Source organism: Saccharothrix deserti, from assembly GCF_009769385.1.
GTDB classification, from domain to species: Bacteria; Actinomycetota; Actinomycetes; order Mycobacteriales; family Pseudonocardiaceae; genus Actinosynnema; species Actinosynnema deserti.
On the sequence record NZ_VKAB01000002.1, the window covers coordinates 1 to 57,671 of the forward strand.

A 57,671-nucleotide genomic window follows, 5' to 3' on the forward strand; every position below is an offset into this window, starting at 1 on the left:
GCGGCAGTGGTCCGTAACCGCCTCAAACGCATGCAGTATCGACCCGACCTGCTCGACGGGTTCATCGCACAAACCGGACTGATCACGACACCACCGTGACGTCACCCCGAACCGAAAAGGTCAGTAAGCGCGCTCATACCGATGAGCGAGTACCTGCGAGGATCCACGTTGTGGAGGCGGAGATCGTTTCGCGTGCGATGGCCGCGGCAACAGCACTGGCCGGAGAGCTGCATCTGCGGGTCGATGACGCAGTCGTGATTCACAATTCGAACAAGCTCGCCCTCCATCTGCTGCCGTGTGGCGTCTTCGCCCGAGTAGCACTGGTGGGGCAGGAGGTAGCCGCGCTCGAGGTCGAACTCGCTCTGCGACTCACTGCGACCTCGAGCCCCGTCGCAGCGCTGGAGCCTCGGGGTGAGCCGCGGGTCTACGAACGCGACGGCTTCGCCGTGACGTTGTGGACTTACTACGACGTTGTGACTCCTGATCTGGACTTCCCTGGCGCATATGCGGACGCTCGCCAACGCCTGCACACCGGTATGCGAAGCGTCGAGATCTCAACCCCGCACTTCCTGGACCGAGCCGCAGAGGCTGAACGGCTGGTTGAGGATGTCAGCCTGTTCTGGCCCCACCGTGACGGTCTGATCTGGCTCCACCGGGGTTAGCTCGCCGGGAGGTTGTGACGGTTCGAGTTGGCCCCACCTGCCGACACGCCGGGTGTTGTGACGGCTTGAAGTGGCCCCACCTGGCGAAGATCGCTGGGCATGACACGGGTCGGGTTGGAGTCATCGAGGGTGGAACTGTTCGAGGCGATCCGGCGCGACGCCCGGCGCGAGGACGCTGGGGTGCGCGAGCTCGCCCGCCGCTATGGGGTGCACCGGCGCACGGTTCGCCAGGCGCTGGCCTCGGCGGTCCCACCGCCGCGCAAGACGCCGGTGCGTGCTGCGCCGCGGCTGGATCCGGTGAAGCCGTTGATCGACGCCATGCTGCGCGAGGACCTGAGCGCGCCGCGCAAGCAGCGCCACACCGCCCGCCGGGTGCTGGCGCGGCTGGTCGACGAGCACGGCCACGCCGACATGAAGTACCCGACCGTGCGTGACTACGTCGCCCGGCGTCGCGCCGAGATCGCCCTCGAGGCCGGTGCCCCGCTGGTTGAGGCGATGGTGCCGCAGTCCCACGAGCCCGGAGCGGAGGCGGAGGTCGACTTCGCCGAGCTCTACGTCGATCTCGGGCCGGACGCGGTCCGCACGAAGGTCTTCCTGTTCACGCTGCGGTTGTCCTACTCCGGGCGGGCGGTGCACCGGGTGTTCGCCACCCAGGCTCAGGAAGCGTTCCTTGAGGGCCATGTCCACGCTTTCGCGCGGCTCGGTGGGGTGCCGTGGGACCGCATCCGCTACGACAATCTCAAGGCCGCGGTCTCCCGAGTCCTATTCGGCCGCGACCGTGAGGAATCGACCCGGTGGGTGGCGTTCCGCTCCCATTACGGTTCGACGCCTTCTACTGCCGTCCCGGCATCGAAGGCGCCCACGAGAAAGGCGGGGTCGAGGGCGAGGGCGGCCGGTTCCGCCGCACCCACCTCGTCCCCGTCCCACGCGTCGCGTCGCTCGCGGAGCTCAACGAGCACCTCGCCGCGTTCGACGACGCCGACGACGCCCGTCGGATCGCCAACCGCGCCCGAACCGTGGGCGACGACTTCGCCACCGACGCCACCATGCTGCGCCCCCTACCGAACGAGGCGTTCGAGCCCGGCCTGATGCTGAACCCGCGGGTCGACCAGCACGCCCGGGTCACCATCCGCCAGTGCCGCTACTCGGTCCCGGCGCAACTGATCGGGCGACGGGTGCGGGTCCTCCTGCGCGCGGCCGAGGTGATCGTGCTCGACGGCCGCCGTGAGGTCGCCCGCCACCCACGCGCGGTCACCAAGGGCGCGGTCGTCCTCGAACTCGACCACTACCTCGAGGTCCTGGCCCGCAAGCCCGGAGCCCTGCCGGGAGCGACCGCGCTCAAGCAGGCCAGGGCGTCGGGCGCGTTCGCGGTCGAACACGAGGCGTTCTGGGCCGCGGCCCGCGCCGCGCACGGTGACGCCGGTGGCACCCGCGCCCTGGTCGAGGTCCTGTTGCTGCACCGCCACCTCCAGCGCTCACATGTGCTCGCCGCGCTGCGCGCCGCCGCCAGCGTCGGGGCGACCCACCCCGACGTCGTCGCGGTCGAAGCCCGCCGCATTGCCGAGCACCACGGCGACGACAGCGAGACCACCCACGACGGCGCCACTCCCACCGCACCGGCCGGGCGGGTGGTGAGCCTGACCGAGCGCCGGCTGGCCGATCCGACCGCCACCATCGCTGCGCTGCCTGCCGACACCCGGCCGCTTCCGAGTGTCGAGGCCTATGACGAACTGCTCGCGCGCCGCCGCGACCCACACCCGCCGAACGTCCCGGACGATCCGGCAACTACCAAGAACGAGGTGTCATGACCAGCCCGACCCGCCCACCGGCCCGACCACGCCGGCGCCGCCAGGGATTGTCCGACCAGGCCGCCGCGACCGCGATCGACCAGGCATGCCGAGCGCTGCGGCTGCCGACGGTCCGGACCTCGGTCGAGGACATGGTCACCGCGGCTGAGCACGAGCAGATGTCCTACCGCGGCTTCCTCGCCGAGATCCTGCTCGGCGAGTGCGACGACCGCGACCGTCGCCGCTCCGCCCGCCGGGTCAAGGCCGCCGGGTTCCCACGCGAGAAGTGGCTCGAGGACTTCGACTTCGGCGCGAATCCGAACATCAACCCGGCCACGATCAACACCCTCGCCACCGGCGCCTGGATCACCGCGGGTGAGCCGCTCTGCCTGATCGGCGACTCCGGGACCGGCAAGTCGCACCTGCTCATCGGCCTGGGCACCGCCGCCGCCCAGCAAGGGTTCCGGGTCCGCTACGCGCTGGCCACGAAGCTGGTCAACGAACTCGTCGAGGCCGCCGACGAACGCCAACTCGCCAAGACCATCGCCCGCTACGGCCGGGTTGACCTGCTCTGCATCGACGAGCTCGGCTGTGCGCCACGAGGCGCTGAGAACCTTGCGGAAGGAGGAGTCCGCCGCCGGTCATCGCAGTGACCGGTTGAAGCTGGAGGCAGGCCGAGCCCCGGGTCGGGGGCAAGGCCGGGAGCAGCCTCGACAACGTAGGGATGGGCCGACACCACCAGACGGTCCATGCCCGCAAGCGAAGACGGAATGGGTGTAAGGAAACTGAACCAGTGGTTGACGCCCCGTGAGTCATCAGCAGCCTGCCGAACCTGGTGGATGGGCTGCTTCGCGGTGCTGGAGAGCGCCCTAGCCAATGGACTCTCCTCTCGCATCGCCTGCTGTGGATGGGCGATGCGGGGTCCGGGCCAAGACTGCGATGTGCGGCCCGTGACGATGCCGCCGGGGTATAGCTGGGCACCGAAGTCGTCACAAAGGTTCTCAGTGAACGTGGGAAGCGATCTGGCATCGCCCTTCCCGTCCGGCAGCCGGCCGGGCGGCGGGCAGGTGCGACGCCGGCCGATGGTGCCAGGTCGTGGCGGAGTCGCCGTAGTACTCGGAGGGCGGGAAAGCCGTCCACATGGGGAAGGGCGACAGCGTGAGAGCAGCAGCGCTGCGATCGGGAAGGGACGTTGTTGAACAACGACGCGCCGCAGGCGTGGCCGGGGAGTTTCGCGGCCGGGCAGCGGGTACTTGAGCACCAGCGCAAGCTGCACCGATGGGCAAGGACCGAACCGGGTCGCCGGTTCGGCGACGTGTTCAACTTGATCTGCGACCGGGCCACCTTGCTGGTGGCCTGGGAGCGGGTGTCAGGCAACCGGGGCGCCAGGACAGCAGGCGTGGACGCGGTCACCCGCTACCACGTCGAGACACGCCAGGGAGTGATCCCGTTCCTGGAGGAGCTCCGCTCCTCGCTCAAGGACGGGACGTTCACCGCGCTGCCGGTCAAGCAGGCGGTCATCCCGAAGAAGAACGGAAAGGTCCGTTACCTCGGGATTCCCACACTGCGTGACCGGGTCGCGCAGATGGCACTCAAGCTGGTCCTGGAACCGATTTTCGAGGTCGACTTTTACCCGTCCAGTTACGGGTATCGGCCCGGGCGTCGGGCTCAGGACGCCATCGCCGAGATCCACCACTTCACCTGCAAGCCGTCGACCTACGAGTGGGTCATCGAGGGCGACATCAAGGCTTGCTTCGACAACGTCGACCACCACGTCCTGATGGAACTGGTGGCCGAACGGATCAAGGACCGCAAGGTCCTGAAGCTGGTCAGCGCGTTCCTGCGCGCTGGAGTTGTCGAGCTGCACGGTGGGTTCGCGGAGACCCTGACGGGCACTCCGCAAGGAGGCGTCGCATCACCGCTACTGGCCAACATCTATCTGTCCGTGCTGGACCGGCACTTCGCACGGATCTGGGACGAGCAGATGAACCCGGCGTGGCGTCGGCGATACCGACGTCGCATGGGACGGCCGAACTTCCGGCTCGTGCGTTACGCCGATGACTTCGTCGTGCTCGTGCACGGCACCAAGTCCGAGGCCGAAGCGCTGAAGATGGAGATCGGCCAGGTGCTGGCCAGCAAGCTGAAGATGACCCTCTCGGTCGAGAAGACCCACATCAACGACGGTTTCGTCTTCCTCGGCTTCCACATCCAGGCGAAGACCCGAGGCGACGGACGCCGCGTCGTGCTCACCATCCCCGCCAAGCAAGCCTTGGCGTCGGTGATGCACAAGATCAAGAAGTTGACGGCACGAGGCACCACCTCCCTGTCGTTGGCAGAGATCCTGCGGACGGTCAACCCGGTCCTTCGCGGCTGGGCGGCCTACTTCCGCTACGGCGCGTCGAAGAGGACCTTCTCCTACGTGGGTTGGTACGCGTGGTGGAGGGTTCTCCTCTGGATTCGCCGGAAACGGCCTCACCTGACTTGGAAGCAGTTGCGGCGGCTCTACTACGGGGCCGACCGCATCGGCGCAGAGGGTTTGGTCCTCTACAACCCGGCGAAGATGCGGGTCGAGCGCTACCGCTTCCGCGGAGCGCAGATCAGCACGCCCTACAACGTCGACGAGGTCAACCCGGACGGAGCGCGTTTCCGCCGGACCAACCACGACGACATGGGCTTCGTCGGCCAGGTCAGCGAATACCTCGCCTAACCCATCGCCTCACGTGGAGAGCCGGATGCTCGGCCAACGGGCACGTCCGGTTCGGCGGGCGGGGGCGGGGAAACCGACGCTGGAAACAGCGCACGGCGTCCCGTCCCCGACCCAACACATGGAACTTGACCGCCGCGGCGCCGAACTCCTCTTCCAGGTGCTGACCGAGCGCGAGGAGACCAACTCCATCGCCATCGCCTCCAACCAGCCCTTCTCTGGCTGGACCCGCACCTTCACCGACCCGCGGCTCTGCGCCGCGATCATCGACCGACTCACCTTCGCCGGGAACATCCTCGAGACCGGCACCACCTCCTACCGCCTCGCTCACGCCCGGTCGGCGACTGCGCACTGAGCCGACACTGTCGGTGGGAGCTGATTGACTAGCCGAATGTTCGAAACTCCCGACGAGCTCCACAGCCTCCAAGTCCTGCTCGACACGTCTTGGGCTGGCTCCAGCAGCCATCTCAAGTCGATCATCCGGCCAGGTGAAAGCACCTTGGACGCCGAGCAGGTCGTCCGAGTCTGCCAAGGCATGTGCACCCTGGCTATTGCCACGGTCACCCGGCGCGGTGAGCCACGCATCAGCGGCGCCGACGGGCACCTCCTGCACGGCCGTTGGATCGTCGGCACCCACCGTCAGGCCGCTAAAGCCCGTCATCTCGCGGCGCGGCCCGGCATCAGCGCGACCTTCATGCGCGGCGAGCAGCTCGGCATTTTCACGCATGGACACGCCGTTCCGCTGAACCCCGAGGAGACGAGCAGCGACCCGACGTGGCCGACAATCCGCGACTACCTCGTCAACCACTACGACGGCGACGGCGACGATCCGTTCTGGGACGAGAACGTCTGGTATCGCATCGACCCCAGCTGGATGGTCGCCTACAGCGCCGACCCCGTCGGGCTCCTCGACCAACAACCGCCAGCCTGAAAGACCTCGAGCGGGTCCACCTCAGGCCGTCACTCCGGGGCCAGTCGAGGTTGACATCTTCAGCTGGTCACGCACCGAGACGAAACCCCCCACGCTCACTGAGGCCGACCGGCATCTCCTCCTCAGCACGCTGCAGAGCGCTCGTGAACGGATCCGCAGCCGCGGTGCCGCCGAGCAGCTGCTGCACGGCGAACCGCATCCCGGCAACCTCCTCAGTACCCGTGACGGCCTGCTGTTCATCGACTTCGAGACGTGCTGCCGCGGCCCCATCGAGTTTGACGTGGCCCATGTGCCAGAGGAGGTCAGCGCGCGTTGTCCGGACATCGATCAAGTTCTGCTCGCGGAGTGCCGGCGGCTCGTGCTCGCGATGGTCGCCGCCTGGCGTTGGGACCTCCGCGATGAATTCCCGGATGGGCATCAGCACGGCCGAAACATCCTTTCCTTGCTCCGCCAGGGTCCCCCGTGGCCCGCACTCGGCGCTCTCGTCGCCGAGTAGCGGAACGCACTCACATGCCGCGATGCGGGTGCTTGCGGGCGACCGCCGCTGCAGGGCTGTCAGCAGCCCTGGTGTCTGGGCCGCCGACGCCGTGACCGCACGGTGGTCGACGGGCCGGCGAGACGAACAACCGGCCGACGGTCGGCGATCACTTGCCGCTGCCTCCGCATGCGACGAGGGCCCGTCGGAGTGGGACACCGGCTGGTAGGACGGAACCGCGAACAGCCGAAACGACTGGTACTCACACCGGGTAGGTGCCTTCGAGTACCAGCCGCTCGGCTGTCGATGTTGCCCATGTTTTAGGTGCCCCCGGTAAGGCACGAACCTGCGTCGTTCAGCCAGGCGTGCGACGCCAGCGGCCGTGACCAGATAGGGCTTGACCTGCTTGAACAGCTTGGCCGCTCTGTGGGAGGTCCGGTAGGGCTGGACGTAGTCGACCGTCTGGCGAGTGAACTCGGAGAAGAGCGGCGTTCTCGCGACGCTGTTGTTGATCTCGCCGCGTTGGGCGTGACACGCCTGGCGTGGCGGGACGGCCTGGTGGAGGAATGGCATCAGCAAGGTCAGTTCAGGCCGAGCGATCTGATGAGAGCGAACGCGGCCACGAGCCGCTTGGTACGCGAGTCACTTGTCGAACACCTCCCAGAACACTGGTGGCGCTGGACAAAACGTCCTCATCCAGGAGAGAACGCAAGCCGGTGGTTGTCGGCCGTTGTAGGGGAGGTCAGTGCGTGGCAACGGCGCCTTCCTGACGGCAGAACGGTCGCCGACGTTGCCGAGGATCGTGGGCGTCTACTCGTGTACCAGCGCCATGTGGACGGATGTCGTGATCGGTGGCGGTGGCTGACGGTTCGGTGTGGCGTACGGGCGACGCTGGTGATGCTGGCCTGCGCGGGGGCGTGGTTGTGCCCGCGGTGGTGGCTGCACCCGGCGTGGTCGTTGTTGGTTGCCGAGTTCGCCATCCGTGCATCCGAGCCAATGGATTACCGGAGTCGATCAGATCTGCGTCGTCAATTGCTTCTCGGTCCGGATCGGCTGGATTCTGCGATTGCTGTCGCGTGTTGGCCTGGTTTGGCCGACATCGCGCTGGCCGAGGTTGGGTTCAGGCACCTCGGCACTCGGCCGCACTTCCTTGCGATGCTCGATCATCGCGCACCGCTGCCCGGTGCTCTGCTGGGTGGTCCGCGATGACCGGCGCGAACCGTCCACGTGGGAGGGCCGATGCGTCAGGGCCGGCGCGCAGCCGCGACGGCAGTGCTGTGTCGTCGCGTCGTGCGCATGGCCGCGACGATCGGGGCAATGGAGAGCGCTGGCAGTTCAGTACCCAGGTCCGCGAGATCGATGGTCCTGAGGGCGAGTGGCTACGCGGTGAACTGGCCGCTGTCGTCCGGGACCTCTTGGTGTGGGCACGTGAGGACAGGTCTGTTGGAAGTTCTCCCGAGCGAGAAGAAGGGGAGCAGGCCGCATAAGTGTTGACGAGTCGAATCCACCTCGGCCGGCTGTGGAGTCTCGTGTTGGTCGCGGTGGGTTGAGCGATCTGGCGCGTTCGCCGTTCGGGTTGCCGTTGGCGTTGCACGCCAAAGAGGTCCGTGCCGCGTGGGTCGGCAGGACCTCGACGGAGGAGCATCAGGATCCTCGGCAGTCGTTGCTGCGGCAGTTGGAGCGCTGCAAGGTCGTGCTGCCCGAGTCGTGGGTGATCGTGTGTCACTTCTACGACGTGGAGTCCGGTCGGATGGAGTTGGAGCGGCGTGGCCGGGGCACCGACTACGAGCGGTTCGACATCCCGATCGCCCGGGACGGCGGTATAGCCGACCTCCTGGTGGAGGCGGCGCGGCCGGCTCGGCGGTTCGACGTGGTGATCTGCGAGTCGATGTCGCGGATCGCGCGGAAGATGTTCGAGACGTTGTCGGTGGAGCGGGAGTTGGAGCGGGCCGAGGTGCCGGTGTTCGCCTCGAACGAACCGATCCTGCTCACCGGCGGGCGTGCGCAGCAGATCCTGCAACGGCGGATCAACCAGTCGGTGGCCGAGTACGAAGTGCTGAACATGCTGGAGCTGTCGTGGGGTGGGACCTGCACCCATATCCGGGAGGGCTACAACATCGGCAAGCCGCCCTACGGGTACCGGGCGAAGACGATGCGGCACCCAAACGCGGCCAAGGCGGAGAAGGGGGTCACGAAGACCCGACTGGAGCCGGACGGGGCACACGCGGAGACGGTGACGCTGATCGCGAAGTGGCGCTACCACGAGCAGCTCGGGTTCGACACCATCGCCGAACGACTCAACCAGGACCTCGACCGGTACCCGCCACCGATGCCACCCGGTGGGACTCGGGCGCGCGGGGCATGGTCGAAGTCGAGCGTGGCGGAGGTGTTGAAGAACCCGAAGTACACCGGTTACCAGGTCTACAACCGGCGTGCCCGTCGCAGCCGCGGAGCCCGCAACCGGCACAACCCGCCCGAGCTGTGGGTGTGGTCGACCGAACCCGCCCACGAGCCGCTGATTCCGAAGTGGATGTTCGACGAGCTGATCGCCACCCGCACCCAACGCCAGGGATCGCGGGACGGGACCGGCCTGAAGAAGGACCCGCGCGTGCGCCGCACCTACCTGCTGCGCCGCCGGGTGCTGTGCGACTGCGGACGCAGCATGATCGGCATGGTCCGCTCGGCCGGGATCATTTACTACCGCTGCCATCCAGCGGGCAACAACCGCGGGCGCCCCGACAAGCACGAGGGACACCCGCCCACGGTCTACGTACGCGAGGACCTCATCCTCGACCGACTCGACGCCTTCTTCACCGAACGGGTTTTCGGCCCCCGACGACGCGAACTGCTACTCGCCGACATCAACAACGGCGACGACACCCGGAGCCAGGAACTGGCCACCCAGCGGCAACGCCTGCAACGCAAGATCGCCGATGCCACCCGCAAGCAGGACAACCTCCTGCACCAGGCCGAAGACGCCGACCCGCGTGACCCGTTCGCCCAAGGGCTCCGACAGCGTTACAACGACCTGGAAAACGAACGCCAAGCCCTGCTCGCGACGCTCCACGAACTCGACAACAGCCAGCCGGAGACCATCCATCCCACGACCGGCCAGGCCGACCTGCTGGACGCCCTGCCCCACCTGGTAACCAACCTGCGTCGTGCGCCCACCGATCTACTCAACCGGCTGTTCGACCTGACCAAGCTGACGATCCAGATCCACTACGGAACCGATCAGGCCACCATCACCGCCAGCCTGCCCGCCGACAACGGCTCGATCGCCGCTATAGGGGAAGCCGTCGCCGAGAAGCCGGAACCACATGCCCCGGAATGCAACGAACCAGCAGGTCAGGAACTGTGTGCATCCTGTGAGTGCCCCCGGAGGGGCACGAACCGACAGTCGGGTTGTTGTTCCGACGGTTTCCGTAGCAACTCGACTATCACATCGGACCTGATCGAAGCGGACTCTGCTCGCGAGCGGAGAAGCCTCGACGACGGCCTGCTCGACCGCCTGCTGGATCGGACCATCCATGCACTCGCGGGGAAGACGTGGACGCCTCGAACACCTTCGCGGCGTCCACGGGACCATCCCCGCACGGGCGGGGAAGACTAGAAGGTGGTGGGCTTGTTCTCGAAGGTCATGGGCGGAGAAGACAGCCTATCGAGACCCCACCCAAGCTCGGATAGCGGCGACGATCGTGTCAACATCCCGGACCGACATCCTGGGCTTACCGCCGACCCGCTGCCGCGGAGGACTTGGCGCAGGAATGTTGAGCTTCCACAACGCCTGCCCCAGCCGCTTGGGATCCCAGCCGATGCGGCCGGCGAGGTCGGCGGTGGCCACGATGCCGGTCTCGTCCTGGCCGATGACCTCGGCCAGCAGCACCAGCACCTCGGGCAGGTACGCAACGGTGTCGACGTCGACGGGCTCGAAGTCGGCGGTGGCGGTGGCGGCGACCGGTGCGGTGAGCCGGTCCGTGTCTACGGGCACGGCCAGGGCGGTAACGGCATCACCGGTGGGCGGGCCGAGGGTGAGACGGTGTTCCGCATCGGCGTCGGCAGCAGTCCTGGCGGACGTGAGGTCCACCAGGGCGGTGCGGACGATCGCGTCCTCGGCCGGTAGGGCCACCAACTCCTCCGATACGGCCAGCGGATGCCGCTCGCCGGTCAACGCCTGCACCGCCGTGGCGATCTCGGTGAGACTGGCCTTGACGTAGGTGGAGGTCACCCCGTACCTGTTCGACGTGGGCTCGGCGTGTCCGGCGAAGGCCCGCGCGACCGCATACCCGAAGTTGCGCTCCACCCAGGTCAATGTGGTGTGCCGCAACCAGTGGGTGCTGATCATCTGGGTATGCACGCTGTCCACGTGTTTGCCCAGCCGGCTCCAGAGCATCGTGTAGCGCCGCCGGCCCATCGGCATGCCATTGTGGTAGCGCAACACCTGGCTGTCCGGATCACAGGCGCCCCGCGCACGGGCGTGGTGTCGCAGGTGCGCCATCAGCGTCGGCGACACCGGCTGCCACCGCGAAGCGCCCCCTTTCTCCCGCAGCAGGATCAAACACTGCTTCGTGTCCAGGTCCCGCACCCGCAACGCCAGCGCACCACCACGCCGGCACGCGGTCTCGATGTGCAACCGCAACAGCAGCGCGTCCAACGCGGGATCGTTGCCCGTCGACGAGGCCACCTCGACGATCCGCGCGACCAGCGCGGCGTCCAGGCCGTGACGGCGCGAGTGCGGCCGTGGGGGCTTGGCCACCCGCGACATCACGTTCTGCCGACCGGTGATCACTTCCTCGTCCACCGCATACCGGTAGACGCACAACAACGCGTTGTAGGTGTGCTGCACCGCACTCCGACCGCCGTTGGCGGAACGGCGGACCACGACATCGGCCTTAACGTACTCGAACAACGACTGGACGTCGGGCACCGTGATCTCGTCCAACCGGCGTTCACCCCAGACCGCGACGATCTTCTTCCAATAGGCGCGGTACGACTCCCTCGACGGCGCCGGAACGGCCTTGGTCACCACCGGCACGATCTCGGCGAAGGTCGGCACGTGCCGCCCCGTCGACACCGAATCGTCGTCCGGGACGACCTGGCCGGCCGCCGACGCCTCCACGTCGATGAGGTCCTGCGGCCGCAGTTTCATGTGCTTCAGTAGTTGGATCGCCATCGCGACATCGGAGGAACGGGGACCACCGTCAACCACGGCCGCCTTCCCCCAGCGCGAAGTCCGCCACCGATTCCCCGACCACCGCCGCGTCGGACCCGACACCGGCCCCACCGGACGGCACCGAACCGATTCCGGTCACCAGCCCGTCGGGATCCGGCAGCACCTGATCCAGCCACTCCTGGCCGAAGATCAGCAAAGTCGCGGACTCCGGCACCGCCCGCACCAGCACCGACTCCCGCTCACCAAACGAACACCACCGCCGGAATCGGGCCGGAATGTGCAAAAACCGCCGACCGTTCAATGCGAACACACCGCTATCGGCGTGACGCACGACGATCACTCCGCCGCGTACGGCGATGTCCACCGGCGTTCCCGCTTCCCAGTCGAGAACGTCGAACAACATGCCGCACGTCAACCGACCCCGGTGGTCGAACACCGCCGTCGCGTAGCGACGCGGGTGCGGTGAGCGCATCGGCGGGAGTTCGACCGGCTCGGGCGCCGGAGTACGCCGCAGATCCAATTGCCGGGGTTTGAGCGGTCGCCCGTCCGGTGCGTCCACGCCGCCGGCCGAGAGGGGCCGGCCCGGCGGAACCGGGAGATCTCCGGACCCGGAATGGGTCGCGAAACCGGGGACGACGGCGGGGACAACCTGGTTACGCACGGTCACCTCCACCGTCGGGGGTTGACCGTGCCCGAATCCGGGCACGGCAGTTGATCCGGTGGTTGGCTGTGGTCATGCTGGAGTCCGTGGAGGACGTTCGCCGGTCTGATGAACGGTGGGAAGAACCCCACATTGGAGTGTCGGAGGAACTGCTCCGGCACGTGGTCAGGACTACCGGCCTGCCTCCCGCGCTCGCGCGGCGGGTGGTGTCCGACGTCATGGGCTACTTCGTCGAGACGGCGGAGGAGTACGTGCTGCGCCGGCACGCGGAGCTGCGGCGGGACGGGTTGGCCAACGCGAAGATCTGGAGCTTGCTGCGGGCGGAACTGGACGTGCGGCCGGTCGCCGCGCCGCCCCTGTCCGAACGCCAGCTGCGCCGGATCGTCTACGGCTAGAGGAGACAGCGAGCATGTGCGGAATCGTCGGTTACGTCGGCCCAAGGGACGCGGTCCCCGTGCTGCTGGAGGGCCTGCACCGGCTCGAATACCGGGGTTACGACTCGGCGGGCATCGCGGTCGAGGACGCGGGCGGCGGCGGGGTCCGGGTCGCCAAGACCGCCGGACGCGTCGCCGACCTGCGGCGGGCCGTGCCCGACGACATGGCGGGCGCGACCGGTATCGCGCACACCCGGTGGGCCACCCACGGCGAGCCCAGCGACCGCAACGCGCACCCGCACGTGGACGCCGCCGGGCGCATCGCGATCGTGCACAACGGCGTCTTCGAGAACTCCGACCGGCTCCGCGCCCAACTCGTCGCGGACGGTGTCGCGCTCGCCTCCGACACCGACAGCGAAGTCCTCGCGCACCTCGTCGCCCGCAGCACGGGCGAGACCCTCGAAGACGCCGTGCGCGAGGCGTTGGCGCAGGTCGAGGGCACCTACGGGGTGATCGTGATGGACGCCGAACGGCCTGGTGAGCTGGTCGCGGCCCGCCGGGGCAGCCCGGTCGTGCTCGGTGTCGGCGAGCAGGAGATGCTGGTCGCCTCCGACGTCGCCGCGCTGGTCCGCTACACCCAGCAGGTGATCTACCTGGACGACGACGAGATCGCCACGGTCACCGCCGACGGCTACCGCACGTCCACCATGGGCGCCCGCGCCACCAGCACCACCCGCTCCCCCACGTCGATCGACGCCGCGAGCGCCGAGTACGAGCTGGGCGACCACCCGGACTTCATGTACAAGGAGATGCGCGAGCAGCCGGACGCCGTCGACCGGTGCCTGCGCGGCCGGCTGGACCACCGGTTCTCCTCCGCCCGACTGGACGGCGTCGGCCTCACCCCGCAGGACTACCAGCGCATCCGCCGGGTCAAGCTCCTCGGCTGCGGTTCGGCGTACTACGCCGGGCAGCTGGGCGCGCAGCTGATCGAGGAGCTGGCCCGCATCCCCGCCGACGCCGAGCCCGCGTCCGAGTTCCGCTACCGCAACCCGGTCGTGGACCCCGACACGCTGTACGTCGTGCTCAGCCAGTCGGGTGAAACGCTGGACACGCTCGCCGCCGTGCAGGAGCTCAAGCGCAAGGGCGGTCACGTCATCGGCGTGGTCAACGCGGTCGGCAGCACGATCGCCCGCGAGTGCGGCCACGGGCTCTTCCTGCACGCCGGTCCCGAGGTGTCGGTGGCGGCGACCAAGTCGTTCACCACGATGGGCGTCGCGCTGGCGATGCTCGCGCTGGACCTGGGCCGGGTGCGTGACCTGTCGATCACCGAGGGTCGTCGGCTGGTCGGCGGCCTGTCGCAGCTGCCGGACCAGATCGCGCGGATCCTCGCCGCCGAGGACGAGATCGCGGAGATCGCCCGGAAGTACGCGGACGCGCGGCACATGTTCTTCGTCGGCCGGGTGCGCGCCTGGCCGGCGGCGCGGGAGGGCGCGCAGAAGCTCAAGGAGATCTCGTACGTGCACGCCGAGGCCTACCAGGCGTCCGAGCTGAAGCACGGGCCGTTGGCGCTGATCAACCCGGAGATGCCGACCGTGGTGCTGGTGCCGGACGACGAGCTGCTCACCAAGAACACCGGCACCATCGAGGAGATCAAGGCGCGCGGCGGGCCGGTCATCGCGGTCACCGACGCCGAGCTGCCCGCCGGTCTGGCCACGGACGTCATCCGGGTGCCCAAGGCGCACGAGGCCCTGTCCCCGATCACGTTGTCGGTGCCGTTGCAGCTGTTCGCCTACCACCTCGCCCACGCCCTGGGCCGGGACGTCGACCGGCCGCGCAACCTGGCGAAGAGCGTGACCGTCGAGTAGCCGGTCACATCGGCGGAGCCGGCCGCGCGGAGTTCGCCCGCCAGGCTCGCCAGGCGGCGGTTCGTCGGGCCACGAGGATCAGGTCGCGGTCCACCGCGAGCAGACGGGCGCAAGCGGCGCCGATGCCGGGCGCGGTGCCGGCGACGAGCGCAAGGGGTGATGCACGCCCCCAGCTTGCTCCAAACACCTGATCAGTGTCAAACGTTTGCTTCACGTAGCCGACATGACACCTGTCAAGTTACTGAGGGTTCCTTGCCGGCCGTCGGGCGTGTCGTCAGGATCGGTGGATGGCCGATCGAACGATTCGCTTGAACGGCAAGCAGGTCTCGGCCCCGTACCGGTCGGTGGGAACGGGTGAGGCGGAAAGTTCCGAGCAGTTGCTCTACTGGTTGCGGGAACGGCATGGCCAGCACGGGCCGCGCTTCGGTTGCGGCGTCTCACAGTGCGGGGCGTGCACGGTCCTTCTCGACGGCAGCCCGGCGAGATCGTGCACTCGGCAGATGCAGTGCGCACGCCCGGATCGTGGCCGCGATTTCGTCAGCGGCCAAGGAGATGGTCCGATGACGACGACACGCAGACAGTTTCTCGCGGGCGCCGTCGCGGTCGGGTTCACCCTGACCGCGGGCAGCGCTTCGGCACAGGGCGCGGGCCGGATCCGGGTGACCGCGGCGGGCGCCACGACCGAGTCCTGGCTGGTCCTCACGCCCGGCAAGATCACGCTGTACAGCGGCAAAGTGGATATCGGGACCGGGATCCGGACCGCGTTGACCCAGATCATGGTCGAAGAGCTGCGGCTCGGCGTGGCCGACGTCGACTACGTCGAAGGCGACACCATGCTCAGCGTCGGCCAGGGTCTCACGGCCGGCTCGAAGAGCATCCAGAACGGCGGTGTCCAGCTGCGGCAGGCAGCCGCGACCGCGTTCGCCGAACTACGACGCCGCGCGGCCTCGCACTTCGGCGTCGATCCGTCGCGACTGCGCGCGGAACGCGGCAAGTTCCGGGTCGATCGGCGGGCCGTCAGTTACTCCCGGCTGCTGGCCGGCGAGGTCACCGCCCTGCCTCTGGACACGCAGATCCCAGTGATGCGGCCGGCCGACTACGTCGTCGTCGGCAAGTCCGAGCCGCGGGTCGACCTGCCCGCCAAGCTCGACGCGACCTATCGGTACCTCGTCGACGTCGACCTGCCGGGCATGCTGCACGGTCGTGTCGTCCGGCCACCGGGGCGCAATTCCCGCGATCCCGTGATCGGCGACCTCGACCGGGCACGCGCGATCGACGGGTTCGTCGACGTGGTGCGGCGTGACCGGTTCATCGGCGTGGTCGCCGCATCCGAATGGGCGGCAGCCCGCGCGGCGGCGCCCGCCACCGGGATCACCGTCGACTGGACCGCGGGCGCGAAGCTCATCCCCCAGGCCGATCTGCCTGTCGCGCTGAGGGATCCGGTGAACCACTACCGGACCGTCGTCGAAATCGACACCGATCTCGACCCGTTGTTCGAGGCCGGGCCGACCGTGTTGGACGCGCAGTACTTCACCCCGTTCTACATGCACGGCGCGATGGGGCCGTCGACCGCGGTCGCCGACGTGCGCGACGCGCCCGACCCGGCGACCGGGATCCAGGTGACGATCTGGTCGAACACCCAGCGCGTCGGCACGTTGCGTGCTGTCATCGCCGTGTTGCTCGGCCTGGACCAGACGAAGGTCCGGGTCGTCTACACAGAGGGGTCCGGCGGTTACGGCCAGAGCGGCGCGGACGACGACGCGGCCGACGCGGCGCTGTTGTCGCAAGCCGTCCGGCGTCCGGTCCGCGTCCAGTGGACCCGGCAGAACGAGCACGGCTGGGAGCCGTTGGGCAGTGCGCAGGCGCACGACATGAAAGGAGCGGTCGGCCCCGACGGAATCACCGCCTGGTCGCACCTCTTCTACGCGCCACCGGCCATCGGCGGCGGCAACCTCGCGGGCGCCCTGGTAGGCGTCCTCCCCGGGCCGCTGCCGGGATCGTCGGTCAACTCGTCCGGCCGTAATGCGCCGGTCGCTTATGGCTTCCCGCAACGGGTCGAGGCCCGGCTGGTCAAGACGTTCGACACCACCGGGCCGGACTCCGCGACTCCGGCGAGTCCGCTGACGTACCGGATTCCGCGCACGACCTCGTTGCGCTCGCTGGGTGGCTTCTCCAACAGCTTCGCCAACGAGTCCTTCTTCGACGAGCTGGCGCATGCCGCCGGGCAGGATCCGCTGGAGCTGCGGATCAAGTCCCTGCCGGATCCCCGTGCGGTCGCGGTGTGCGAGGCGCTGCGGGAGGTCTGGCGGTCCAGGCCACCTGGTGGCAACGGAATCGGTGCGGGCGTGGCGTTCCAGCAGTACGAAGTGGAGAACGCCTACGTCGCGGCCTATGTGGAGCTGCGGGTCGACCTGTCGACCGGGCAGATCCGTGTCACCAAGGTCGTCGTCGCGCACGACTGCGGCCTGATCATCAATCCGGACGGGGTGCGCAACCAGATCGAAGGCAATGTCGTGCAAGGGATCAGCCGCACCGTGAAGGAGGAGGTGCACTACAACGACGACCGGGTCACCTCGGTGGTGTGGCAGTCCAGCCGGTTCAACCCCGGGCCGCAGTACGAGGTGCTCCGGTTCAACGAAGTGCCTTCGATCGAGACGATCCTGATCAATCACGTCGACGAGCCCGCGCTCGGCGCCGGGGAGCCGACGATCGGCGCGATTCCCGGCGCGATCGGCAACGCGGTCTTCGCCGCCACCGGCAAGCGAATTCGGACCCTGCCGTTGACACCGGATCGCATCAGGGCCTGAACGCGCGAGTCGAACGTTCGACTCTCGGGTTGTCGAATGTTCGACGGGGGTGGTTTTGCCGTGCCCCAAACAAGATGCGGGAATTGACGGCGATCACCGGCCGGCCGGATGGTGCCACCGGGAACGCTCCCGGTGCACCTCCGGAAGGGGAGAGCAATGAAGCTCACAGCCACGCTCACGGGACTCGCGCTCGTCGCGGGTGCCGTGACCGCCGTAGCCCAACCGGCCGCCGCCGCGACCGTCGACACCTCCGCCACCTACGTGCTGGTCTCCCGGTACAGCGGCAAGGCGGTCCAGGTCGGGTCCACGGCGGACGGTGCGGCGGTCGTGCAGGCCACCCGGGTCGACTCCGCCGCCCAGCAGTGGCAGTTCGTCGACTCCGGCGGCGGCTACTACCGGCTGAAGTCGCGCCTGAGCGGGAAGGTCGTGGACATCGCGTCCTCGTCCACCGCCAACGGCGCGAACGTCGTGCAGTGGACCGACAAGAACGCCACCAACCAGCAGTTCAGCCTGGCCGACTCGGACGGCGGCCACGTCCGGTTCGTCAACCGCAACAGCGGCAAGGCGCTGGACCTCTGGGAGCGCTCCACCGCCGACGGCGCCCGCATCTCCCAGTACGACGACAACGGCGGTACCAACCAGCAGTGGCAGCTGGTCCGCCTGGCCGCGGCCACCGTCGGCTCGCCCACCGACCCGAACATCAGGTACTTCGGCCGCTGGAACTACAGCAACCCGGCCGCGTACGTGTCGGAGTGGGCGGGCGCGTACGTGGTGGTCGGCTTCACCGGCCGCACCATCAAGCTGCGCCAGCGCAACGCGATCGACTTCTTCGTCAGCATCGACGGCGGGCCGGACGTGTCGTACACCAACCGGAGCGGCACGGTCGACCTCACGCCCACCCCGTTGGCGAGCGGCAACCACACGATGCGGGTGTCCTACCGGCCGATCGCCGGGTCGTACCGGGGTGACGCGGTGTTCCAGGGCGTCGAGCTGGAGGCGGGTGCGCGGACGTTCGCGCCCACCGTGCCGTCGAAGATCGTCGAGTTCGTCGGCGACTCGATCACCGTGGGCCAGCTGTCGTCCAAGCAGGCGCTCACCGCGTACGGGTGGCTGGTCGGCGAACGGCTCGGCGCGGGCCACACGCAGATCGCGGTCGGCGGCGCGTGCCTGGTGTCGGCGGCGGACGGCTGCATCGGGATGAGCGACCGGTTCCTCCGCACCGGTCTGCAGGCGGACGCGTCGAACTGGGACTTCTCCCGGTACCGCGCGGACGTCGTGGTGATCAACCTGGGCACCAACGACGTCGGGCACAGCGTGACCGGGCCGCAGTTCCAGAGCGCGTACGTGACGCTGCTGCGGCGGGCGCGGGAGAAGTACCCGACCGCGACCGTGCTGGCGATGCAGACGTTCCGCAAGCGCTTCATCCCGGAGACGCAGGCGGCGGTGCAGACCGTGAACGACCCGAAGATCCGGTTCGTCGACACCACCGGCTGGATCGTGGAGTCCACCGACACGTCGGACAACGTGCACCCGAACGACCAGGGGCACCGCAAGATCGCCGACCGGCTGGCCCCGCTCGTCTCGGCCGCGCTGGGTTCCTGAGGTTCCCGACCGTCGGGCCGGGTGGTCGCGCTCCGACCACCCGGCCCGATATCAGGTCGACGTGCCGGGGCGCCGGGTCCGGGGTGACGCCCAGTTCGGCCGCGAGCGCGTCGAACGCCGCCGTCATCGCCTCGGACATGGCGCCCGACGACACCCGGACGGGCGCTCACCAGCTCACCACTGGATGTCGCTCAACCCCTCCAACGGCGCGCGCTCCTCCAACGACTCCGGCAGCACCAGCGTGTCGGCCGCCTTCAAGGCCGCCGGGAACGTGAAGCCGCACCGCTCCTCGACCTCGCCCAACGCCACCTGGAACACCCGGAACTCGTCCAGTTCCAGCGACTCCAACTGGTCCAGGTTCTGCGTCAGCACGAACGCCCGCGCCTTCAGCTCCCCGGCCGACGCGAACGCGAGCACCTTCCAGTACTCGCGCGGCAACGGCACGCCGCGGAACACCCGGTCGTCGGACCGGAACACCGGGCCGCCGTAGACGCTGACCTTCAGGTCGTCCACGTCCGCGTCCTCCAGCACCGCGTCCTCCAGCCGACCCCACAGCCCGCGCCGCGCGCTCTGGTTGAAGTCGTCCATCTGGGGCGTGATGTTGGTGAAGAAGAACGAGTCCTTGTTGGCCCGCTCCGCGACCGCCTTCGGCCCCCACAGCAGGTCCGCGCGCCGGGCCAGGTGCCCGCGGTCCAGCCGGTTGTCCCGGTACAGCTCGTCGCCGATCTGGAACTCCCCCGGGATGCGCGGGTCGAGCAGGAACGGGATGCCGCTGCGGTTGATCTTCTTCAGCCCGCCGCCGTCGATGTTCCACGCCACCCAGAACGCGAACCGCCGCGACTTGCTCTGCGCCAGCGAGAAGTGCGTGTAGTCGATCACCGTCGACCCGTTCAGCTCGACCGCGTCGGCCCGCGCCTCCTGACCAAGCTCCGGCACGCCCACCGGCACACCGAGGAAGTCCCCGTCGAACCCGGCCAGCGCCACCTCGAGCTTCTTCGGCCGATCGAGCGTGATGTCCAGCTTCTCGAACACCGACGCCGGCAGGCACGCCAGCGCGTGCTCGTCCGGGCTGTCACCGGCCTCGCCCGCGAAGTGCAGGCCCGCCATCGTCTTGCCGGTCTTGCCGTTGGACGCCTTGAACATCCACGCCGCGCCGGAGTCGCCGCCCATGCTGATCTCGCCGTCGGCGGCGGGGTGCGACGGGTCCGGTCCGATCTCGAAGCAGCCGATCTGCCGCTGCCCCACACCGGGGCCGTAGTCGATCTTGGCGAGGGTGTCCACGCGCCGGACCACGCCGTGCGTCACGGCGGTCGTCCGGCCGCTCTTCACGACCTTGTCGCCCAGCTCCGGCTCGCCCAGCTTGTCCACCGCGACGCCCAGGTCCAGGATCTCCGGCTCGAACCCGCGGCCCTCGACGGTGGCGATGGCGCAGTCGCCCGCCGCGCCCAGGTGCGACCGGACGAGCCGGCCGAGCCGGTTGCGGTCGGTGCGGTTGTCGTCGTGCACGCCGGGCTGGACGACGTCCTCACCCAGCGCGCCCTGCGGCCCGTGCAGGACGTGCCAGTTGCTCAGGGTGTACGGGGTGCCGTCGACCCGGTCGTACACGACGCAGCCGATCGTGCCCGCGGACACCCGCACGTGGCCCACGCTCACCCCCGGCACCACCGGGTCGATCCGCGTCTTGCGCACGCTGCTGACCGGCTCCTCCACCACGTGGAAGTCGATCCGGTAGTCGCGTTGCAGCACGTCGGTGGGCACCGGGACGCCGTCCACCTCGATCGTCTCGGGCAGCAGCGAGGTGCCGAGCGCGCCCAGCGCCTCGGGCGCGGCCTTCTGCCGGACGGTGAACTGGACGGCGATCTCGTTCGTCGGCTTGCCGTCGACGACCTTGTAGCCGATCCCGATCGAGGACACGTTCGGGTCCCGCAGGTAGTCGGCGCCCTTCGTGCGCACGAACCGCCGGAGCGAAGCCTGCAAATCGTTCGTCTTCTTGGCCATGAGCGCAAACCCCCTGGTGTGTGCGCGCTGGTGGCCTTGCTGTCGGCCTCGCCCGATCCAGTGTTAACCCAGACCCGTTGCGTTCACCCTTTCGGGCTAATGTCGGCCACCGAATGCAGTGTCCACCCCCGAGACGGCTGAAAGTTGACCATCGGACGGCTGATGGTTGAACTCTGATCGGACCTGTCGTCGGCCCCGCCGTCGTGCTGTGGTTCAGGGGCACGTCGAGCACGTTCCCCGACGACCCCCTGCATGTTGGAGGAGCTGTGAAGATCAGACACGTGGCGGTGGCGAGCGCGCTGTTATCCGGGCTGGTCGCCGCGCCCGCGCACGCCGCCCCGGTCGGCGCGGTGCTCTACAGCGGGCACCCGCAGGCCGTGGCGGACAGCTACATCGTGGTGCTGAAGCGGCACGAGGACCTGGCCGCCGCCCGGTCCGCCGCAACCGGCGTCACGTTCACCTACCGGTCGGCGTTGGCCGGGTTCGCGGTGCGGGCGAGCGCGAAGGAGGCCAGGCGGCTCGCCGCCGATCCGCGCGTCGCCTACGTCGCGCAGGACGTGCGGGTGCGGTTGGCGCCCCACGATCTGACTGCGCAGGACGTCACCGCGCGAGACGTCACCGCGCGAGACGTCACCGCGCAGGACGTCACCGCGCAGGCCGTGGTCGTGCAGCCGAACCCGCCGTCGTGGGGCCTGGACCGGATCGACCAGCGCTCCCTGCCGCTGGACACCAAGTACTTCCACCCGAACACCGCCTCCACCGTGCGGGCGTACATCTTCGGCACCGGCATCCGGTACTCCCACCAGGAGTTCAACGGCGCGGCCGTGCCCGGCCTGGACACCGTCGGCGGCGTCAACCCGCCCGGCAACGACTGCAACGGCCACGGCACGCACATGGCGGGCACGGTCGGCGGGCAGACCACCGGTGTGGCGAAGGACGTGACCCTGGTGTCCGTGCGGGTGCTCAACTACCAGGGCTCCGGCACGTACGCGCAGATCATCGCGGGTATCGACTGGGCGACCAGCGACGCGGCGGCCAGCGGCAAGAAGGCGGTCGCGCTGATGACCCCCGGCGGCGGGCTGCACCAGGCGTTCAACGACGCCATCACCGCGTCGATCAACGCGAACGTGCACTACTCGGTCGTGTCGGGCGGCTCCAACTCCAACGCGTGCAACTACTCCCCCGGCAGCACGCCGCTCGCCACCACCGTCGGCGCGACGGACGTCAACGACGCGAAGGCGAGCTTCTCCAACTACGGGCCGTGCATCGACGTGTGGGCGCCGGGCGTGAACATCACGTCGGCGTGGGGCACGTCCGACAACGCGTACTCGACCATCAGCGGCTCCACGGCGTCCGCGCACGCGGCGGGCGTGGCGGCGTTGTGGCGGCACCGGTTCCCCGGCGACTCGGCGGTGGCCGTGGCCGAGGCGTTGCGGGCCAACGCCACACCGGGCGTGATCACCAATCCGGGCGCGGGATCGTCGAACCTGCTGCTGTTCATGGGCATGATCCCGGTCTGAGGTCGCGCGGCCCTCACAGCAGTCCGTGGTCGCGGGCGTAGACGGCGGCCTGCGTGCGGTCGCGCAGGCCGAGCCGGCCCAGGATGCGGGAGACGTGGTTCTTCACCGTGCCCTCGCTCAGGTGGAGGCGTCCGGCGATCTCCCGGTTGGTGGAGCCGGTGGCGACCAACCGCAGCACGTCCACCTCGCGATCGGTGAGGTCGAGGTTCCCGTCGGCGACCTGGCGTTCGTGCCCCAGTGCGGACGCCAGTCGAGCCGCCGCGGCCGGGTCGAACTGGACGACGCCGGAGTGCGCGAGCCGGACGGCGGCGGCCAGTTCGACCGCGGGCCGGTCCTTGAGCAGGTAGCCGCTCGCCCCTGCTCTCAGGGCCCGCACCACGTACTCCTCGTCGTCGAACGTGGTCAGCATGACCACCCTCGTGCGCGGATTTCGGTGTCGGAGCACGCCGAGCGCGTCGATACCGTCCAGCACCGGCATCCGCACGTCCATCAGGACGACGTCCGGGTCCTCGCTCACGGCCAGGTCGACCGCGGCCCTGCCGTCACCGGCCGTGCCGACCACCGAGATGCCCGGCTGGATGTCGAGCAGGGCGGCGATGCCCTCCCGGATGAGCTGCTGGTCGTCCACCACGATCACGCGCACGTCGCTCACGCCGTCCCCCTCGGCACGACCACGGTGAGCCGGGTGCCCGCGCCCGCGACGACCTCGACCGACCCGCCGGCCTGCGCGATCCGCTCCCGCAGGCCGTTCAGCCCGAAGCCTTCCCGTTCCGGCGGGAAACCGGGCCCGTCGTCGGCCACCACCAACCGCGCTTCGCGCTGTCCACAGTGGACGGTGACCCGCACGTCCGAACCCCGGGCGTGGCGCATCGCATTGGTGATCCCCTCCTGGGCGGCCCGGTAGAGCGCCAGCAGAGCCGCCGGGGCGTAACGGGATTCGTCACCCGTGCAGTCGACCGACACCCCGAGCCCACGGGTCAACCCGGCCAACGACTCGGCCAGCCGGAAGGGCTCGCGCAGTGCGCGGACCGAAGTCCGCACGTCCTCCAACGCCCGCCGGGCCGACTCACGCGCGTCCTCGATCGCCCGATCCGCCACCTCGGGGTCGAGGTCGCGGAACGCCGACGCCTTCTCCAGCAGCACCGACACCGCCGTGAGGTGGTGGCCGAGACCGTCGTGGATGTCGCGCGCCACCCGGTTCCGCTCGGCCGCCGCCGACAGTTCGGCCATGGCCAACGCCAGGACCAGCCCGATGCCGAACATCAGCAGGTCGGACACGTGCTCGACGGACCGCGCCCACCCCGGCACGGTGAGCTGGAAGGCGACCACGAGGAAGACCGCGCTCGCCGCCCCGACACCCACCGCGACCACGCGCCCGAACGCGAAGTAGGCGCTGAACGGCAGGAGCAGGAACAACACCCGCGCCATCCCGGACCCGTCGGAGAACGCGACCAACACCACCAGCCCGGCCTGAACCGCCAACACCGCCGCCGCCGGAAACCGCGAGCCGACCACGTCGACCAGGACGAGCGCGGCGAGGCCGAGCACGAACGGCACCCACAGCGTCACCCCGAGCCCGGCCAGCCCCGCGTAACCGCCGGCCACCAACACGGCCCCGCACAGCAGGGGCGACAACCACGACAGAGGACGCACACCGGCAGGCTACGTCCCGCAACCCCTTTGAGGGCGCGGCCGATCAGCGCACAGCCAGGCCAGTCAACGCGCGGCCGATCAGCGCACAGCCAGTCGCCGGGTCGTCGAGGAACGGCCGGTGGGCGACGCCTTCGAGACCGCGGAACCTCCGCACGGCCGCGTCCAACAACACCCCGTCACCGGCCGTCAGCCGCACCACGCGCACCGGGCCACCGTACCGATCGCCAGGGCGTCACCCGGCACGTGCCGATCGGCACCCCCAAGTCTGGCCGCCCGGCACTCCCGGTGCCGTGACCTGCGCCGATAACGTCGCCGCCATGACCTTCCTGCTGCGTTTCGGCGCCGTCAGCGGCGCGTTGTCGGGCCTGTTCATCGCCCTGCCGGGAGCGGTCGAGGGGTTTGTCGGGGAGACGACCGCGACGAGTCTGGTGATCGGTGTGTCGCCCGCCCTGGCCGCCCCGCTGCTCACGGCCCTCTACCTCAAGCAGCCGCGCACCACGCTCGGCACCGTCGGCTACGTGGTGAACTTCCTGGGCCTCGGCCTGTTCGGCGCGGCGGCGTACGCGTTGAACGTCGTCCTGTTCCACCTCGACCAACCGGTGCTCGCCGCCCCGACCAAGATCGTCCTCTCGGCCAGCGCCCTGGTCTTCGCGGTCGGCACGGTCCTGTTCGCGGTGGGCATGCTCAGATCCCGCGCCCACCCGCCCGTTCCGGTGTGGACCTACGCGATCGCGCTGCCGCTCTTCACCTTCGCCGCACGCCTGCCGGACACGCCGCTGACCAGCGCGCTGCACGTCATCGTCGGCGGCACGCTGGTGTGGCTGGCCCGATCGGTCTACCCGGCGGCGAGCCGACCGGCCACGTACAGCAGCACCAAAATCGACACGATCCCCGCGTAGGGCACGAACACCCTCGGCCTGCCGCGGGTGCCGGCCCAGGTCACCACCACCGCCACCGCCCACACCAACGCCGTCCCGCCGGCCGCCACGACCATCGGCAGCTGCCCGTACGTGCAGACGCCCCTCACCGAGTGCTCGCAACTGACCGTCGGCGTGAACGCCATCAGCCCGTACACCAGGGCGACCGGCGCGAACAAGCAGAGCAGCACCGTACCGACCACGGCCAGACCCTTCATGGACCCGCACGGTAGCAGCACCACCGTGCGGGTCCACAAAGGACTCAAGGTGCCCAGGGCGCGGTGACGGCCCAGCTCACGTCCTCGTCGTAGGACGCGGGGCTGTCGAACGCGTGGGCGCCGCCGTTCACCGCCACCCACACCTCCTCCGCGTAGTGCCGCACGCTCGAACCCAGCTCGTTGACCGACGCCAGCCGCACGCCACCGGTCCCCGGCTGGGCGCAGAACGTCGCGTCCCTCCGGAACAGGTCGGTGCCGTCCGACGGGGCCAGCCGCACCCGGAACGCCGCGTGACGCAGGTACTGCCCGGGGTAGTTGCGCGACTCCAACGAGTAGCAGGACGGCTCCGCCAGACCACGCCGCACCACGAACGTCGCGTCCGCCTTCAGCAGGTCCGGGCTGCCCGCGTCCACCACGTCCGTCCGGGCCAGGCTGTCCCGGTGCCGCAGGTACCGGTCGGTGAACCCCGGCGTGGTCACCCGGAACGACCGCGCCTGGTCCAGCGGCAGGTCGGCGCCGCTGCGCCACAGCGGAACGACCGCCGCCCACGTGGTGTCCGCTGCGAAGCCCGTCGCGCCGTCCCACGGGTTCGGCCCACCGGACCGCGCCAGGTACACGCCCTCGGCGTAGTGCCGGACGAAGTGACCGGGCAGGTTGCGCGACTCCAACGCCGTGCCGCCCGAACCGGCACGCGCGCAGAACGTCGCGTCCCCGGCGAACCCGGCCGACCCGTCGTTCACCTCGGACCGCACCCGGAACGCGGAGTGCCGCAGGAACCGTCCCGGGAAGTTGCGCGATTCGAACGACAGGCACGCCGCGTCCGACAGACCCGGCCGGGCCCAGAACGTGGCGTCCAACCGGCCCGTGTCGTCACCGATCACGTCGGTGCGCGCCACGCCGTCACGGTGCCGCAGGTGCCGGTCCGTGAAACCGGCCGTGGTGACCCGCAGCGAGATCGCCTCGCCGCGCCCGACCTCGGTGCCGGCGGCCAGCGCGAGCACCCGCCGGTTGACCTCCCGCACCCGCGCCTCGGACACCTTCAGCACCTGCCGGTCGTAGGTGTAGAAGCCGTTGACCTCGTTCTCCACGTCGTAGGGCTCGGTGTAGACGGACGCGGACAGCCCGCGCGTGTGCACGAACCGGCCGACCTCCTCGGTGATCTCCGCGTACCGGTTGGTCAACGACGTCTCGTCGGGGAACAGCTCGCCGTACGCGAACCCCGCGCCCGGCTGCCACTCGTGGCCGACGACGCGCCGGCCCAGCCCGCCGAACTCGCCGAGCACCGCCACCCGGTTCGCGTCGGGCTGCCGCGTGCCACTGGACATCTGGTAGGCGTGGTCGTCGATGATGTCGCCGTTGCCCGGATCGGGGTCGGAGACGCAGCAGTTGGAGCCCGAGTTGTGGTTGATCAGCCGGGTGTCGTCGATCGAGCGGACCAGGTCCACGATCCGGCCGGCGTCGTACTCGCCCCAGCCCTCGTTGAACGGCACCCACTGCACGATCGACGTGATGCCCTTGAGCTGGTCGATCATCCGCCGCAACTCGGACTCGAAGTGGGTGCGCCCGTTGGGCACGTCGTCGACCGCGTCCAGCGACGGCATGTCCTGCCACACCATCAGGCCGAGCCGGTCGGCGTGGTAGTACCAGCGGGCGGGTTCGACCTTGATGTGCTTGCGGACCATGTTGAAGCCGAGCGCCTTCTGCCGTTCCAGGTCGAACCGCAGGGCGGCGTCGGTGGGCGCGGTGTAGATGCCGTCCGGCCAGTAGCCCTGGTCCAGGGTGCCGAGTTGGAACACGAACTCGCCGTTGAGCAGCGGGCGCATCACGCCGCCGACCACCGCCTTGCCCAGCGACCTCATGCCGAAGTAGCCCTTGACCACGTCGCCGCCCATGGTGACCCGCAGGTCGTAGAGGAACGGGTCGTCCGGCGACCACAACCGGGCGTCGGGCACGGGCACCCGCAGGTGAGCGCCCGTCCTGCCGACAGCCGTGCCGACGACCCGACCGCCGGACAGCACCTCGGCGCGCACTCGTTGACCGGCCGTGCCCCGCACGACCAGGTCGAGCACGCCCGCCGCGACGTCCGGGGTGGTGTCCAGGCGCGTGATGTGGTTGGCCGCCACCGGTTCCAGCCATACCGTCTGCCAAATACCGGACGCGGCGGTGTAGAAGATGCCGCTCGGATCGCGTCGCTGTTTGCCGATCGGATGCGAAGCACCGTCCACGGTCGACCGCACGCCGACGATCACCTCGTTCACGCCGCCGCGCAGGGCGTTGGTGATGTCGAACGAGAACGCGTCGAACCCGCCGGTGTGCGTGCCGACGGCGACGCCGTTGGCCCAGACGCGGGTCTCCCAGGTGACCGCGCCGAAGTTGAGCTTCACCCGGCGGCCGTTCCAGCCGGCCGGGACGGTGAACGTGCGGCGGTAGAACATGTGGTCCTCGTGCCGCTTGATACCGGAGAGCGCGGACTCGATCGGGTAAGGCACCAGCACGCCCTCGGCGAGCGGCCGGCCGAACGGCGGCGAGGACAGGTTCGGCGCGCCGGTGAACTCCCAGACGCCGTTGAGGTTGAGCCAGTCCGACCGCACCAGCTGCGGGCGCGGGTACTCGGGTAACGCGTTGGTCGGTGACACCTGGCCGGTCCACGGCGTGGTCAGGGGCGCCGGTTTGGGCTGCCAGACGGCCGCGGACGCGGTGCCGGGCAGGGCGATGACGAGGGTGCTCAGGACGAGGAGTCCGGTCAGCCCGGACAACAGCTTGCGCATGGTGGCTCCACGATCGGCAGGGTGCTGGTGACGTGGTGCTGGGTGACCCGGTGCTGGGTGACCTGGGTCACTTCCTGTTCTTACATCGTTGATACAACGTTGTAAAGCGGTCGGGCGGCCGGCTACGATCCCGGTCGTTCCCGAGACCCACCTCGGCCAGGACCCGGAGGCGCCGCTTTGGCCACGCTCAAGGACGTCGCCGCGCTGGCCGGCGTGTCGGTGAAGACGGTGTCGAACGTGGTCAACGGCTACGCGTTCGTGAAACCGGAGAACCGCCGCCGGGTCGAGGAGGCGCTGGTCACCACGGGCTACCGGCCGAACCTGGGCGCGCGCAACCTGCGCCGGGGCCGGACCGGGTTCGTCGCCCTGGTGCTGCCGGAACTGGTCGTGCCGTACTTCGCGGAGCTGGCCGGGCTGGTGCTCGGCGCGGCCCAGGAGCACGAGTGGAACGTGCTGATCGAGCAGACCCTCGGCACCCGCGAGGGCGAACGGGACACGCTCGCGTCGCTCGGCCCGCACATGATCGACGGCGCGATCGTGAGCCCGGAGGCGTTGCAGGCGCGGGACTTCGGCGAGCTGGCGCCCGGCATCCCGGTGGTGATGCTCGGCGAGCACTCGGTCGACCTGCCGATGGACCACGTCGGCATCGACAACGTGGAGGCGGCGCGGGCGGCCGTGGCGCACCTGGTCGGTCTCGGCCGCACCCGGATCGCGGCGATCGGCGCGCACCCGCACCGCGGCACGGCCGCGCAACGCCTGGAGGGCTACCGGCTCGCGTTGACCGAGGCGGGCCTGCCGGTGCGCGACGAGCTGGTGGCGACCGCGTTGAACTACCACCGACGGGACGGCGCGGAGGCGATGACGAGGCTGCTGGCCGCCGCCGAGCCGCCGGACGCGGTGTTCTGCTTCAACGACCTGCTGGCCGTCGGCGCGGTGCGCGCGGCGGTGGAGCGGGGCCTGCGCGTGCCCGCCGACGTGGCGGTCGTCGGGTTCGACAACACCGAGGAAGGCGCGTACAGCCTGCCGTCGCTCACCACGGTCGCACCGGACAAGGCCGCCATCGCGCGGGCCGCGGTGGACCTGCTGCGACGGCGCGTGGAAGACCCGGAACGGCCGCCGGAGCACGTGCGGACGCCGTTCTCGTTGGAGGTTCGAGAGAGCACGAGAGGTGACGCGTGACGCGTGACGGGGTCTTCGAGGCGCCTGGTCGGATCAACCTGATCGGCGAGCACACCGACTACAACGACGGTTTCGTCCTGCCCATCGCGTTGCCGCACGTCGTGCGGATCACCGCGGCGCGGCGGGACGACGGCGTGCTGCGGGTGGCGTCGCGCCAGGCGAACGGCGTGGCCGAGCTCCGCCTGGTCGACCTCGCGCCAGGCGTGGTGACCGGGTGGGCCGCCTACGTGGCGGGTGTGGTGTGGGCGTTGCGCGAGGCGGGGCACCCGATCGGCGGGTTCGGCCTGCTGGTGGACGGGAAGGTGCCGTTGGGCGCGGGTCTGTCGTCGTCGGCGGCGTTGGAGAGCGCGACCGCGCTGGCGGTGACCGAGCTGTCCGGTGTCTCGCTGGACCGCCGCACGCTGGCGCGGATCGCGCAGCGGGCGGAGAACGAGTTCGTCGGCATGCCGTGCGGGATCATGGACCAGTCGGCGTCGCTGCTGGCGCGGGAGCGGCACGCGTTGCTGCTCGACACGCGCACGATGGCGACCGAGCACATCCCGTTCGACCTGGCCCCGGCCGGGCTCACGCTGCTGGTGGTGGACACCAAGGCGCCACACCGGCTGGTGGACGGCGAGTACGCGGCACGGCGGCGCGACTGCCACCGCGCGGCGGAGCTGCTGGGCGTGCCCGCGCTACGCGACTTGGACCCTGCCGATCTCGACGGGGCCGACCGCGACCTGCCCGACCGGCTGGCCCGCCGGGTGCGGCACGTGGTGACCGAGAACCGGCGGGTCGTGGAGGTGGCGGAACTGCTGCGCGCCGACCGGATCCGCGAGATCGGGCCGCTGATGACCGCCTCGCACGCGTCACTGCGGGACGATTACGAGGTGACCGTGCCGGAGCTGGACGTGGCGGTGGACGCGGTGCTCTCGGCGGGTGCGTTGGGCGCCCGGATGACCGGCGGCGGCTTCGGCGGATGTGTGATCGCGCTGGTCGAGGAGTCCGCCGTGGAGGCGTGCACGACGGCGGTGCACACGGCGTTCGCCGAACGCGGCTTCACCACCCCGGACTGCTGGACCGCAACCGCGGCGGCCGGGGCACGCCGAGCGGACCACGTCCCCGCGGGCGTCGAGTAGCTGTGGTCTAGGCGCCGGGTACCCGGTAGTCCGGGATCCTGGTCCGCGCCTCGTCCATCTCTGCCGCGGTCAGCAGCGGGGTCGTGCGGATTTGGACGCTGCCGCTCTGGTTGATGACGAGCGACATAGCTGCGGCCGCCGAGGGGTCGGCGTCGATGACGACGATCACGTCGTCATCGCCGTAGGCGAAGTAGAACGCCTCGACCTTCCCCCCGATGGACTCCACGAGGCTGCGGATGTAGGCCTCACGCGCGACGAAGCCCTCTTTGACTACGCCCTGGAAGCCGGCCTGCGTGTACTTGGCGTGGATCAGGAATTTCGCCATGGTGCACCTCGTCGGTCACAAGTCGTTCCGGCGCTCCCCCACTGCAAGGTAAGTCCGCCGTCGAGTGATCACCACTCGAACCCCGGCCGCACGCACGACCTCTTTCCCACGGGTTCCCACGGGTTCCCATGGGAATTCCGCATCGGCCGGGGCCGGACCCATTCGCCGAGTTTATCGGTAACCAATACATCTCCTAGTTGGACAGACGTTCACCAGCAACGGAGGCGCGATCGTCTCGCGAGGGCCTGTCATCCCACCTCCGGCGAGGCCTCTCCCGCTCCATCGGCCGGACACGTCGGGGATGGCCGCTGATCACCTCCGCCGTGTACGCAGGTACCCGAAACGCGTTCTTCCCGGCCCTGCACGGAAGGAGAGCCGATGTCCCCACTGACTCGACGAACGCTCATCGCCGGCGGCATCGCGAGCGCCGGCGTGACGGTTCTCGCCCCCACCACCGCGAACGCCATCTCCTACCCGTTCACGCTGGGAGTCGCCTCCGGTGAGCCCGCCGCGGACGGCTTCGTGATCTGGACGCGCCTCGCGCCGAGCCCGCTCAACGCCGACGGCCTCGGCGGCATGACCAGCGCCTCGGTCGCGGTGGAGTGGCAGGTCGCGACCGACCAGCGGTTCGCCCAGATCGTGCGCAGCGGCACGGCGACCGCGACGCAGACGTGGGCGCACAGCGTGCACGTCGAGGTGGACGGCCTGGAGCCCGGCCGCGAGTACTTCTACCGGTTCCGCGCCGCCGGGCACATCTCCCCCGTCGGCCGGGGCGTCACCGCGCCCGCGCCCGGCACCAGCCCGGCGCTGACCATGCTGTTCGCCTCCTGCTCGCACTTCGAGGAGGGCTACTTCACCGCGTACCGGCGGATGGCCGAGGAGAACCCGCACCTCATCCTGCACCTGGGCGACTACATCTACGAGGGCGCGGCGACCACCACGAAGGTGCGCAAGTTCGCGCCCGGCACCGAGATCGACGGCCTCGCCGACTACCGGATCCGGCACGCGCAGTACAAGACGGACGTGGACCTCCAGGCCGCGCACGCCGCCGCGCCGTGGCTGGTCGTCTGGGACGACCACGAGGTGGAGAACAACTACGCCAAGCTGGTGCGCAACGACTCCTCGCCCGCGGGCGACTTCCGCGCCCGCCGTGCGGCGGCGTACAAGGCGTACTACGAGCACATGCCGCTGCGCGCCGCACAGGCGCCGGTCGCGGAGAACATGCAGCTGTACCGCCGGGTCCGCTGGGGCAGCCTGGCCACGTTCCACATGCTCGACACCCGCCAGTACCGCGACGACCAGGCGTGCGGCGACGGCTCGAAGGTGTGCCCGGAGGCCGACGACCCGGCCCGCACGCTGATCGGCGCGACGCAGGAGTCCTGGCTCCTCGACGGGATGCGGCAGAAGCTCGGCACGTGGGACTTCCTCGGCCAGCAGGTGTTCTTCGCGCAACGCCTGAACTCCGCCGACGGCGCGAAGTCCATGGACGCGTGGGACGGCTACAGCGCCAACCGCGGCCGGTTGCAGCGCGGCTGGGACGCGGCGGGCCTGCGCAACACCGTGGTGCTGACCGGTGACGTGCACCGGTCGTGGGCGGCGAACCTGATGAACAACTACAGCACCCAGGACCGGATCGTCGGCACCGAACTGGTGACCACGTCGATCACGTCCGGCGGCGACGGCAACGCGGCCGACACCGGCCTGAACTCCCTCAACCCGCACGTGAAGTTCTTCAAGAACCTGCGCGGCTACGTCCGCACCGTCACCTCCCCCACCCAGATGAACGTGGACTTCCGCTTCGTCGACCGGGTCACCGCGCGCGACTACCCGATCAGGACGTTGCAGAGCTACGTCATCCAGGCAGGCAACCCGGGATTGCAGGCGCCATGAGAAAACTGACGATCGTGATCGCGGCGGCGCTCATGCTGCTGGGCGCCGGCACCGCGTCTGCGGCGGCCACGTGGACCGCCGTGAACAGCACCGCCACCGGCGACCAGGACAACGCCGCCGTGTCCGCGGTGCGCAACGGCTGGACCGCCGTGGTGTGGGAGGACGACCGCGACGACGCGACGCCCACCGACCCCGCGCACAGCGACGTGTGGGTCCGCATGTTCAAGGACGGCGTGTCCCGCTACGAGAAGAAGCTGTCCGAAGGCGGCACCAGCGGCACCACTTGGCGGCACGTGCAGCCGGACGTCGCGGTGCACGACAACGGCAGCGCGGTCGTGGTGTGGGCCGATGACCCCGACGGCAACGGCTACTACAACATCCAGGTGCGGGTCCTCGGCACCGACGGCGCGGTCACCGGTTCCGCGCGGGCCAACGCGAACGCCGACGGGCAGCAGATCGACCCGGCCGTGGCCGCCGATCCCGACACGGGTGGTTTCGCGGTGGCGTGGGAGGACAAGCAGACCGGCGTCAACGCGACCGTGCGGGTGGCCGGGTTCGCGTCCGTGACGTCGAAGACCTACGAGGCGCAGGTGCACACGACCGGCGGCACGCACCAGCGGCCGGACGTGGCCATGGGCGCGGCGGGCAACGCGATCGTGGTGTGGGACGAGGACGGCGACGGCAACGGGTTCTTCAACGTCGGCCGCAAGATCCTCACCCCGTCCGGTGGCGTGAAGCTGGCGCAGGGCGTGGCCAACGTGAGCGGTGACGGGCAGCAGCGGCGGGCGGTCGTGGCGGCGAACTTCAACGGCGACTTCACGGTGGCCTGGGAGACCGACCACACCGGCACGGCACAGGTTGGCGCGCGGTCGTTCAACGCCGCCGGGACCGCCCGGACGGCCGCCGACACGCTGCTGCCGGGAACCGACCCGCAGATCGGCATCGACGACCAGCTCAACGTCGTGGTGACGTGGGTAGAGGCGTCGGACGTGCACACGCAGGGCCTGAATCCGGACGGCACGGTCGCGGGCAGGCTGCCGCGCCAGCCGACCGTGTCCACCGCGACGGGCAGGCAGGACGAGCCCGCGCTGGGCGTCGACGCGTGGGGCCAGATCACCGTCGTCTACACCGACGACAACGACGGCAACGGGTTCGACCAGGTCTACCTCGGCACCGGGCTGGTCAACAGCACCTGGTGAGGTCATGCTCGCGGCGCGCCCGGCACCCCTTCCCCGGAGCGCGCCGCGAGCATGTCGGCCACGGATGCGTCCTACCGGGGCGCGGGCACCAGGAAGAACGGACTCAGGTAGGCGACCGTCCGGCCTGCCGAGCGGTAGTCGGCGAACGGGGCAGCCCGGCGGTCGGCCGGGCGCGCCGGGTCGCTCACCCGCACCACCACCCAGTCGCCCGCCTCGCGGTCCAGTCGTACCGTCAGCGACACCAGCCCGGTCTCGGACACGGTGAAGTCCATCTCGCTGACGACGGTCGGGAGCGGCCGCCCGGTGCGCAGGACCTGCAGTCGCAGCGGGTGCCCGACCCAGTCGGCGCCACCGTCGAAGTGGACCACGATGTCCACATCGCCTCGATCGATGGCCAGCTGCGAGCCCATCGCCTGTCCGTTGGCGGCGCCGTCGACCAGCAGGCCGCGCTCCCGGGTTGCGAACATCCTCCTGCGCAGCATCGCCTCCCGCACAGCCTGCCGGGACCGCCCCCTGGTCCACAGACCGGTCCGCCCGAGGCCTTCCGGGAACCCCCAGTGCGATCCGTGCTCGTCGGTGACTCCCGTCAGGCCGACTCGCCAGCCCTTGTCCAGGCACTCCACCAGCGGCGACACCTCACCGGTGTCCACCCGCTCGAACAGGTAGTCCTCGTCGCGGTTGAACATCTCGAAGGCGACCATGCGTTCGGCCAACTCGCGGTCGTAGCGGAAGATCCCGAAGCGGCCCACCTCCCGGCCGGGGTGGTTGAACCCGATCAGGCCGTCCAGCCCGCCGCCCTTGCCCCGCCGATCCGGGTCGGCGCGGAGCCATTCGTAGAACTCGGCCATGGCGGCCGGATCGTCCGGCGGACCCGGGTCGCCGATCGCGAGCTGCGCCGGTACGCCATCGGCGGTCAGCGGCAGCGGTTCCGTCCAAGTGCTGGAGCCCCAGACATTCATGTGCCCCAGCGAGGGGCTCGACCACTCGAAGCCGCGGATCGCGACGAACTCGCCGGGTGCGTCGGCCGCGTCGGCGATGGCGCCCAGCTTTTGCCAGCCCGCGTCGTCGATGGTCTTCGCGGGCTCGCAGATCCCGTACGCGTGGTCGGTCACGGCCGCGACGTCGAGGCCGGCGGCGCGCATCGATGCGTACGCGTCCTCGGCCCAACCGGCCCCGTCCGAGAACTGGGTGTGATTGTGCAGATCGGCGTGGAGCAGGCGGTCCTGACCGTCCGGGAAGAGCCGCGACCGGTCGCGCGCCCCCGGTCCGGTCCGCTTTCCGATCAGCAGCGCTCGGGTGGGATCGCCGCTCACCGCGCGTCCCCGTTCAGGACGCGCCGGTAGACATCGACCGTCCGGCGGGCCACATCGGTCCAGGAGAACATTTCCCCGGCCCGCTTGCGGCCCGCACGGCCCAGTTCCGCGGCCCAGGCCGGGTCGTCGAGGACGGCGTTCACCGACTCGGCCAGTTCGCCGACGTAGCTGTCATCCGAATACGGCACCAGCACTCCCGTCTCGCCGTGTACGACGACTTCCGGTATCCCCCCGACCTTTGCCGCGACAACCGCCGTCCCGCAGGCCATGGCCTCCAGGTTCACGATGCCCATCGGTTCGTACACCGACGGGCAGACGAACACCGTCGCCGCCGCGTAGAGCTGACGCAGGACCGCGGTGTCGTGCAGGTCGGGAATCCACAGCACGCTGTCGCGTTCGGTGCGCAGCTCGGCGATCGCCCGTGCCACCTCGTCCGCGAGTTCGGGTGTGTCCGGAGCGCCCGCGCAGAGCACGAACTGCGCGTCCGGGTTGAACCGGTGTGCCGCCGCGAGCAGCGGAAGAATCCCCTTCTGCCGGGAAACCCTGCCCACGAACAGGACCAACGGCCGGTCCACGTCGATCCCGTACCGGACCAGGGCCGACCGCTCCTCGGTCGGGTGAAACTCCTCGGTGTCTATTCCGTTGCGGACGACGAAGACGCGTTCGGGATCGAGGTAGGGGTTGCACTCGAGGACATCGCCGCGCATCCACTCGCTCACCGCGATCACCGCGTCCGCGCTGCGGTAGGCGGTGTCCTCGATCCAAGACGACACACCGTAACCGCTGTCCAGTTGCTCGGCCTTCCAAGGTCTGCGCACCTCCAACGAGTGCGCTGTGATCACGTGGGGCACTCCGTACATGGTCTTGGTGAGGTGGCCCGCCATGTTCGTGTACCAGGTGTGGGAGTGCACCAAGTGGACGTCGCCCAGCCGCGCGGTCATGTCCGCGTTCACCGACAGCGTCCGCAGCGCCATGTTCGCGTCGGCGACGGCGGCGGGCCACTGGTAGCGGTGGACGTGGGCGGGATCGTCGGCGGCCCTTTCCCCGAACCCGTGCACATCGACGTCGATCAGGCGGCGTAGTCGCGGCACCAGGTTGCCCACATGCGCCCCTCCTCCGCCGTACACCTCGGGCGGATACTCACGCGTCAGGAGTCCGATTCGCACGACACCACGATATGTACGACAGCGGGCGAGGAGGCGGGCGAGTCCGGCGGCTCCACGATCATTATCCTCGAAGCAATGACATGTTTACCCGAGTGTAACGTCTCCGGGAGCGGTACCACTGATTCGGGCGCGTCACCCGGTTGGCGGTAGGTCGCCGTTAGTCTCGAAGCTAGCGTCGTTTGACATAACGAATCTGTCTTGTTGGGGGTTATCTCGCGCTCACTGAGGGGCGGTGCGAGTAGTGCTAAAGCTGGGGGGCCAGAGAGTCAGGCTGGCGCTCGTCGGACTTGGACTATGGGGTCGCCGCTATCCGGAGATAATTTCTCGACTCGGCGCGGAGCTGGTCGTTTGCCATACCCGGCGAATTGGCGACAATGCCGATTGGCTGGCTGAGAACTGTCCGGGAACACAGCACACGACGTCACTCCCGGCCGCGCTCGACCATGATCTCGACGGCGTCGTCATCGCGACGCCGAGGCAGACGCACGGACCTTTGGTGATCCAGTGTCTCCGCCGGGATCTGCACGTTCTCGTGGAGAAGCCCGCGGCGACCCGACTTGTCGACGCCCGGTCGGCGGATGCCGAGGCGTCAGCCCGCGGCCTGGTCCTGCGCACCGGCTACACGCACTGCTACGACGCCACCCTGCGGGCACTGGCCGGCTTGGTGTCGACCACCGCGGCGCCGAACTGGCGACTGGTGTGGCACAAACCCGCGCCGGGCACCGGGCCTTCCGACATCGTCTGGGAGTACTTCCCGCACGTACTCGGTATCGCCCATCTCCTGGGCGGCGGTATCGACCCGGCGTTATTGGCGGACACCTGGTTCCGCGTCACGCGAGAGCCATCGGGAACGGGTACGATCGAGGCTGCACTGCCTTTGAAGGCGGGCGTCGGAAAGGTCGAGGTGTCCACTCGGCCCGGCATACCGCGGCGCAAGCAGATCACGCTGTTCGATGGTGACGACCTGGTCGCCGAATGGACTGACCGACATTTGCTCGACAGGCGGAACGGTCTGGCCGTCGAGGCGACCGAAGAACCGCTGGCGAACCAGGTCCGAAGTTTTCTTGACGCCGTCGCGGCACCGGGTCAACCGCGGTCGTCATTCATTCCATCCGATGTGTCCACAACCGAACTGCTGGTGGCGCTCGTTTCCAAGATTCAGCCGGTAGCGACGCCGAACTGAGGTCGCATCGCGCTCGCCGATGTCGCGGAGCGCGCTATTCATCCTGGGGAAAGGCAGAATGAATGAAAGTGCTCCTGGCGGGCAACCGCGGATATCTGGGCAGCGTGCTGCAGGATCTGCTGCAGCGGGACGGCCACGAGGTCGTCGGGCTCGACACCGGGTTCTTCGACCCGGTGCCGATGCAGCCCCGGCAGGACGTCCGGGACGTCACCGGAGTCGATCTCGACGGCTGCGACGCGGTGGTGAACCTCGCGGCGATGTGCAACGACGCGTGCGGGGATCTCTCGGAGTCGGTCACGCATGAGATCAACAGCGAGGCGGGCGCACGACTGGCCCGGCTGGCGCGGGCGTTGGGGGCGCGGACCTACGTCCTCGCGTCCTCGTGCAGCGTCTACGGTGCCGCCGCGGGCGCCGAAATGCTGGACGAGACCGACCCGGTGGCCCCGGAGACGGCCTACGCGGCGAGCAAAGTCGTGGCTGAGCGCGAGATGCTGGCTCTGCGGAGTGAGTCGTTCGCCCCGGTCGCGTTGCGGTTCGCCACGCTGTTCGGCGATTCGCCTTCCTTTCGCAGCGACATCGTGGTGAACCGCATCGCGGGAACGGCCGTGCGCTGGGGTGCGGTCCGGGTCAACGGAACCGGTGAACTCTGGCGGCCGCTCCTGCACGTGCGCGATGCCGCGCGGGCGATCGCGCTCGTCCTGGCCGCCGATCCCGCCGCGGTGTCCGGGGAGGTCTTCAACGTCGGCTTCCCCGACCAGAACCACCAGATCACCGAAGTGGTGAACATGGCACGCGACCTGGTGCCCTCGGTGTCCGTCTCACACACCGCCGCTGTGGACAGCCGCAGCTACGCGGTGTGCTTCGACAAGTTCCTGGACAGGTTCGGCGGGTTCGCCTCGACTTGCTCGGTGAGCGACGGGATGCGCGAGGTCGTGGAGGCCTACCAGGGCAAGTTGCAGCTGCGGATGCGTGCGGCCCGGGACGGGTGGGCGGGCACCGACCGGCGTGAGTTCCTGCTCGCCATGCGCGCGGGTGGGCAGTTGGACACCGACTTCCGGTGGAACGTCGACTCACTCGTCGTGGCGTAGCCGCGATGCCGAACTGGAGGGACGGAATGTCCGAGCAGATCATTCTCCCCGAGGCCGTGCACGCCGACGACCGCGGCCGGATCATCGCCCTTCCGCCCTTCGCCGCGGCGGGGGCGATGGTGATCGAGTCGGTCGCGGGCGCCGTGCGCGGCAACCACTACCACGTCAACGAGAGCCACCTGATGTACGTCGTGTCAGGTCTGATGATCTACATCGAAGAAGGTCTGGACAAGTCGCTCATGGTGACCGAGGTCGGCCCCGGTCAATCGGTGATCAGCCCGCCCGGTGCTTCCCACTGCACGGTGTTCGCCGCGGACACCGTGTTCGTCGCCTTGTCCGACCGGGACCGCAGGGGCGACAAGTACGAGGGCGAGGTCGTCCGAGTAGCGCCGATGGAGCGCAGGCCGGAGGTCGCCGACCACCTGACCGGCATCGACCGGCTGATCCTCGCTCCCACCCACTTGCGGAACGCGACATGACCGACCGTGAACCGGACTCCTGCCTGCTGTGCTCGGCGCAAGCGCTCGAAGAGGTCGTGACGCTGCGTCCCACCCCACCCGCGAACGCCCTCGCCGTCACCGCAGAGGAAGCGCGGACCGCCGCGACCTACCCACTCCGGCTGGTCCGGTGCGGCGCCTGCGGACTGGTGCAACTGGCCGACCGGGTGTCCCGCGACCTGCTGTTCCGCGACTACAAGTACGCCACCGGCGCGGCTCCCGGGCTGGTCCGGCACTTCCGCGCGCTCGCCACGTCCCTCGTCGCCAAACACGCGCTCCCACCCGGTTCGGCTGTCGTCGAGGTCGGGTCCAACGACGGCACGCTGCTGCGCGCTTTCGCCGACGAGGGGATGCGTGTGCTGGGCGTCGACCCGGCTGTGGAACTCGCCCGGCAGGCCACGGAGTCGGGGGTTCCGACACTTCCGGAGCACTTCGACGAGCGGGTGGCCGAGCGTGTCCTGGCCGAGTTCGGATCGGCCGACATCGTGCTGGCGAACAACGTCCTCGCGCACGTCGGCGATCTGAACAGCACACTGCGCGGAGTGCGCAGACTGCTCACACCGACGTCACACGGCGTGTTCGAGGCCGCACACCTGTTGCCCATGGCCGCCGAGGGAATGTACGAGTTCATCTACCACGAGCACGTCTCCTACTTCTCCCTGCACACCTTGCGTGCTGCGGTGAGCCGGCACGGCATGGACATCGTGGACGTTGAGGAAGTGCCCACCCAGGGCGGATCGATCCGGTGCTGGGTGCGGCTCGCCGACGCGCTCACCCCGGCGGACATCGGCCCGAGGGTGGCGGACCTCCTGCGCAGGGAGGACGAGGCCGGGCTGACCGACGGCAGTCTCCTGCGCCAGTTCGCCGACCGCGTCTCGCGGGTCAACACGATGCTGGGCGACGTGGTCGGCGGCCTGCACGCCAAGGGCAAGCGCATCTGCGGCTACGGGGCCTCGGCCAGAGCGGTCACGCTCATGTCCCAGGCGGGCATCGGCGGCGCCGTGGACTGGATCGCCGACGACAACCCGAGGAAGATCGGACTGTACGTCCCGGGCTCGGGCATCCAGATCCGGCCGTCGAGCAAGCTGACCTCTGACGCGGCCGACTACTGCGTGCTGTTCGCGTGGAACTTCGGCTCGGACATCGCCGCCAGGACAGCGGGATTCACCGACGGCGGCGGGATGTTCATCGTGCCTTTCCCCGAGTTGACCGTGCGCTGATGTGTCGCACATCCGCGTTTGCGCCTGACAAGACGCCTGACGAGACGCCTGACAAGAGCTGCCGATGACACAAGTGGACGAAGTCGCGCCAACCGCGTTGCGACGGGCCCGGACGGCGCTGGCGGTCGCGTTCGCGGTCAAGGGAGTGGCGTTCGCCGCCATGATCGCCCGCGTGCCCGCCATCCGTGAGACCCTCGGGCTGTCATCCGGCGAGCTCGGCCTGCTGCTGCTCTGCTTCTCCGGAGGGGCGATCGCGGGTTTGCCCATCGCGGGGCCTGTCGTGCACCGCGTCGGCGCGACCCCCGCGGTCGTGCTGGGCGGGCTGACCGTCGGCGTGGGGCTGGGCGTTCTCGGCACGGGGCTCGTCGTGGTGTCGGTGCCGCTCGCCGCGGTCGGCCTGGTCATGATCGGCTTGGGCAACGGGCTCTGGGACGTCGCGATCAACGTCGAGGGTGTCGACATCGAGCGGCATTCCGGAGCCTCGCTGCTGCCCAGGCTGCACGCGGTTTTCAGCGTCGGCACGATGGCGGGCGCGGGAATCGGCACGGCCTGCGCGGCTGCGGGGATTCCGCTGTCCGGGCAGCTCTTCGTGTTGGCTGTTGTCGTGTCGTCCGTTCTCGTGCTGGTCAGCAGGCGGTTCCTCACCGCGCGGCGCCGAGCGCGCGAGGCAGCGGGGAAATCAGGGCTGTTGGCTGCCTGGCGCGAGCCGCGCACGCTGGCGATCGGCCTGCTGGTGCTCGGCTTCGCGTTCACCGAGGGTGCGGCGAACGACTGGATCGCGATCGCGTTCGTCGACGGCTATCAGGTCGACGAGACCGTCGGCGCGGTGGCCTACGCGGTGTTCGTCACGGCCGTGACCATCGGCAGGCTGACCGGCGGATGGGCACTACGGCGTTTCGGCCGGACAACGGTGCTGCGCGCGTCGGCGGTGGTGGCGATGCTCGGCCTGCTGCTCGTGCTGTTGGGCGGCTCGACCGCCGTCGCCGTCACCGGAGCACTGCTGTGGGGCCTGGGCGCGGCCCTGGGCTTCCCGGTGGGGATCAGCGCGGCGGGCGACGGAGACCCGGCCCGGTCGGCAGCCCGGGTCTCCGTGGTGAGTTCGCTGGGCTACACCGCGTTCCTGGCCGGGCCGCCCGTGCTCGGCCTGCTCGCGGGCGAGGTCGGCATTTTGAACGCTCTCCTGCTCGTCCCGGCCGCGTTGGTGGTGGCGTTCCTCGCCGCTGCCGCCACCAGGACGCCGGAGGGTGACCGCTGACCCGCCCGTGACCTACGGATCAGTGATCGACCTCGTACTGCTTCGCGAGACGTTTCGGCGCGCGGCACAGCCACGCCTCGGTCAGCAGCTCCTCCAGTTCCTCCGGGGTGATCTCGTCCAACCGGACCAGGATCGCGGGGAAACCGTCGAAGTGCGGGGTGGTGAAGTAGACGGCCGGGTCGTCGGCGAGCAGCGCCTCTTTCGCACCGAGGTCGGGCACGCGGGCCGCGAGCACCGGGCCGTCCGGCGCGGCCGGGCCCAGGGCGGCCAGGTCGCCCTTGCGCAGCGGCCGGTCCCAGGCGAACGCCTTGTCCTTGACCCGCCACGCGGGTCGCCCGTCGTAGGAGGCGCGCTCGGTGACCTCCGGCAGCGCCGTGGCGATGCGGCGGACGTCGTCCCAGGTGGCCATGGGTGCAAACGATAGACCGGGGGTCTGACACTCACACGGTCAACCGTTGGCGTTGCCAACATATCTGCTGTAACGTTGGCAACCCCAACATTGGTGAGACCAACGGAGCTGGCGATGATCAAGCCCTTCACCCTCGACGTCCCCCAGGCCGACCTGGACGACCTGACCGACCGGCTGACCCGCACCCGCTGGCCCGAGGAACTGCCCGACGCCGGGTTCGACTACGGCTTCCCGCTGGCCCGCGTCCGCGAGCTGGCCGACCACTGGCTGCACGCCTACGACTGGCGGAGGCACGAGGCGGAGCTGAACGCGTTGCCGCAGTTCACCACCGAGATCGACGGCCAGCGCGTGCACTTCCTCCACGTCCGCTCGGCCAAGCCCGACGCCCTGCCGCTCGTGCTGGTCCACGGCTGGCCGGGGTCGTTCCTGGAGTTCCTGGACGTCATCGAGCCGCTGTCACGGGACTTCCACCTGGTCATCCCGTCGATCCCCGGTTTCGGCCTGTCCGGCCCGACGACCTCGCGCGGCTGGGACGTCCACCGCGTGGCGCGGGCGTTCGCCGAGTTGATGAACCGGCTCGGCTACCGGCGTTACGGCACGCAGGGCGGCGACTGGGGTTCGGGCATCGCCCAGGCCATGGCCGTCGCCGCGCCCGAGCACGTGGTCGCCGTGCACGTGAACTACCTGCCCACACCGCCCGCCGAGGGCGTCGAACTGTCCGAAGAGGACAACCGACGGCTGGACCGGATCAAGGGCATGATGCGGAACCGGCCGGGTTACCAGGTGCTGCAAGCCACCCGGCCGCAGACGATCTCGTACGCGTTGACCGACTCGCCGGTCGGGCAGCTGGCGTGGATCGCGGAGAAGTTCACCGAGTGGACGGACCCGGACTCGAAGATCGACGTGGACCGGGTCCTGACCAACGTGATGCTGTACTGGCTCACCGGCACGGCCGGTTCGTCGGCCCGACTGAGCCGCGAGACCAGCTACGGAGCGACACCGCCCTGCCCCGCGCCGCTCGGTGTGGCCGTGTTCGCGCACGACATCGTGCAGGCCGTGCGGCCGTTGGCGGAGCTGCGCTACCCGATCGAGCACTGGAGCGAGTTCGACCGGGGCGGTCACTTCGCCGCGATGGAGGTGCCCGAGCTGCTGGCCGCCGACATCCGTGAGTTCTTCACCGGCCGCTCGTAGGCCGGCGACCGACCGAGGACCCCGCCACTCGGACACCACGAACGGCGACTTCACGGTGTCCGAACGGCAAGTTCACCGTGCCCGAGCAGCGGGTTCACCGTGCCCGAGCGGCCGGCTCGCGCGGCTTCGCCCGGTCGTCGCGGCGGCCCGCGAACCGCAGCCGGCCGCGGGTGTCGATGCGCACCACGTCGCCGGTGCGGTAGAGCCGTTCGGGGATCTCGGGCGAGAAGTGCCCGAACGCCCGCGCGGTCTCCGCCTCGTCGTCCAGGTAGCCGACGGCCAGGCCCTCACCCGCCGCGTACAGCTCGCCGAACGCGCCGGGCGGCACCCGTCGGCCGCGCTCGTCCAGCACGTAGACGCGGGTGCCGGGCAGCGGGGCGCCGATGGGCAGCGGCCCCCGGACGTCCTCGGCGTCGGTGACCGAGTAGGTGGTGGTGAACGTGGTGTTCTCGGTCGGCCCGTAGCCGTTGGTGACGACCAGGCCGGGGTGGCGGGCGAGCACGCGGGCGACGTGGTCGTGCGGCACGACGTCACCGCCGGACAGCAGCTGCCGCATCCCCGCGAACGAGTACGGGGCGCACTCCTCGACCAGCCGGAACAGGTCCGCGCTCAGCCACGCCACGGTGACCTCGCGTGCCAGCAGGAAGTCGCCGAGCTCGCCGGGCGTCGGCGGACCGGCCGGGTGCACTTCGAGGGTGGCGCCGGTGAGCAGCGCGCCCCACAGCTCCAAAGTGGACGCGTCGAACGCCAGCGGCGACAGCCGGAGGACCCGCTCGCCCGCGCCGAGGCGCACGAAATCGGCGTCGTGGACCAGCCGCACGACCGCGCGGTGCGGGATGGTGACACCCTTCGGCTGCCCGGTCGCGCCGGACGTGAAGGCCACGTACGCCAGCCGATCGGGATCGGCGGGCAGCACCTCGACCTCACCCGCGGTCCACGATTCGTCCCAAGTGGACACCACGGGGGTTCCCGGCACGCGCCAGGCGGCCCCGGGTGGGATCAACGCCGCCGTCGGCGCGGCCTTCGCCACGATCTTCTCCGTGTGCGCGGCGGGCAGGCCCAGGTCGATGCCCACGTAGGCGGCCCCGGCCCAGACCACGCCCAGCACCGCGACGACCTCGGCGACCGACCGCTCCACGCCGACCAGCACCCGGTCACCCGGCCACACCCCGGCTTCCCGCAGCAGCCGCGCCTGTTCCGCCGCCGCGCCGGCCAACTGCCGGTAGGTCAGCTCCACGTCGCCCTCGCGCACCGCCACCGCGTCGGGCGTGCTGCGCGCGACGTCCCGGAACAGCTCGTCCAGCGACGCCACCGGGAAATCACGCCGGGTCTCGTTGATCCGGTCCAGCAGCGCCCACCGCTCGGGCGCCACGCAGCGCACTTCCTCCAGCTTTCCGTCGGCCGCGGCCAGTTCCGCCACCGCCGTCTGGAAGTCGCAGACGAACCCCTCGACCTCGGCCACACCCCACACGCCGGTCGCGTACTCGGCGTGCCCGGCCAGCGCCGGGTCGGACTGGCGGATCAGCAGGGACAGGTCGAACCGCGAGCCGCCGGTGTGCTCCTCCTCGACCCGGATCTCCAGGCCCGCCGACTCCAGCAGCTGCGGCACGAGCTGGTCGTGCATGCCGAACGTCACCTGCACCAGCGGGTGGCGGTCCGGGCCGCGCTCGACACCCAGCCGGGACAGCAGTTCCTCGAACGGCAGGTCGCCCGCGTCGATGCTCTGCGCCGACGAGTGGTGCACCGCGCGCAGGTAGTCCGCGACGGACGCGTCGTCGTCCACGTCGACCAGCACCGGCACCAGGTTGCCCGCCACCGCGACCAGTTCCTCCAGCTCGGAGGTGCCCCGCCCGGACAGCGGCACGCCCACCAGCAGCCGGCGCGCGCCGGTCCACCGGCTCAGCGTCAGTCCGTACGCGCCGAGCAGGAACGCGAACGGCGTGATGCCCAGTTCCCGTGCCCGCCGGACCACCGCGGCACTCGTGTCCACGCCGAAGTCGACCGCCGTGCGGTCACCGGCGACGTCCCGCACCGCGGGCCGCTCGCAGTCGGCGGGCAGTTCCAGCACGGTCGGCACGCCGTCGAGGTGCTTGATCCAGAACTCGGCCTGCCGCTCCCACTCGCCGGACGCGCGGGACGCCTCCTGGTGCCGGAGCAGCGCCCGCGGCGACGGGCCGACCCCGGTCAACGGCGCGGGCAGGCCCAGCGCCAGGGCGTCGTAGTGCGCGAACAGCTCGTCGAGCAGCAGACCGGCCGCCCACGTGTCGAGCACCATGTGGTGTGCCATCAGCACGACGGCGTCCTGCCGCGTGCCGGTCACCCGCAGGAACCGGAACGCGGGCGCGTCCGCCAGGTCGAACGGCAGCCTGCCGCACTCGGCGGCCAACGCCCGCACGTGCTCCTCGAACCCGTCGCCCTCGTGCTCCGCCACCTCGATGTGCGCCGTCACCGGGATTTCGGGGTTGTGCGCGTCGAGGACTTCGGGCACCACGTCGCCGTCCACCTCGCGGTACACGGTGCGCAGGCCGGGGTGGCGGGCGACGGTCGCGGCCACGGCCCGTTCGAACGCCCCGCCCTTCAGCCGACCCTCGGTGCCGGGGACCACGAAGCAGGCGAACACCAGGTTGTACGGCGAGCCGCCGGTGACCCGCTCGGTCAGCCACATGCCGCGCTGCGCGTGGGACAGCGACTCCGCCACGGCCTCGTCGACCGCCGCGACCGGGGTGGGCCCGGCGGGCGCGGTGACCACGCCCGCCTCGGCGAAGACCTCGGCCAGCGGCGCGTCACCGAGCAGCGCGGCCACCGGGATCCGCACCCCCGACCGCTCCCGCACCAGCGCGGCCAGGCGCATGGCGCGCAGCGAGTCGCCGCCGAGCCCGATGAAACTGCGGGTGGTGAACGCCGAGGTGTCGACCTCCGGACCGAGAACAGCGGTCGCGAATTGGTTGAACGTCATCGCCTGCCCGCCCCTCGAACGCAGAGCATCAAAAGCGCAGCACAATTGCACAAGACGAGCACAGGCCCCACGATTACCCCTCGACGTTCCCCAGACTCACCTGCCAGTCCCCAGTTCTCCCGGCAGGCCGTGACCAACGGTGACACGACGGACACAACGCGTCAAGGGAGCTTCCGGATACTCGCGTCAACTCACTACGAGAAGGCGAAACGAGCACATTCGGACTTCATCGCGCGCAACTGGTTGACGACGGTTTTGTGCCGACCGGATTTCCCCGAGTGGCGCCTGCTGGACGACCCGCCCACTGGACGAGCCCGCTAGAGGACGAGCGAGACGCCGGTCACCGTGACCACCACGGCGACCGCCGCGTCCAGCACCCGCCACGCCGAGGGCCGGGTGAACGTCCCGGACAGCCACCGCGCGCCGAAGCCGAGCGCGGTGAACCACAGCACGCTGCCCGCCATCGCACCCGCCGCGAACCACCACCGGTCGCCGCCGAACCCGGTGGACGCGGTGCCCAGCAGCAGCACGGTGTCCAGGTACACGTGCGGGTTGAGCCAGGTGAGCGCGAGGCAGGTGACGATCGCCGCCGACGCCGCGCCGCCGAGTTGCAACGCGGACGGCCGCAGCACCCGGCGTGCGGCCAGGACTCCGTAGCCGACCAGGAACGCCGCGCCGATCCACCGCACCGCCGTCAACGCGGCCGGCCACGCGCTCAGCGCCGCGCCGACACCGCCGACGCCGAGCGCGATGAGCAGCGCGTCCGAGCCCGCGCAGATGGCCACGATCGCCGGCACCTGTTGTCGCAGCACCCCTTGGCGCAGCACCAGGGCGTTCTGGGCGCCGATCACGACGATGAGGGACAGTCCTGTGCCGAGTCCGGCGATGAGCGCGTACATCACACCGCCGAACGTACGAATCCCGTCGTGATAAGGCCAGCTACATTTTCTTACGTATCATTAGCACTCATGATGCTGGATCCGGAGTGCGTGCGCACCCTGCTGTCCGTCGTGGACGAAGGCACGTTCGACGCCGCCGCCAAAGCACTGCACGTCACACCGTCGGCCGTGAGCCAGCGCATCAAGCTGCTGGAACAGCGCACCGGCCGCGTGCTGCTGGTGCGCTCCAAGCCCGCGAAGCTCACCGACTCGGGCGCGGTGATCGCCCGCTACGGGCGGCAGCAGGCGCTGCTGGACCGGGACGCACGCGAGGCGCTGGGCCTGATCGAGGACCCGACGACGATCCCGGTCGCGGTCAACGCCGACTCGCTGGCCACCTGGTTCCGCCGCGTGGTCAAGGAGTTGGCGACCGACGAGAGCCTCGTGTTGACCGTGCGGCGGGAAGACCAGGACCACACCGCCGAACTCCTCCGCCAAGGCGTGGTCGTGGGCGCGGTGACCTCGTCGCCGCAGCCGGTGCAGGGCTGCGTCGTCCGTCCGCTCGGGAGCATCCGCTACCACGCCGTGGCCACCAAGCGGTTCACCCGGCGCTGGCTGGACGGCGGCCTGCCGCTGCACGAGGCGCCGGTCATCGTGTTCGACGAGAAGGACGACCTGCAGGACCGGTTCTGCCGCCAACTCACCGGGCACAACGCCTCGGCCCACCGCCACCACCTGCCCGACGGGCACGTGTTCGAGGACGCCGTGGTCGCCGGCGCGGGCTGGGCGCTGCTCACCGAACACCAGATCGCCGCACACCGCAGGCTCGTCCACCTGGCGCCCGAGAAACCCGTGGACGTGCTGCTGCACTGGCAGCAGTGGAAGCTCGACTCACCGCCGCTGGCCCGCGTCGCCGACGCCGTCTTCCGCGCCGCCGCGGCGGAATTGCACTGACCCGCACAGCCCTCGCGAGCACCTCTCACGAGCCTTCTTCACCTGCACTGATCAAGGCGCGAGCGGTTCGCCGGTCGTTCACCAACCCGCCGTGCGGCCAACACCACACAGTGTCCACACCTGCCTACTGTCTGCGAGGCTCTTGTAGCCGCCGTTCGACAAACGAAGGGTTTCGCATGTCAGGTCGCAGAGCTCCCCTGGCGGTGCTCGCCATCGGTGTCCTCACCGCCGCCACCCTCACCGTCGTCGCCTCGTCCGACCGGGTGCCGACCGCCACGGCCGCCACCAGCACGTTCACCCCTTCCGCCGACACCTACGTCGACAACTCCGCCACCGGCACGAACCACGGCACCTCCGGCCAGCTCGGCGTGGACGGCTCGCCGACCAAGCGGATGTTCCTGAAGTTCACCGTCTCCGGCGTCTCCGGCACGGTCAGCAGCGCCAAGCTCCGCGTGCACACCGACGACGTGTCGGGCGCCAACAGCCCGGCCGGCGGCGCGTTCCGGGCCATGACCAACACCACCTGGTCCGAGACCGCGGTGACCTGGAACAACCAGCCCGCCGTCGACGGCGCGACCCTAGGCACCCTCGGCTCCGTCGCCCGCAACGCCTGGTACGAGGTCGACGTGACCTCGCACGTCGCCGGCAACGGCACCTTCAGCTTCGGCGTCACCTCCACCAACGGCGACGGCGCCGACTACGACTCGCGGGAAACCGGCGCCACCGCGCCGCAACTCCTCGTCACCACCGGCACCACGCCGACCACGACGACGACCCAGCCCCCGAGCGGCGACCCCGTGCTCGTCGGCGCGGGCGACATCTCCAACTCCGGCTCCGGCGACAGCGCGACCGCCGCACTGCTCGACAACATCCCCGGCACCGTCTTCACCACCGGCGACAACGTCTACAACGACGGCACCGCCGCGGAGTTCACCAACTACTACAACCCGACCTGGGGCAGGCACAAGGCGCGCACCCGCCCGTCACCCGGCAACCACGACTACCACACCAGCGGCGCGACCGGGTACTACGACTACTTCGGCTCGCTCGCCGGACCGTCCGGTCAGGGCTACTACTCCTACGACCTCGGCAACTGGCACATCGTCTCGCTGAACTCCAACATCAGCATGGCGGCAGGCTCCGCCCAGGAGCAGTGGCTGCGCGCCGACCTGGCCGCGAACACCAAGCCGTGCACGGCGGCGTACTGGCACCACCCGCTGTTCACCTCCGGCGCCAACCACGCGCCGTCCACGGCGACGCGCCCGCTGTTCCAGGCGCTGTACGACAACAACGCCGACCTGGTGCTGTTCGGCCACAACCACCAGTACGAGCGGTTCGCGCCGCAGAACCCGAGCGGCGGCCTGGACACCACCCGCGGCATCCGCACGTTCGTCGCGGGCATGGGCGGCGCCAGCCACTACGGCTTCGGCACCATCCGCGCCAACAGCGAGGTCCGCAACAGCGACACCTACGGCGTGCTGAAGCTGACCCTGCACAGCAACAGCTTCGACTGGCAGTTCGTCCCCGAGGCGGGCAAGACCTTCACCGACAGCGGCACCACCGCCTGTCACTGACCCGCCCGTCACTGCCAAGTCGGCGCCGCACCCGGCCCCGTGCCGGGTGCGGCGCCCCGCCCGGAGGTGTGCCGTGTACCTGTCCACGATCACCCGCACCAAGACCGCCGGCCGGAAAGGACCCGGCTGGAAAGGCCTGAGCGCCAACGTCTTCGCGCTCGGCGCGGTCAGCCTGGTCACCGACATCTCGTCCGAGATGGTCACCGCCGTCCTGCCGCTCTACCTCGTCGTCGGACTCCAGCTCAGCCCCGCCGCCTACGGCGTCATCGACGGCGTCTACACCGGCGCCACCACCCTGCTCCGACTCGTCGGCGGCTACCTCGCCGACCGGAGCAGCAAGCGCAAGACCGTGGCCGGGTTCGGCTACGCCATGTCCGCGGTCGCCAAGCTCGGGCTCCTGCTGGCCGGCAGCTCCACCGCCGCGCTCGGCGCCGTGATCACCCTCGACCGGGCGGGCAAGGGACTGCGCACCGCACCACGTGACGCCCTGATCACCTTGTCCACGCCGTCGGGCGACCTCGGACGGGCGTTCGGCGTGCACCGGGCGATGGACGGCGTGGGCGCGTTCGCCGGGCCGCTCGTCGCCCTCGCCGTGCTCGCCGCCGCCGGGGAGTCGTTCGACTCGGTGTTCATGACCAGCTTCTGCATCGCCGCGCTCGGCGTGGTGATCCTGGTGCTGTTCGTGCGCGACCACCGTTCACCGGTGCCGGCGGAACCGGTGCGGGTGAAGGCGATCGGCGGGCTGTGGCGCGACGCGGGCGTGCGGCGGGTCGTGCTCGCCGCGTCACTGCTGGGGTTGGCCACGATCGGCGACGGGTTCGTGTACCTGCTGCTGCAGAAGCGGGAGGGCCTGGCCATCGGTTGGTTCCCGCTGCTGGCCGTCGGCACCAGCCTGGTGTACCTGCTGCTGGCCGCGCCGCTCGGGGCGCTGGCCGACCGGGTGGGCAGGCTGCCGGTGATGCTGGGCGGGTACGTGGCGCTGGGCGCGGTGTACCTGCTGCTGTTCGGGCCGCTGGGCGGGTGGGCGCTGGTCGTCGTCGTGGTCGCGCTGTACGGGGTGTTCTACGCGGCCACCGACGGGGTGCTGATGGCGTTGGCCGGGCCGCTGCTGCCGGAGCGGTTGCGCACGACCGGTATCGCGTTGATCCAAAGTGGACAAGCCCTGGCGTACCTCGGGTCGTCCGTGCTGTTCGGCCTGGCCTGGCAGTTCTGGGGGCCGGAGGCCGCCACCCGCCTGGCCGCCGCGGGCGTCGCGCTCACGTTGGCCGCCACCGTCGCACTCCTGGGGCGTCGCTCATGACCACTCGGACCCGTCTCCTGATCACCGCTCTGGTCGCGGTACTGCTCGGTGTCGTCGCCGTCGGGTACACCGCGTTGTCCGCATCCGATGACTCCGACGACCCCGGCGAGGTCGCGTCGTCGTCCACCGTCAGCGGGCCTCGCTTGATGGTGCTGAGCAACGGCAGACTGTCCACAGTGTCCCGTTCGGACCCCGGCGGACCGCGTGAGGTGACCGAGCAGCGGTGCGACCGGGTGTACAGCGCCGCCGGGACCACGTCCTGCCTGCGGCCGGTCGGCGCGTTCAAGGCCGGTGAGCTGGCCGTGCTGGACGCCACGTTCCGCGAGGTGCGGACCGTGCCGCTGACCGGCTTCCCGAACCGCACGCGGGTGTCGCCGAGCGGGCGGATGGTGGCGTGGACGCTGTTCGTCGACGGCCACTCGTACGCGGCGAACGGCTTCTCCACCAGCACCGGCATTCTGGATGCGAAAACCGACACCCTGGTCACGTCACTGGAGGAGTTCACGTCCTCTGTGGACGGCACGGTGACCACCGCGGTGGACCGCAACTTCTGGGGCGTGACCTTCACCTCCGACGACAACCGCTTCTACGCCACCATGTCCACCGGCGGCCACCGCTACCTGATGGAAGGCGATTTCGCGGCCCGCACCCTGCGGTCGATCGCAAAGAACGTGGAATGCCCGTCCCTGTCGCCCGACGGAAAGCGCATCGCATACAAAATGGCGATCAACAACGACCCGCAGCAAGGCTGGCGATTGTCTACAATGGACCTGGCCACCCGGGCGGCCACCCCACTGGCGGAGACGCGCAGCGTGGACGACCAACCGACCTGGCTGGACCAGCAGACAATCGCATACAGCATCCAACGCAGCGACGGTGTCAACGACATTTGGACCGTGCCCGCCGACGGCACCGGCTCCCCGGCCGTTCTCGTCCCGGAGGCCAACTCGCCCGCCCCGATCGGGTGAACTTTGGTCCACACTGAAGCAATAGTGGCCACAGAGTGCTAGGGGACGGCGCAGTCCGGTACGCGGGCAAGTGCCAAGTAATTGGCCGGTCGTCACGGCTCTCCCATCACGTGACGACCGGCCGATGAAACCGTCAGGCGGTTACTTCACACCACCTGCGGTCAAGCCTGCGATGATCCTCCGCCGGAACAGCAGCACCACCACGACCGGCGGCACGGTCACGATCACACCGGCCGCCATCGGGGTGCCGAACGGCTGGTCGAAACCATACGCCCCGGTGAACCGGGAGATCGCGGCGGATCGTCGCCGGACCACCGGGACGCGCCATCGCCTGCACCCTCCCCAGATCACACAACTGCGCAGATCGCACGTCTGCGCACGGAACATGCCCGCCGGCACACTGCACGCTCATTGACCGATCATTTGACCGATCAAATCGGCGGTCACTGTGTCCCGTGCCACAGCGCGGTGTCAAGGAGTCGGAGGGTTGACGTGACCGGACCGCAACTGACCACCGTCCTGCGCGCACCGTCGGTGTCGTGGACCAGGGCATCGTCACGTACCCGGCGGCGTGCAGCCCGCGCGTGGTCGGCCGCCGCCGCCGTGCGCGCCTGCCTGCACCTCTCCCCCAAATGACCTCACACCCGGATGACCTCATACGCGGATGACCTCGACGCCGCGTTCGCGGAACCGGCGCACGTCCTCCTCGTCCGCGTCGGTGTCCGTGACCAGGGCGTGCACCAGGCCGATCGGGCAGATCTCGGCGAACGCCCTGGTGCCGATCTTCGACGAATCCGCGACCACCACCACCCGCCGGGCGCGCTCGGCGAGCATCCGGTCCACGTCCGCCGCGCCCTCGTGGTGCGCGTAGGCGCCCGAGTCGGGGTCGATCGCGTCCACCCCGAGGAACGTCACGTCGAGGCTCAGCCCGCTGAGGATCTTCCCGGCCAGCGGGCTGGTCAGCTCGTAGGACTGCGGCCGCGCGACCCCGCCGGTCACCACCAGCTTCACCTGCGGCCGCACCGCGAGTTCGTTGGCGATGTTCAACGCGTTGGTGACCACGGTGATCAGCCCGTCACCGGCCGCGCCGCCGAACTCGGGGCTCGTCATCAACGCCCGCGCGACTTCCGTCGTGGTGGTGCCGCCGTTGATGCCGACGACCGCGCCGCGGGTGACCTGCTCGGCCGCCGCACGGCCGATGCGCTGCTTCTCCCCCGCGCGCAGAACGGTCTTGTAGCGCAACGGCAGGCCGTAGGCGACCGAGTGCGCCACCGCGCCGCCGCGCGTGCGGGTGAGGAGTTGTTGGTTCGCCAGGTTGTCGAGGTCGCGGCGGATGGTCGCGCCGGAGACGTCCAACTCGGCCGCGATGTCGTCCACCTCGACCCGGCCCCGCTCGGCCAGCAGTTCCAACAGCAGGTTCAGCCGCTCGTACCGGTTCACCGCGCCACCTCCCCCGAGGTCAACGCACACTACAGATGCCGGGATACGAACGGAACCGCTTCAGATGACCTCGGCCGGGACGGGACAACGACATCCCGTCCCGGCCGAAATCGTGCTAGCAGATGCTCTGGCTGCTGTTGACCAGGGTGTTGTTGCGGAACGTGGTGTTGGTGCCGCACGGGCTCTCGCGGATGGCCGAGTTCGTCACCCGCAGGTTCTGGATGACGATGTCCCGGGTCACCGGGAACTCGGAGCGCGCCGCAAGCCGGATTTCACCCCCACCGGTGACGCTGCCGCTCTGCGCGGCGAGGTTCACGTTGTAGCAGTTCTCGATCAGGATGGAGTTGTTGCCGGTGTTGGCGATGTCGATCCGGTCGATCTGGAGGCCGCCGCTCTCCGACACGCAGAAGATGCCCCGGCCGCCGCCGCGGGCGATGACCTGGCCGACCCGGATGTTGGTCGGGTAGCTGCTGCCGACCCGGCCGTTGCGGTTGGCGGTGCGGAACGCGGCGTAGCCGGTGCCCGCGCCCGCGTTCTCGGCGTCGACGGTGCCCACGGTGGCGTTGATCGTCTGGTTGAGCAGCAGGCCCGACTCGCCGACGCTGCGCGCCACCACCGTGCCGATGGTAAGGCCGTCCACGCCGTAGGTCTCCACGGCGTGTGAGCTGGCGCCCTGCACATAGGCGTAGTCGATGCGGATGTTGCGGCTCCACTGGCTGGTGTCGCCGCGGTTGTCGATGCGCACGCCCAGGCCCCTGGACAGGCGCATGTTCACGTTGCCGATCACCACGTTGGTGACGTTGCGCATGAAGATGCCGTACAGCGGGGTGCCGGTGAGGGTGAGGTTCTGGACCTCGATATCACGGACGCCACGTGCGTAGACCGGGGCGTAGTCGCCCGATCCGGAACCGGTGACGTTGATGGTGCCGCACACGTCGATCGTGGTGTAGCTGCGCATCGAGTAGCGCTCACCCGCGGGGATGGAGCCGGACGCCCGGACGACGATCCGCTCCTTGGAGGTGCGGTTGGCGGTGAGGCTGTCGTTGGCCGCCTGCAGCGCGGCGCGCAGGCTGTTGCCGGTGTAGACCGTGCTGCTGCCCCGGCGGGCCGTGAAGCTGCTGCCGGACCCGGTCACCTCGGCGTGGTACGAGCCGTCGCCGCAGGCCGCCTGCGCCTCCGGCGCGGTGACCTGCAACAACGCCGCTGTCAACGCTGACACGGCGAGTAGTGCTTTCATGTGGTGATCTCCTGAGGTTGGTAAGCGCTTTCCTGTGGCGGCGGAGATCTGCGGGATTCCCTGTTCGGTCGGTGGAGGGTGGCGGCCCGCCGGGGGACGAGGCGGGCCACCACCCGAGGACGCTGCTGGGAGCGTTCCCAGGGTCAATCGGTAGTGAATCGGACATCCGAAAACGAGTCAAGGGCCTGTCCGGGAGTCGGACAGGCCCTTGACCGCGAGAACCGAACGGTCAGGCACGACCCCTGCGCTTGGTCCACACGTCGTAGGCGACGGCGGCCAGCAGGACGAGGCCCTTCACCAGCATGACCCGCTCACTGGGCGCGCCGATCAACGACATGCCGTTGTTGATCACACCCATGATCAGGCCGCCGGTGATCGCGCCGACCACCTTGCCCACGCCGCCCTGCACCGCCGCGCCGCCGATGAACGCCGCCGCGATCGCGTCCAGCTCGAACGCGTTGCCCGCGGTCGGACCGGCCTGGTTGAGCCGCCCGGCGAAGATGACGCCGGCCAGCGCGGCCAGCACGCCCATGTTCACGAACACCCAGAACGTGACCTGCTTGACCTTCACGCCCGACAGCGTGGCCGCCTGGAGGTTGCCGCCGATGGCGTAGATGTGCCGGCCGAACACCGACCGGTTGGCCATCACCGAGTAGCCCAGCGCCAGCACCGCGAGCAGCACGAGCACCCACGGCAGGTTGCGGAACCGGGCCAGCTGCACCACCACGGCCAGCACGATCAGCGCGGCCAGCGCGATCTTCGCCACGAAGATCGGGAACAGGTCCACGGTCTGCCCGTAGTTCAGCCGCGCCTTGCGCTTGCGCCACTCGTTGAACGCGAACCCGGCCACCACCGCGACACCGACCAGGAGGCTGACCAGGTCCGCGCCGCCCAGCGCGCCGAGACCGACGTTGCCGAGGTAGCCCTCGGTGAAGCCGTTGGCCAGGGTGCGGATCTGCTCCGGGAACGGCCCGATGCCCTGGTTGCCCAGCACGGTCAGGGTCAGCGCCCGGAACACCAGCATGCCCGCCAGCGTCACGATGAACGCCGGGATGCCGAAGAACGCCACCCAGTAACCCTGGGCCGCGCCGATCACCGCACCCGCGAGCAGCGTGATCAGCACCGCCAGCGGCCACGGCAGGTCCAGCTGCACGGTCAGCACCGCGCAGATCGCGCCGGTCAACGCGACCACCGACCCGACGGACAGGTCGATGTGCCCGCCGATGATCACCAGGATCATCCCGATGGCCAGGATCAACACGTACGAGTTCTGCACGATGATGTTGGAGATGTTCTGCGGTGTCAGCAGAGCGCCGTCCGTCATCACCGTGAAGAGCACCACGATCAGCGCGAACGCCATGTAGATGCCGGACTGTCGCAGGTTGATCGTGAACCGGCGCTGCGGTGCGGCGGATTTCGCCACGGGCGCCGGTGCCAGTTCAGTGCTCATGAGGTCTGTCCCTGGGTCATGTGGTGCATCAGGCGTTCCTGGGTGGCTTCCGCGCGGTCGAGCTCACCGGTGATCCGGCCCTCCGACAGGGTGTACACCCGGTCGCACAGGCCGAGCAGCTCCGGCAGCTCGGAGGAGATGACCAGCACCGCGCGGCCCTGGTCGGCCAGGTCGTTGATGATCGAGTAGATCTCGTACTTCGCGCCCACGTCGATACCGCGCGTCGGCTCGTCGAGGATGAGCACGTCCGGGTCGGTGAACATCCACTTCGCCAGCACGACCTTCTGCTGGTTGCCGCCCGACAGCGACGAGGTCGTGGTGGCGACGTTGGGCGTCTTGATGTTCATCGAACGCCGGTACTTCTCGGCGACCGAGAACTCCTCGCCGTCGTTCACCCAGCCGCGCGGGGCGATCTTGCTCAACCCGGCCGCGGACACGTTGAGCTTGACGTCCTGGATCAGGTTGAGCCCGTAGCGCTTGCGGTCCTCGCTGACGTAGGCCAGGCCGTGCTCGATGGCCTTGCGGACGGTGCGGGTGTCGATCTCCTTGCCGTCCTTGACGACCCGGCCGGAGATGCCCACGCCGTAGGACCGGCCGAACACGCTCATCGCGAGTTCGGTGCGGCCCGCGCCCATGAGGCCAGCGAGGCCGACGATCTCGCCGCGCCGCAACGTGAGGTTGGCGCGGTCGACCACCACCCGGTCCGGCTGGGACGGGCTGTGCACGGTCCAGTCCTCGATCCGCAGCACCTCGTCGCCCACCTTCGGGGTGCGCGGCGGGAAGCGGTGCTCCAGGTCGCGGCCGACCATGCCCGAGATGATCCGCTCCTCGCTCACGTCGTGCGCGGGGAGCGTCTCGATGGTGCGGCCGTCACGCAGGATCGTGATGCTGTCGGAGATCCTCGTGACCTCGTTGAGCTTGTGCGAGATGATCACCGAGGTGATGCCCTCGGCGCGCAGCCCGTCCAGCAGGTCGAGCAGGTGCGCGGAGTCGTCGTCGTTCAACGCCGCGGTCGGCTCGTCCAGGATCAGCAGCTTGACGTCCTTCGCCAACGCCTTGGCGATCTCCACCAGCTGCTGCTTGCCCACGCCCAGTTCGTTGATCGGCGTCGTCGGGTTCTCCCGCAGGCCCACGCGGGCGAGCAGGGCGCCCGCCGCGTGGTTGGTGCGGTTCCAGTCGATGAACCCGCGCTTCGCCCGCTCGTTGCCGAGGAAGAGGTTCTCCGCGATGGACAGCTGGCCGCACAGCGCCAGCTCCTGGTGGATGATCACGATGCCGCGCCGCTCGCTGTCGCGGACGCCGCCGAACGAGCAGGGCTCGCCCTCGAAGAGGATCTCGCCTTCGTACGACCCGTGCGGGTGCACGCCGGAGAGCACCTTCATCAGCGTGGATTTCCCCGCGCCGTTCTCACCGCAGATCGCATGGATCTCACCGCGCTGCACGACGAACGAGACGTCGTGCAGCGCGGTGACCCCGGCGAACCGCTTGGTGATGCCGCGCATCACCAGGATGTCGTCGGACATGAGCCAATTACCTCAGCTGATCTGCGGTGTAGTAGCCGCTGTCGACGAGCACCTTCTGGTAGTTGCTCTTGTCCACGATGACCGACTCGAGCAGGTACGACGGGACGACCTTGTTGCCGTTGTCGTAGTCCTTCTCGTTGTTGACCTCGGGCTTCTCGCCCTTCAGCACCGAGTCCGCCATCTTGACCGTGGTGGCGGCCAGCTCGCGGGTGTCCTTGTAGATGGTCGAGTACTGCTCGTTGC

At 69.7% G+C, this 57,671-nt stretch carries 48 protein-coding genes and 2 pseudogenes (1 of these 50 running past the window's edge); 29 read left to right on the forward strand and 21 right to left on the reverse strand.

Annotated features, from left to right (window positions below; all coding sequences use genetic code 11):
• Positions 1-170 precede the first annotated feature (170 nt).
• The 7 genes and pseudogenes from FM051_RS14640 to FM051_RS14670 all read left to right on the forward strand — a co-directional run bounded on the left by FM051_RS14640 (position 171) and on the right by FM051_RS14670 (position 6,580).
• Positions 171-662, forward strand: coding sequence for a hypothetical protein (locus FM051_RS14640; RefSeq protein ID WP_202918839.1), 492 nt, complete (start codon positions 171-173; stop codon positions 660-662).
• Positions 663-761: 99 nt separating this feature from the next.
• Positions 762-2,470 (forward strand): annotated as a pseudogene (gene istA / locus FM051_RS14645) (IS21 family transposase).
• Positions 2,467-3,102, forward strand: coding sequence for an ATP-binding protein (locus FM051_RS14650; RefSeq protein WP_158843517.1), 636 nt, complete (start codon positions 2,467-2,469; stop codon positions 3,100-3,102). The pseudogene istA and the gene FM051_RS14650 overlap by 4 nt, the downstream one beginning before the upstream one ends.
• Before the next feature lie 539 nt (positions 3,103-3,641).
• Positions 3,642-5,156, forward strand: coding sequence for a group II intron reverse transcriptase/maturase (gene ltrA / locus FM051_RS14655; protein ID WP_158843518.1), 1,515 nt, complete (start codon positions 3,642-3,644; stop codon positions 5,154-5,156).
• 115 nt (positions 5,157-5,271) lie between these two features.
• Positions 5,272-5,508 (forward strand): annotated as a pseudogene (locus FM051_RS14660) (ATP-binding protein); the annotation flags it as partial.
• 36 nt (positions 5,509-5,544) lie between these two features.
• On the forward strand, positions 5,545-6,084 hold the full coding sequence (locus FM051_RS14665; protein WP_158843520.1) for a pyridoxamine 5'-phosphate oxidase family protein: 540 nt from the start codon (positions 5,545-5,547) through the stop codon (positions 6,082-6,084).
• Between the two features lie 151 nt (positions 6,085-6,235).
• On the forward strand, positions 6,236-6,580 hold the full coding sequence (locus FM051_RS14670) for a phosphotransferase family protein (RefSeq protein ID WP_338019478.1): 345 nt from the start codon (positions 6,236-6,238) through the stop codon (positions 6,578-6,580).
• A gap of 993 nt (positions 6,581-7,573) precedes the next feature.
• Here FM051_RS14670 and FM051_RS14675 read toward each other — a convergent pair.
• Positions 7,574-7,726, reverse strand: a complete 153-nt coding sequence (locus FM051_RS14675) for a hypothetical protein (protein WP_158843521.1) — start codon at positions 7,724-7,726, stop codon at positions 7,574-7,576.
• A 379-nt stretch (positions 7,727-8,105) separates the two neighbouring features.
• On the opposite strand from FM051_RS14675, the gene FM051_RS14680 reads away from it, so the two are divergent.
• Positions 8,106-10,172, forward strand: coding sequence for a recombinase family protein (locus tag FM051_RS14680; protein WP_238412395.1), 2,067 nt, complete (start codon positions 8,106-8,108; stop codon positions 10,170-10,172).
• Positions 10,173-10,217: 45 nt separating this feature from the next.
• On the opposite strand, the gene FM051_RS14685 is transcribed toward FM051_RS14680, so the two are convergent.
• On the reverse strand, positions 10,218-11,732 hold the full coding sequence (locus tag FM051_RS14685) for a tyrosine-type recombinase/integrase (protein ID WP_202918840.1): 1,515 nt from the start codon (positions 11,730-11,732) through the stop codon (positions 10,218-10,220).
• Positions 11,733-11,760: 28 nt separating this feature from the next.
• Entirely contained in the window at positions 11,761-12,135 is a 375-nt protein-coding gene (locus FM051_RS14690; protein WP_158843522.1) for a hypothetical protein, read from the reverse strand.
• Positions 12,136-12,554: 419 nt separating this feature from the next.
• On the opposite strand from FM051_RS14690, the gene FM051_RS14695 reads away from it, so the two are divergent.
• The 4 genes from FM051_RS14695 to FM051_RS14710 all read left to right on the forward strand — a co-directional run bounded on the left by FM051_RS14695 (position 12,555) and on the right by FM051_RS14710 (position 19,041).
• Positions 12,555-12,788, forward strand: a complete 234-nt coding sequence (locus FM051_RS14695; protein WP_274383587.1) for a hypothetical protein — start codon at positions 12,555-12,557, stop codon at positions 12,786-12,788.
• A 14-nt stretch (positions 12,789-12,802) separates the two neighbouring features.
• Complete coding sequence (gene glmS, locus FM051_RS14700) at positions 12,803-14,632, forward strand: glutamine--fructose-6-phosphate transaminase (isomerizing) (RefSeq protein WP_158843523.1); 1,830 nt, start codon at positions 12,803-12,805, stop codon at positions 14,630-14,632.
• Between the two features lie 560 nt (positions 14,633-15,192).
• Complete coding sequence (locus tag FM051_RS14705) at positions 15,193-17,439, forward strand: xanthine dehydrogenase family protein molybdopterin-binding subunit (RefSeq protein WP_158843524.1); 2,247 nt, start codon at positions 15,193-15,195, stop codon at positions 17,437-17,439.
• 156 nt (positions 17,440-17,595) lie between these two features.
• On the forward strand, positions 17,596-19,041 hold the full coding sequence (locus FM051_RS14710) for an RICIN domain-containing protein (protein WP_202918842.1): 1,446 nt from the start codon (positions 17,596-17,598) through the stop codon (positions 19,039-19,041).
• Positions 19,042-19,215: 174 nt separating this feature from the next.
• Here FM051_RS14710 and FM051_RS14715 read toward each other — a convergent pair whose 3' ends face one another.
• Entirely contained in the window at positions 19,216-21,039 is a 1,824-nt protein-coding gene (locus tag FM051_RS14715; RefSeq protein WP_158843526.1) for a DNA/RNA non-specific endonuclease, read from the reverse strand.
• Between the two features lie 266 nt (positions 21,040-21,305).
• On the opposite strand from FM051_RS14715, the gene FM051_RS14720 reads away from it, so the two are divergent.
• Positions 21,306-22,559 carry a S8 family peptidase gene (locus FM051_RS14720; protein WP_202918843.1) on the forward strand — a complete coding sequence of 418 codons (1,254 nt, stop codon included), beginning with the start codon at positions 21,306-21,308 and terminating at the stop codon, positions 22,557-22,559.
• Positions 22,560-22,572: 13 nt separating this feature from the next.
• On the opposite strand, the gene FM051_RS14725 is transcribed toward FM051_RS14720, so the two are convergent.
• From FM051_RS14725 to FM051_RS14735, 3 genes are read right to left on the reverse strand one after another with little or no spacing between them, the layout of a single operon-like run.
• Complete coding sequence (locus tag FM051_RS14725; RefSeq protein WP_158843527.1) at positions 22,573-23,211, reverse strand: response regulator; 639 nt, start codon at positions 23,209-23,211, stop codon at positions 22,573-22,575.
• A complete protein-coding gene (locus tag FM051_RS14730) occupies positions 23,208-24,212 on the reverse strand; it encodes a sensor histidine kinase (protein ID WP_158843528.1) in 1,005 nt (334 codons plus the stop codon). Before FM051_RS14730 ends, FM051_RS14725 begins: the two co-directional genes overlap by 4 nt.
• Before the next feature lie 43 nt (positions 24,213-24,255).
• Positions 24,256-24,417 carry a hypothetical protein gene (locus FM051_RS14735; RefSeq protein ID WP_158843529.1) on the reverse strand — a complete coding sequence of 54 codons (162 nt, stop codon included), beginning with the start codon at positions 24,415-24,417 and terminating at the stop codon, positions 24,256-24,258.
• A 112-nt stretch (positions 24,418-24,529) separates the two neighbouring features.
• Between FM051_RS14735 and FM051_RS14740 the strand changes: the two genes are divergently transcribed.
• Entirely contained in the window at positions 24,530-25,111 is a 582-nt protein-coding gene (locus tag FM051_RS14740) for a hypothetical protein (protein WP_158843530.1), read from the forward strand.
• On the opposite strand, the gene FM051_RS14745 is transcribed toward FM051_RS14740, so the two are convergent.
• On the reverse strand, positions 25,048-25,347 hold the full coding sequence (locus tag FM051_RS14745) for a hypothetical protein (protein WP_158843531.1): 300 nt from the start codon (positions 25,345-25,347) through the stop codon (positions 25,048-25,050). The two genes, FM051_RS14740 and FM051_RS14745, sit on opposite strands and share 64 nt — an antisense overlap.
• A gap of 44 nt (positions 25,348-25,391) precedes the next feature.
• A complete protein-coding gene (locus FM051_RS14750; protein ID WP_158843532.1) occupies positions 25,392-28,115 on the reverse strand; it encodes an AbfB domain-containing protein in 2,724 nt (907 codons plus the stop codon).
• A gap of 177 nt (positions 28,116-28,292) precedes the next feature.
• Between FM051_RS14750 and FM051_RS14755 the strand changes: the two genes are divergently transcribed.
• Both FM051_RS14755 and galK read left to right on the forward strand, forming a co-directional pair.
• Positions 28,293-29,294, forward strand: a complete 1,002-nt coding sequence (locus tag FM051_RS14755; protein ID WP_158843533.1) for a LacI family DNA-binding transcriptional regulator — start codon at positions 28,293-28,295, stop codon at positions 29,292-29,294.
• Entirely contained in the window at positions 29,291-30,412 is a 1,122-nt protein-coding gene (gene galK / locus FM051_RS14760) for a galactokinase (RefSeq protein ID WP_158843534.1), read from the forward strand. The genes FM051_RS14755 and galK overlap by 4 nt, the downstream gene beginning before the upstream one ends.
• A gap of 7 nt (positions 30,413-30,419) precedes the next feature.
• On the opposite strand, the gene FM051_RS14765 is transcribed toward galK, so the two are convergent.
• On the reverse strand, positions 30,420-30,737 hold the full coding sequence (locus tag FM051_RS14765) for a GYD domain-containing protein (RefSeq protein ID WP_158843535.1): 318 nt from the start codon (positions 30,735-30,737) through the stop codon (positions 30,420-30,422).
• Positions 30,738-31,115: 378 nt separating this feature from the next.
• On the opposite strand from FM051_RS14765, the gene FM051_RS14770 reads away from it, so the two are divergent.
• Together FM051_RS14770 and FM051_RS14775 are read left to right on the forward strand one after the other, a co-directional pair.
• Positions 31,116-32,627, forward strand: a complete 1,512-nt coding sequence (locus tag FM051_RS14770) for an alkaline phosphatase D family protein (protein WP_158843536.1) — start codon at positions 31,116-31,118, stop codon at positions 32,625-32,627.
• A complete protein-coding gene (locus FM051_RS14775) occupies positions 32,624-33,826 on the forward strand; it encodes a hypothetical protein (protein ID WP_158843537.1) in 1,203 nt (400 codons plus the stop codon). The genes FM051_RS14770 and FM051_RS14775 overlap by 4 nt, the downstream gene beginning before the upstream one ends.
• A 71-nt stretch (positions 33,827-33,897) precedes the next feature.
• On the opposite strand, the gene FM051_RS14780 is transcribed toward FM051_RS14775, so the two are convergent.
• Together FM051_RS14780 and glgA are read right to left on the reverse strand one after the other, a co-directional pair.
• Complete coding sequence (locus FM051_RS14780) at positions 33,898-35,139, reverse strand: CehA/McbA family metallohydrolase (protein WP_158843538.1); 1,242 nt, start codon at positions 35,137-35,139, stop codon at positions 33,898-33,900.
• Entirely contained in the window at positions 35,136-36,305 is a 1,170-nt protein-coding gene (glgA, locus tag FM051_RS14785; protein ID WP_158843539.1) for a glycogen synthase, read from the reverse strand. Before glgA ends, FM051_RS14780 begins: the two co-directional genes overlap by 4 nt.
• A gap of 241 nt (positions 36,306-36,546) precedes the next feature.
• Between glgA and FM051_RS14790 the strand changes: the two genes are divergently transcribed.
• From FM051_RS14790 to FM051_RS14810, 5 genes are all read left to right on the forward strand, one after another.
• Positions 36,547-37,488, forward strand: a complete 942-nt coding sequence (locus FM051_RS14790) for a Gfo/Idh/MocA family protein (protein WP_158843540.1) — start codon at positions 36,547-36,549, stop codon at positions 37,486-37,488.
• A gap of 62 nt (positions 37,489-37,550) precedes the next feature.
• Positions 37,551-38,576, forward strand: coding sequence for an NAD-dependent epimerase/dehydratase family protein (locus FM051_RS14795; protein ID WP_158843541.1), 1,026 nt, complete (start codon positions 37,551-37,553; stop codon positions 38,574-38,576).
• Between the two features lie 26 nt (positions 38,577-38,602).
• Positions 38,603-39,055, forward strand: coding sequence for a cupin domain-containing protein (locus tag FM051_RS14800; RefSeq protein ID WP_158843542.1), 453 nt, complete (start codon positions 38,603-38,605; stop codon positions 39,053-39,055).
• Positions 39,052-40,293 (forward strand): class I SAM-dependent methyltransferase, encoded by a 1,242-nt coding sequence (locus FM051_RS14805; protein ID WP_158843543.1) that lies wholly within the window; start codon positions 39,052-39,054, stop codon positions 40,291-40,293. Before FM051_RS14800 ends, FM051_RS14805 begins: the two co-directional genes overlap by 4 nt.
• A 64-nt stretch (positions 40,294-40,357) precedes the next feature.
• Positions 40,358-41,548, forward strand: coding sequence for an MFS transporter (locus FM051_RS14810; protein WP_202918844.1), 1,191 nt, complete (start codon positions 40,358-40,360; stop codon positions 41,546-41,548).
• A gap of 19 nt (positions 41,549-41,567) precedes the next feature.
• Here FM051_RS14810 and FM051_RS14815 read toward each other — a convergent pair whose 3' ends face one another.
• On the reverse strand, positions 41,568-41,957 hold the full coding sequence (locus FM051_RS14815; RefSeq protein WP_158843544.1) for an MmcQ/YjbR family DNA-binding protein: 390 nt from the start codon (positions 41,955-41,957) through the stop codon (positions 41,568-41,570).
• Between the two features lie 114 nt (positions 41,958-42,071).
• On the opposite strand from FM051_RS14815, the gene FM051_RS14820 reads away from it, so the two are divergent.
• On the forward strand, positions 42,072-43,148 hold the full coding sequence (locus FM051_RS14820; RefSeq protein WP_158843545.1) for an epoxide hydrolase family protein: 1,077 nt from the start codon (positions 42,072-42,074) through the stop codon (positions 43,146-43,148).
• A 94-nt stretch (positions 43,149-43,242) separates the two neighbouring features.
• Here the strand turns inward: FM051_RS14820 and FM051_RS14825 are convergent, their stop codons facing one another.
• Positions 43,243-46,104, reverse strand: a complete 2,862-nt coding sequence (locus FM051_RS14825; RefSeq protein ID WP_158843546.1) for a non-ribosomal peptide synthetase — start codon at positions 46,102-46,104, stop codon at positions 43,243-43,245.
• A 317-nt stretch (positions 46,105-46,421) separates the two neighbouring features.
• Positions 46,422-47,003 carry a LysE/ArgO family amino acid transporter gene (locus FM051_RS14830; RefSeq protein ID WP_158844100.1) on the reverse strand — a complete coding sequence of 194 codons (582 nt, stop codon included), beginning with the start codon at positions 47,001-47,003 and terminating at the stop codon, positions 46,422-46,424.
• Between the two features lie 69 nt (positions 47,004-47,072).
• Between FM051_RS14830 and FM051_RS14835 the strand changes: the two genes are divergently transcribed.
• The 4 genes from FM051_RS14835 (at position 47,073) to FM051_RS14850 (ending at position 51,778) form a co-directional block, all read left to right on the forward strand.
• Complete coding sequence (locus tag FM051_RS14835) at positions 47,073-47,936, forward strand: LysR family transcriptional regulator ArgP (RefSeq protein ID WP_420803601.1); 864 nt, start codon at positions 47,073-47,075, stop codon at positions 47,934-47,936.
• A 176-nt stretch (positions 47,937-48,112) separates the two neighbouring features.
• Entirely contained in the window at positions 48,113-49,510 is a 1,398-nt protein-coding gene (locus FM051_RS14840; RefSeq protein WP_158843547.1) for a CBM96 family carbohydrate-binding protein, read from the forward strand.
• A gap of 73 nt (positions 49,511-49,583) precedes the next feature.
• Entirely contained in the window at positions 49,584-50,810 is a 1,227-nt protein-coding gene (locus FM051_RS14845) for an MFS transporter (RefSeq protein WP_158843548.1), read from the forward strand.
• Positions 50,807-51,778, forward strand: coding sequence for a TolB-like translocation protein (locus FM051_RS14850; protein ID WP_158843549.1), 972 nt, complete (start codon positions 50,807-50,809; stop codon positions 51,776-51,778). The genes FM051_RS14845 and FM051_RS14850 overlap by 4 nt, the downstream gene beginning before the upstream one ends.
• Before the next feature lie 141 nt (positions 51,779-51,919).
• Here FM051_RS14850 and FM051_RS14855 read toward each other — a convergent pair whose 3' ends face one another.
• Positions 51,920-52,093, reverse strand: a complete 174-nt coding sequence (locus tag FM051_RS14855) for a hypothetical protein (protein WP_238412396.1) — start codon at positions 52,091-52,093, stop codon at positions 51,920-51,922.
• A 177-nt stretch (positions 52,094-52,270) separates the two neighbouring features.
• Between FM051_RS14855 and FM051_RS14860 the strand changes: the two genes are divergently transcribed.
• Positions 52,271-52,414, forward strand: a complete 144-nt coding sequence (locus FM051_RS14860; protein ID WP_158843550.1) for a hypothetical protein — start codon at positions 52,271-52,273, stop codon at positions 52,412-52,414.
• An 18-nt stretch (positions 52,415-52,432) separates the two neighbouring features.
• Here FM051_RS14860 and FM051_RS14865 read toward each other — a convergent pair whose 3' ends face one another.
• From FM051_RS14865 to chvE, 5 genes are all read right to left on the reverse strand, one after another.
• Positions 52,433-53,218: a DeoR/GlpR family DNA-binding transcription regulator gene (locus FM051_RS14865; RefSeq protein WP_158843551.1), complete on the reverse strand. Its 786-nt coding sequence runs from the start codon at positions 53,216-53,218 to the stop codon at positions 52,433-52,435.
• A 115-nt stretch (positions 53,219-53,333) separates the two neighbouring features.
• Positions 53,334-54,455, reverse strand: a complete 1,122-nt coding sequence (locus tag FM051_RS14870) for a right-handed parallel beta-helix repeat-containing protein (RefSeq protein ID WP_158843552.1) — start codon at positions 54,453-54,455, stop codon at positions 53,334-53,336.
• 229 nt (positions 54,456-54,684) lie between these two features.
• Positions 54,685-55,905, reverse strand: coding sequence for a multiple monosaccharide ABC transporter permease (gene mmsB / locus FM051_RS14875; protein ID WP_158843553.1), 1,221 nt, complete (start codon positions 55,903-55,905; stop codon positions 54,685-54,687).
• Positions 55,902-57,428 (reverse strand): multiple monosaccharide ABC transporter ATP-binding protein, encoded by a 1,527-nt coding sequence (gene mmsA / locus FM051_RS14880; RefSeq protein WP_158843554.1) that lies wholly within the window; start codon positions 57,426-57,428, stop codon positions 55,902-55,904. The genes mmsB and mmsA overlap by 4 nt, the downstream gene beginning before the upstream one ends.
• A 7-nt stretch (positions 57,429-57,435) precedes the next feature.
• Positions 57,436-57,671: the 3' end of a multiple monosaccharide ABC transporter substrate-binding protein gene (gene chvE, locus FM051_RS14885; protein WP_158843555.1), read on the reverse strand. 880 nt of this gene lie beyond the right edge of the window; only the last 236 of its 1,116 coding nucleotides appear in the window; its start codon lies off the right edge, out of view — the gene reads right to left on this strand; it ends in the stop codon at positions 57,436-57,438.

Excerpts from the sequence above, each read along its gene's own strand:
- FM051_RS14795 (WP_158843541.1), top strand. The coding sequence starts at position 37,551 with ATGAAAGTGCTCCTGGCGGGCAACCGCGGATATCTGGGCAGCGTGCTG.
- FM051_RS14740 (WP_158843530.1), top strand. The coding sequence starts at position 24,530 with ATGACCTTCCTGCTGCGTTTCGGCGCCGTCAGCGGCGCGTTGTCGGGC.
- glmS (WP_158843523.1), top strand. The coding sequence starts at position 12,803 with ATGTGCGGAATCGTCGGTTACGTCGGCCCAAGGGACGCGGTCCCCGTG.
- FM051_RS14800 (WP_158843542.1), top strand. The coding sequence starts at position 38,603 with ATGTCCGAGCAGATCATTCTCCCCGAGGCCGTGCACGCCGACGACCGC.
- FM051_RS14715 (WP_158843526.1), bottom strand. The coding sequence starts at position 21,039 with ATGGCCAAGAAGACGAACGATTTGCAGGCTTCGCTCCGGCGGTTCGTG.
- FM051_RS14815 (WP_158843544.1), bottom strand. The coding sequence starts at position 41,957 with ATGGCCACCTGGGACGACGTCCGCCGCATCGCCACGGCGCTGCCGGAG.
- FM051_RS14675 (WP_158843521.1), bottom strand. The coding sequence starts at position 7,726 with ATGATCGAGCATCGCAAGGAAGTGCGGCCGAGTGCCGAGGTGCCTGAA.
- FM051_RS14835 (WP_420803601.1), top strand. The coding sequence starts at position 47,073 with ATGATGCTGGATCCGGAGTGCGTGCGCACCCTGCTGTCCGTCGTGGAC.
- FM051_RS14650 (WP_158843517.1), top strand. The coding sequence starts at position 2,467 with ATGACCAGCCCGACCCGCCCACCGGCCCGACCACGCCGGCGCCGCCAG.
- FM051_RS14825 (WP_158843546.1), bottom strand. The coding sequence starts at position 46,104 with ATGACGTTCAACCAATTCGCGACCGCTGTTCTCGGTCCGGAGGTCGAC.
- FM051_RS14775 (WP_158843537.1), top strand. The coding sequence starts at position 32,624 with ATGAGAAAACTGACGATCGTGATCGCGGCGGCGCTCATGCTGCTGGGC.
- FM051_RS14810 (WP_202918844.1), top strand. The coding sequence starts at position 40,358 with ATGACACAAGTGGACGAAGTCGCGCCAACCGCGTTGCGACGGGCCCGG.
- FM051_RS14765 (WP_158843535.1), bottom strand. The coding sequence starts at position 30,737 with ATGGCGAAATTCCTGATCCACGCCAAGTACACGCAGGCCGGCTTCCAG.
- FM051_RS14750 (WP_158843532.1), bottom strand. The coding sequence starts at position 28,115 with ATGCGCAAGCTGTTGTCCGGGCTGACCGGACTCCTCGTCCTGAGCACC.
- FM051_RS14690 (WP_158843522.1), bottom strand. The coding sequence starts at position 12,135 with ATGTTGTTCGACGTTCTCGACTGGGAAGCGGGAACGCCGGTGGACATC.
- FM051_RS14870 (WP_158843552.1), bottom strand. The coding sequence starts at position 54,455 with ATGAAAGCACTACTCGCCGTGTCAGCGTTGACAGCGGCGTTGTTGCAG.
- FM051_RS14830 (WP_158844100.1), bottom strand. The coding sequence starts at position 47,003 with ATGTACGCGCTCATCGCCGGACTCGGCACAGGACTGTCCCTCATCGTC.
- FM051_RS14820 (WP_158843545.1), top strand. The coding sequence starts at position 42,072 with ATGATCAAGCCCTTCACCCTCGACGTCCCCCAGGCCGACCTGGACGAC.
- FM051_RS14745 (WP_158843531.1), bottom strand. The coding sequence starts at position 25,347 with ATGAAGGGTCTGGCCGTGGTCGGTACGGTGCTGCTCTGCTTGTTCGCG.
- FM051_RS14685 (WP_202918840.1), bottom strand. The coding sequence starts at position 11,732 with ATGGCGATCCAACTACTGAAGCACATGAAACTGCGGCCGCAGGACCTC.
- FM051_RS14850 (WP_158843549.1), top strand. The coding sequence starts at position 50,807 with ATGACCACTCGGACCCGTCTCCTGATCACCGCTCTGGTCGCGGTACTG.
- FM051_RS14805 (WP_158843543.1), top strand. The coding sequence starts at position 39,052 with ATGACCGACCGTGAACCGGACTCCTGCCTGCTGTGCTCGGCGCAAGCG.
- FM051_RS14705 (WP_158843524.1), top strand. The coding sequence starts at position 15,193 with ATGACGACGACACGCAGACAGTTTCTCGCGGGCGCCGTCGCGGTCGGG.
- mmsA (WP_158843554.1), bottom strand. The coding sequence starts at position 57,428 with ATGTCCGACGACATCCTGGTGATGCGCGGCATCACCAAGCGGTTCGCC.
- FM051_RS14770 (WP_158843536.1), top strand. The coding sequence starts at position 31,116 with ATGTCCCCACTGACTCGACGAACGCTCATCGCCGGCGGCATCGCGAGC.
- FM051_RS14710 (WP_202918842.1), top strand. The coding sequence starts at position 17,596 with ATGAAGCTCACAGCCACGCTCACGGGACTCGCGCTCGTCGCGGGTGCC.
- FM051_RS14840 (WP_158843547.1), top strand. The coding sequence starts at position 48,113 with ATGTCAGGTCGCAGAGCTCCCCTGGCGGTGCTCGCCATCGGTGTCCTC.
- mmsB (WP_158843553.1), bottom strand. The coding sequence starts at position 55,905 with ATGAGCACTGAACTGGCACCGGCGCCCGTGGCGAAATCCGCCGCACCG.
- FM051_RS14665 (WP_158843520.1), top strand. The coding sequence starts at position 5,545 with ATGTTCGAAACTCCCGACGAGCTCCACAGCCTCCAAGTCCTGCTCGAC.